General features: G+C 72.1%; 53 protein-coding genes and 2 pseudogenes. 23 read left to right on the plus strand and 32 right to left on the minus strand.

All coding sequences use genetic code 11. The features are described 5' to 3' along the window. On the minus strand, positions 1-785 hold a 785-nt coding region (locus ACFXI4_RS34320; RefSeq protein WP_384998402.1), incomplete at its 3' end, for a maltotransferase domain-containing protein. A 102-nt stretch (positions 786-887) separates the two neighbouring features. Continuing rightward, complete coding sequence (locus tag ACFXI4_RS34325; RefSeq protein ID WP_362728843.1) at positions 888-1,181, minus strand: DUF5133 domain-containing protein; 294 nt, start codon at positions 1,179-1,181, stop codon at positions 888-890. A gap of 303 nt (positions 1,182-1,484) precedes the next feature. Here ACFXI4_RS34325 and ACFXI4_RS34330 point away from each other — a divergent pair, with 303 nt between their 5' ends. Then, positions 1,485-1,988, plus strand: coding sequence for a pep a2 (locus ACFXI4_RS34330; RefSeq protein WP_384998406.1), 504 nt, complete (start codon positions 1,485-1,487; stop codon positions 1,986-1,988). Continuing rightward, positions 1,985-4,129: a glycogen debranching protein GlgX gene (gene glgX, locus ACFXI4_RS34335; protein WP_384998409.1), complete on the plus strand. Its 2,145-nt coding sequence runs from the start codon at positions 1,985-1,987 to the stop codon at positions 4,127-4,129. The genes ACFXI4_RS34330 and glgX overlap by 4 nt, the downstream gene beginning before the upstream one ends. A gap of 21 nt (positions 4,130-4,150) precedes the next feature. Here the strand turns inward: glgX and ACFXI4_RS34340 are convergent, their stop codons facing one another. Beyond that, on the minus strand, positions 4,151-4,963 hold the full coding sequence (locus ACFXI4_RS34340) for a VOC family protein (RefSeq protein ID WP_384998412.1): 813 nt from the start codon (positions 4,961-4,963) through the stop codon (positions 4,151-4,153). A 129-nt stretch (positions 4,964-5,092) separates the two neighbouring features. Here ACFXI4_RS34340 and ACFXI4_RS34345 point away from each other — a divergent pair, with 129 nt between their 5' ends. Then, positions 5,093-5,407 (plus strand): ANTAR domain-containing protein, encoded by a 315-nt coding sequence (locus ACFXI4_RS34345; RefSeq protein WP_384998415.1) that lies wholly within the window; start codon positions 5,093-5,095, stop codon positions 5,405-5,407. Between the two features lie 3 nt (positions 5,408-5,410). On the opposite strand, the gene ACFXI4_RS34350 is transcribed toward ACFXI4_RS34345, so the two are convergent. Then, complete coding sequence (locus ACFXI4_RS34350) at positions 5,411-6,220, minus strand: SigB/SigF/SigG family RNA polymerase sigma factor (RefSeq protein WP_384998418.1); 810 nt, start codon at positions 6,218-6,220, stop codon at positions 5,411-5,413. 263 nt (positions 6,221-6,483) lie between these two features. Between ACFXI4_RS34350 and ACFXI4_RS34355 the strand changes: the two genes are divergently transcribed. The 4 genes from ACFXI4_RS34355 (at position 6,484) to ACFXI4_RS34370 (ending at position 9,309) form a co-directional block, all read left to right on the plus strand. Beyond that, on the plus strand, positions 6,484-6,948 hold the full coding sequence (locus tag ACFXI4_RS34355) for a MarR family transcriptional regulator (RefSeq protein WP_362725127.1): 465 nt from the start codon (positions 6,484-6,486) through the stop codon (positions 6,946-6,948). Next, entirely contained in the window at positions 6,945-7,772 is an 828-nt protein-coding gene (locus ACFXI4_RS34360; RefSeq protein WP_384998422.1) for an ABC transporter ATP-binding protein, read from the plus strand. Before ACFXI4_RS34355 ends, ACFXI4_RS34360 begins: the two co-directional genes overlap by 4 nt. Beyond that, entirely contained in the window at positions 7,732-8,583 is an 852-nt protein-coding gene (locus tag ACFXI4_RS34365; RefSeq protein WP_362725121.1) for an ABC transporter permease, read from the plus strand. The genes ACFXI4_RS34360 and ACFXI4_RS34365 overlap by 41 nt, the downstream gene beginning before the upstream one ends. Before the next feature lie 195 nt (positions 8,584-8,778). Beyond that, on the plus strand, positions 8,779-9,309 hold the full coding sequence (locus ACFXI4_RS34370) for a hypothetical protein (protein WP_384998425.1): 531 nt from the start codon (positions 8,779-8,781) through the stop codon (positions 9,307-9,309). A gap of 55 nt (positions 9,310-9,364) precedes the next feature. On the opposite strand, the gene hemC is transcribed toward ACFXI4_RS34370, so the two are convergent. From hemC to ACFXI4_RS34420, 10 genes and pseudogenes are all read right to left on the minus strand, one after another. Then, the gene (hemC, locus tag ACFXI4_RS34375; protein ID WP_384998428.1) at positions 9,365-10,300 is read right to left on the minus strand and encodes a hydroxymethylbilane synthase; all 936 of its coding nucleotides are present in this window, start codon (positions 10,298-10,300) and stop codon (positions 9,365-9,367) included. Then, positions 10,282-10,890, minus strand: a complete 609-nt coding sequence (locus ACFXI4_RS34380; protein WP_384998431.1) for an enoyl-CoA hydratase-related protein — start codon at positions 10,888-10,890, stop codon at positions 10,282-10,284. The genes hemC and ACFXI4_RS34380 overlap by 19 nt, the downstream gene beginning before the upstream one ends. Positions 10,891-10,975: 85 nt before the next feature. Further along, positions 10,976-11,974, minus strand: coding sequence for a TDT family transporter (locus ACFXI4_RS34385; RefSeq protein ID WP_384998434.1), 999 nt, complete (start codon positions 11,972-11,974; stop codon positions 10,976-10,978). A 260-nt stretch (positions 11,975-12,234) separates the two neighbouring features. Then, entirely contained in the window at positions 12,235-13,011 is a 777-nt protein-coding gene (locus tag ACFXI4_RS34390) for an NPP1 family protein (RefSeq protein ID WP_362732784.1), read from the minus strand. Positions 13,012-13,151: 140 nt separating this feature from the next. Further along, the gene (locus tag ACFXI4_RS34395) at positions 13,152-14,111 is read right to left on the minus strand and encodes an ATP-dependent DNA ligase (RefSeq protein ID WP_384998611.1); all 960 of its coding nucleotides are present in this window, start codon (positions 14,109-14,111) and stop codon (positions 13,152-13,154) included. A 269-nt stretch (positions 14,112-14,380) separates the two neighbouring features. After that, positions 14,381-15,860: pseudogene (locus tag ACFXI4_RS34400) on the minus strand (MFS transporter). Continuing rightward, entirely contained in the window at positions 15,818-16,585 is a 768-nt protein-coding gene (locus ACFXI4_RS34405; protein WP_384998438.1) for a DUF2690 domain-containing protein, read from the minus strand. The pseudogene ACFXI4_RS34400 and the gene ACFXI4_RS34405 overlap by 43 nt, the downstream one beginning before the upstream one ends. Before the next feature lie 193 nt (positions 16,586-16,778). Continuing rightward, positions 16,779-17,189, minus strand: coding sequence for an SH3 domain-containing protein (locus tag ACFXI4_RS34410; protein WP_384998441.1), 411 nt, complete (start codon positions 17,187-17,189; stop codon positions 16,779-16,781). Between the two features lie 128 nt (positions 17,190-17,317). Beyond that, entirely contained in the window at positions 17,318-17,572 is a 255-nt protein-coding gene (locus ACFXI4_RS34415; RefSeq protein WP_384998443.1) for a cupin domain-containing protein, read from the minus strand. A 286-nt stretch (positions 17,573-17,858) separates the two neighbouring features. After that, positions 17,859-18,146 (minus strand): putative quinol monooxygenase, encoded by a 288-nt coding sequence (locus tag ACFXI4_RS34420; RefSeq protein WP_384998446.1) that lies wholly within the window; start codon positions 18,144-18,146, stop codon positions 17,859-17,861. A 180-nt stretch (positions 18,147-18,326) separates the two neighbouring features. Between ACFXI4_RS34420 and ACFXI4_RS34425 the strand changes: the two genes are divergently transcribed. The 8 genes and pseudogenes from ACFXI4_RS34425 (at position 18,327) to ACFXI4_RS34460 (ending at position 25,753) form a co-directional block, all read left to right on the plus strand. Continuing rightward, positions 18,327-19,106, plus strand: a complete 780-nt coding sequence (locus ACFXI4_RS34425) for an aldehyde dehydrogenase family protein (protein ID WP_384998449.1) — start codon at positions 18,327-18,329, stop codon at positions 19,104-19,106. Next, positions 19,046-19,685 (plus strand): annotated as a pseudogene (locus ACFXI4_RS34430) (aldehyde dehydrogenase family protein). Before ACFXI4_RS34425 ends, ACFXI4_RS34430 begins: the two are co-directional and overlap by 61 nt. Before the next feature lie 26 nt (positions 19,686-19,711). Next, positions 19,712-20,911 (plus strand): L-2-hydroxyglutarate oxidase, encoded by a 1,200-nt coding sequence (lhgO, locus tag ACFXI4_RS34435; protein WP_384998452.1) that lies wholly within the window; start codon positions 19,712-19,714, stop codon positions 20,909-20,911. A gap of 136 nt (positions 20,912-21,047) precedes the next feature. Then, entirely contained in the window at positions 21,048-21,851 is an 804-nt protein-coding gene (locus ACFXI4_RS34440; protein WP_384998455.1) for an Ldh family oxidoreductase, read from the plus strand. 10 nt (positions 21,852-21,861) lie between these two features. Continuing rightward, positions 21,862-22,395: a MarR family winged helix-turn-helix transcriptional regulator gene (locus tag ACFXI4_RS34445; protein WP_384998458.1), complete on the plus strand. Its 534-nt coding sequence runs from the start codon at positions 21,862-21,864 to the stop codon at positions 22,393-22,395. A gap of 85 nt (positions 22,396-22,480) precedes the next feature. Further along, entirely contained in the window at positions 22,481-22,870 is a 390-nt protein-coding gene (locus ACFXI4_RS34450; protein WP_384998461.1) for a hypothetical protein, read from the plus strand. Next, entirely contained in the window at positions 22,871-23,338 is a 468-nt protein-coding gene (locus ACFXI4_RS34455; RefSeq protein WP_384998464.1) for a peroxiredoxin, read from the plus strand. Between the two features lie 54 nt (positions 23,339-23,392). Continuing rightward, a complete protein-coding gene (locus tag ACFXI4_RS34460; RefSeq protein WP_384998467.1) occupies positions 23,393-25,753 on the plus strand; it encodes a SpoIIE family protein phosphatase in 2,361 nt (786 codons plus the stop codon). Between the two features lie 59 nt (positions 25,754-25,812). Here ACFXI4_RS34460 and ACFXI4_RS34465 read toward each other — a convergent pair whose 3' ends face one another. Then, positions 25,813-26,418, minus strand: a complete 606-nt coding sequence (locus ACFXI4_RS34465; RefSeq protein WP_384998470.1) for a DNA polymerase ligase N-terminal domain-containing protein — start codon at positions 26,416-26,418, stop codon at positions 25,813-25,815. Positions 26,419-26,471: 53 nt separating this feature from the next. Beyond that, a complete protein-coding gene (locus ACFXI4_RS34470) occupies positions 26,472-27,347 on the minus strand; it encodes an oxidoreductase (protein WP_384998473.1) in 876 nt (291 codons plus the stop codon). Positions 27,348-27,507: 160 nt separating this feature from the next. Between ACFXI4_RS34470 and ACFXI4_RS34475 the strand changes: the two genes are divergently transcribed. Beyond that, on the plus strand, positions 27,508-28,431 hold the full coding sequence (locus ACFXI4_RS34475) for a helix-turn-helix domain-containing protein (RefSeq protein WP_384998476.1): 924 nt from the start codon (positions 27,508-27,510) through the stop codon (positions 28,429-28,431). A 15-nt stretch (positions 28,432-28,446) separates the two neighbouring features. On the opposite strand, the gene ACFXI4_RS34480 is transcribed toward ACFXI4_RS34475, so the two are convergent. Continuing rightward, entirely contained in the window at positions 28,447-29,277 is an 831-nt protein-coding gene (locus ACFXI4_RS34480) for an aldo/keto reductase (RefSeq protein WP_384998479.1), read from the minus strand. Between the two features lie 147 nt (positions 29,278-29,424). On the opposite strand from ACFXI4_RS34480, the gene ACFXI4_RS34485 reads away from it, so the two are divergent. After that, the gene (locus tag ACFXI4_RS34485) at positions 29,425-30,399 is read left to right on the plus strand and encodes a TauD/TfdA dioxygenase family protein (RefSeq protein WP_384998482.1); all 975 of its coding nucleotides are present in this window, start codon (positions 29,425-29,427) and stop codon (positions 30,397-30,399) included. Between the two features lies 1 nt (position 30,400). Here the strand turns inward: ACFXI4_RS34485 and ACFXI4_RS34490 are convergent, their stop codons facing one another. From ACFXI4_RS34490 to ACFXI4_RS34505, 4 genes are all read right to left on the minus strand, one after another. After that, positions 30,401-31,435, minus strand: a complete 1,035-nt coding sequence (locus ACFXI4_RS34490; RefSeq protein WP_384998485.1) for an LLM class flavin-dependent oxidoreductase — start codon at positions 31,433-31,435, stop codon at positions 30,401-30,403. Positions 31,436-31,512: 77 nt separating this feature from the next. After that, positions 31,513-33,015 (minus strand): metallophosphoesterase family protein, encoded by a 1,503-nt coding sequence (locus ACFXI4_RS34495; RefSeq protein ID WP_384998488.1) that lies wholly within the window; start codon positions 33,013-33,015, stop codon positions 31,513-31,515. 19 nt (positions 33,016-33,034) lie between these two features. After that, positions 33,035-33,988, minus strand: coding sequence for an MHYT domain-containing protein (locus ACFXI4_RS34500; RefSeq protein WP_384998491.1), 954 nt, complete (start codon positions 33,986-33,988; stop codon positions 33,035-33,037). Between the two features lie 123 nt (positions 33,989-34,111). Continuing rightward, entirely contained in the window at positions 34,112-34,762 is a 651-nt protein-coding gene (locus ACFXI4_RS34505) for an NADPH-dependent F420 reductase (protein WP_384998494.1), read from the minus strand. 477 nt (positions 34,763-35,239) lie between these two features. Here ACFXI4_RS34505 and ACFXI4_RS34510 point away from each other — a divergent pair, with 477 nt between their 5' ends. Continuing rightward, complete coding sequence (locus tag ACFXI4_RS34510; protein ID WP_384998497.1) at positions 35,240-37,639, plus strand: M4 family metallopeptidase; 2,400 nt, start codon at positions 35,240-35,242, stop codon at positions 37,637-37,639. Between the two features lie 72 nt (positions 37,640-37,711). Here the strand turns inward: ACFXI4_RS34510 and ACFXI4_RS34515 are convergent, their stop codons facing one another. From ACFXI4_RS34515 to ACFXI4_RS34525, 3 genes are all read right to left on the minus strand, one after another. Next, on the minus strand, positions 37,712-38,911 hold the full coding sequence (locus ACFXI4_RS34515) for a glycoside hydrolase family 64 protein (RefSeq protein ID WP_384998499.1): 1,200 nt from the start codon (positions 38,909-38,911) through the stop codon (positions 37,712-37,714). A 159-nt stretch (positions 38,912-39,070) separates the two neighbouring features. Then, positions 39,071-39,826 carry a dienelactone hydrolase family protein gene (locus ACFXI4_RS34520; RefSeq protein WP_384998502.1) on the minus strand — a complete coding sequence of 252 codons (756 nt, stop codon included), beginning with the start codon at positions 39,824-39,826 and terminating at the stop codon, positions 39,071-39,073. 112 nt (positions 39,827-39,938) lie between these two features. Further along, the gene (locus tag ACFXI4_RS34525; protein ID WP_384998505.1) at positions 39,939-40,559 is read right to left on the minus strand and encodes an L-threonylcarbamoyladenylate synthase; all 621 of its coding nucleotides are present in this window, start codon (positions 40,557-40,559) and stop codon (positions 39,939-39,941) included. 598 nt (positions 40,560-41,157) lie between these two features. Between ACFXI4_RS34525 and ACFXI4_RS34530 the strand changes: the two genes are divergently transcribed. Next, on the plus strand, positions 41,158-42,687 hold the full coding sequence (locus ACFXI4_RS34530) for a helix-turn-helix domain-containing protein (RefSeq protein ID WP_384998508.1): 1,530 nt from the start codon (positions 41,158-41,160) through the stop codon (positions 42,685-42,687). Between the two features lie 134 nt (positions 42,688-42,821). Here the strand turns inward: ACFXI4_RS34530 and ACFXI4_RS34535 are convergent, their stop codons facing one another. The 6 genes from ACFXI4_RS34535 to ACFXI4_RS34560 are packed head-to-tail and all read right to left on the minus strand — an operon-like array spanning position 42,822 to position 48,125. Continuing rightward, positions 42,822-44,054: a cytochrome P450 gene (locus ACFXI4_RS34535; protein WP_384998511.1), complete on the minus strand. Its 1,233-nt coding sequence runs from the start codon at positions 44,052-44,054 to the stop codon at positions 42,822-42,824. Further along, positions 44,051-45,277, minus strand: coding sequence for a cytochrome P450 (locus tag ACFXI4_RS34540; RefSeq protein WP_362728028.1), 1,227 nt, complete (start codon positions 45,275-45,277; stop codon positions 44,051-44,053). The genes ACFXI4_RS34535 and ACFXI4_RS34540 overlap by 4 nt, the downstream gene beginning before the upstream one ends. Continuing rightward, complete coding sequence (locus ACFXI4_RS34545; protein ID WP_384998514.1) at positions 45,274-45,897, minus strand: ATP/GTP-binding protein; 624 nt, start codon at positions 45,895-45,897, stop codon at positions 45,274-45,276. The genes ACFXI4_RS34540 and ACFXI4_RS34545 overlap by 4 nt, the downstream gene beginning before the upstream one ends. Then, positions 45,869-46,231: a DUF742 domain-containing protein gene (locus ACFXI4_RS34550; RefSeq protein ID WP_384998517.1), complete on the minus strand. Its 363-nt coding sequence runs from the start codon at positions 46,229-46,231 to the stop codon at positions 45,869-45,871. The genes ACFXI4_RS34545 and ACFXI4_RS34550 overlap by 29 nt, the downstream gene beginning before the upstream one ends. Further along, positions 46,228-46,650, minus strand: a complete 423-nt coding sequence (locus ACFXI4_RS34555; protein WP_362728022.1) for a roadblock/LC7 domain-containing protein — start codon at positions 46,648-46,650, stop codon at positions 46,228-46,230. Before ACFXI4_RS34555 ends, ACFXI4_RS34550 begins: the two co-directional genes overlap by 4 nt. Further along, positions 46,647-48,125 carry an ATP-binding protein gene (locus tag ACFXI4_RS34560; RefSeq protein WP_384998521.1) on the minus strand — a complete coding sequence of 493 codons (1,479 nt, stop codon included), beginning with the start codon at positions 48,123-48,125 and terminating at the stop codon, positions 46,647-46,649. Before ACFXI4_RS34560 ends, ACFXI4_RS34555 begins: the two co-directional genes overlap by 4 nt. A 437-nt stretch (positions 48,126-48,562) precedes the next feature. Between ACFXI4_RS34560 and ACFXI4_RS34565 the strand changes: the two genes are divergently transcribed. Then, a complete protein-coding gene (locus ACFXI4_RS34565; protein WP_384998524.1) occupies positions 48,563-48,970 on the plus strand; it encodes a hypothetical protein in 408 nt (135 codons plus the stop codon). Positions 48,971-49,344: 374 nt separating this feature from the next. Next, positions 49,345-52,257, plus strand: a complete 2,913-nt coding sequence (locus ACFXI4_RS34570; RefSeq protein ID WP_384998614.1) for a Tn3 family transposase — start codon at positions 49,345-49,347, stop codon at positions 52,255-52,257. A gap of 105 nt (positions 52,258-52,362) precedes the next feature. On the opposite strand, the gene ACFXI4_RS34575 is transcribed toward ACFXI4_RS34570, so the two are convergent. Beyond that, positions 52,363-53,223 carry an ABC transporter permease gene (locus ACFXI4_RS34575; protein ID WP_384998527.1) on the minus strand — a complete coding sequence of 287 codons (861 nt, stop codon included), beginning with the start codon at positions 53,221-53,223 and terminating at the stop codon, positions 52,363-52,365. After that, a complete protein-coding gene (locus tag ACFXI4_RS34580; protein ID WP_384998530.1) occupies positions 53,220-54,146 on the minus strand; it encodes an ABC transporter ATP-binding protein in 927 nt (308 codons plus the stop codon). Before ACFXI4_RS34580 ends, ACFXI4_RS34575 begins: the two co-directional genes overlap by 4 nt. A gap of 133 nt (positions 54,147-54,279) precedes the next feature. Between ACFXI4_RS34580 and ACFXI4_RS34585 the strand changes: the two genes are divergently transcribed. Together ACFXI4_RS34585 and ACFXI4_RS34590 are read left to right on the plus strand one after the other, a co-directional pair. Beyond that, on the plus strand, positions 54,280-55,452 hold the full coding sequence (locus tag ACFXI4_RS34585) for a sensor histidine kinase (RefSeq protein WP_384998533.1): 1,173 nt from the start codon (positions 54,280-54,282) through the stop codon (positions 55,450-55,452). Continuing rightward, positions 55,449-56,105: a response regulator gene (locus ACFXI4_RS34590; RefSeq protein ID WP_384998536.1), complete on the plus strand. Its 657-nt coding sequence runs from the start codon at positions 55,449-55,451 to the stop codon at positions 56,103-56,105. The genes ACFXI4_RS34585 and ACFXI4_RS34590 overlap by 4 nt, the downstream gene beginning before the upstream one ends. Positions 56,106-56,217 lie beyond the last annotated feature (112 nt).

A 56,217-nucleotide genomic window follows, 5' to 3' on the forward strand; every position in this document is an offset into this window, starting at 1 on the left:
GTGGGGGCGAGGGTGTTGTTGCGGCCTTTGCGGAAGGTGGTCCCGATGGGGTGGATCGGGGGGAGGTAGACGACGTCGAAGCCCATCCCCGCGATCGCCGGCAGGCGCCTGGCCGCGGTGCGGAACGTGCCGTGCGGCCGCTCGGGCGTGCCCTCCGAACGCGGGAAGAACTCGTACCAGGACCCGTACAGGGCCCGCTCCCGCTCCACCAGCAGCGGCAACGGCTCCGAACAGGTCACCAGCTCCCGCAGCGGATACCGGGCCAGGATCTCGTCCACGTCCGGGGCCAGCGCGCTCGCCAGCCGGGTGTGCAGGGGGAGGCTGTCGTCGCCCAGGGCCCGGGCCGCCGCCGCGACCCGCTCGCGCTCGGGTCCCGCGGGCATCCGGCCGGCCGCGCGCGCGTAGAGCTCGGTGCCCTCCTCCAGGACCAGACCGGTGTCGATGCCGGCCGGGATCTTGACCCGTGCGTGCCGCCGCCAGGTGGTCAGCGGTGCGCTCCAGGCCTCCACGTGATATGTCCAGCGGCCCGTCGCGTCCGGGGTGACCTCGGCGCCCCAGCGGTCGGTACCGGGGACCAGCTCCCGCATCGGGGCCCAGGGGCCGGCCCGGCCCGCGGGATCGCACAGCACCACATTGGCTCCGACGGCGTCCTGACCCTCGCGGAAGACGGTGGCGGTGACCTGGAAGGTCTCGCCGGGGACCGCCTTCGCCGGACGCCCGCCGCCGTCCACGGCCGGTCGTACGTCACGCACCGGGACACGGCCGATTGCCTCTGTCGCCTTCATGGGTCTCACCTCCGCCGTGTGCGGAGCCGGGCCCGGGGCCCGGCTCCGCGGTCCGTGGTGCGCGGGAGGACGAGGTGTCCTCCCGCGGGGTCCGCCCGCGGATCACTGCCGCGCGGAACTCCGGTCCGAGGGCGGGCTCCGCCGGACCTTTCCGCTCAGCTGGGCCCGCCCGCCCTGGTCCCGGAGATAGGTGACGAGGCTGGTGCGCAGATAGCGCTCGGCCGCGTCCACCGCCTCCCGGGCGCATCGCTTGCCCATCAGCACACACAGCGTGTAGCCCGAGTCCTCGAAGGTGGACCGCACCTCGCGGTCCTGCGGCGAGGCGAGCATCACGCGCTCCCACGCCCGGTAGCGCCGCAGCTGCCGGGCCACCTCGGCCTTCGCGGGTAGCAGCATGGCCGTGTCGTTCCTTCCGACGCTCTCGAGTGGGCACGTGTCCCCGGGCGGGGAGCGTCCGGGCACGGAAGGGCACGGAGCCGTTACGGCGAATCGAGGCTTTCACTCATGGTGCACGGTTGACCTCGGAGCGTCTTGTTGGAGCTTCAACAACCTCATGCGTCTCTCAGGTTGCACGAATGGCGTAGCGACCGCACTGTGGGAAGTGACTCAGAAGCGATGAGTGCTCACGCTACGCGTCCGGAACGGATTTCCGGACGGGTGAGGGGAGCGGGAGCCGCGCCGGGTGAGGAGCAAGCGACAATGAAGACCGCAGTGCCCTGCTACTACCACCTCGACGTGGAGGTCAGCCCGGAACGGGTGGGACAGGTCAGCCGCATCCTGGCCGCCCATCTGCGCTACTGGGACCTCGACAACCTCGTGGACCCCGTCTGCCGCGGTGCCGAACTGCTGCTGACCGCCATCGACCATCATGCGACGGACAAGCACACGTCCATCGAGATGTGGTGGAACGGGCAGCACCTCATCACCGCCATCGGCGACGACGACCGTGACCTGCGCCCGGACCAGGACCTGCGGTCCTGCCTGGCGCACCTCGCCGCCACCAGCGACGGCTGGGGGTGCTGTGCCCCGGAGACCGGCAGCAAGATCATCTGGTTTTCGCAGCGAGCCCGGTCCGGTGAGCGCGTCCCGCTGGTCAAGACCGCGCCGTCGCCCAGCCTGCGCCGGACGCTGCGGGTGCCCCGCGCCCTCCCCGTCGCCCAGCTGGCCGCTTCCGCCGAGGGCGTTCTGGAGGGCGCCCGGTGACGGCTCGGAAGTCCCGGAAAGGGGTGTCCGTGTGGAGCGGGCACCCCTACCCGTTGGGTGCCTCCTTCGACGGGCAGGGCACCAACTTCGCCCTGTTCAGCGAGGTCGCCGAGCGGGTGGAGCTGGTCCTGGTGAACGATGACGGCACCCGGCGGGCGGTGCCGATCACCGAGGTCGACGGCTTCGTCTGGCACGCCTACCTGCCGGGCGTCGGGCCGGGACAGCGCTACGGATACCGGGTGACCGGCCCCTGGGACCCGGAGGTCGGGCACCGGTGCAATCCGGCGAAGCTGCTCCTGGACCCGTACGCGCGGGCGGTCGACGGTCAGATCGACAACCACGCGTCGCTGTACGAACGCACCCCGGGCGGACCGTCGCCGGCCGACAGCGCCGGGCACTCCATGCTGGGTGTGGTCACCGACCCCTACTTCGACTGGGGCGACGACCGCCCGCCCCGGCGGTCCTACTCCGACTCGGTGATCTACGAGGCCCATGTCCGCGGCCTCACCCGCACCCATCCGGAGGTACCCGAGCGGCTCCGGGGCACTTACGCCGGTCTCGCGCATCCCGCGGTCATCGAGCACCTCACCTCGCTCGGCGTCACGGCCGTCGAGCTGATGCCGGTCCACCAGTTCGTGCAGGACGGGGTGTTGCAGGACCGGGGCCTGTCCAACTACTGGGGCTACAACACCATCGGCTACTTCGCCCCGCACAACGCCTACGGCGCCTTCGGCAGCCGGGGCCAGCAGGTCAACGAGTTCAAGGAGATGGTCAAGGCGCTGCACGCGGCCGGTCTCGAAGTGATCCTCGACGTGGTCTACAACCACACCGCCGAGGGCAGCGAGATGGGCCCCACGCTGTCCTTCCGGGGCATCGACAACGCCTCCTACTACCGGCTGGTCGACGGCGACTGGGCGCACTACTACGACACCACCGGTACCGGCAACAGCCTGCTGATGCGGCATCCCTACGTCCTCCAGCTCATCATGGACTCGCTGCGGTACTGGGTGACCGAGATGCACGTCGACGGCTTCCGCTTCGACCTCGCGGCCACCCTGGCGAGGCAGTTCCACGAGGTGGACCGCCTCTCGGCGTTCTTCGACCTGATCCAGCAGGACCCGGTGATCAGCCGGGTCAAGCTCATCGCCGAGCCCTGGGACGTGGGGGAGGGCGGGTACCAGGTCGGCAACTTCCCGCCGCTGTGGTCGGAGTGGAACGGCAAGTACCGGGACGCCGTACGGGACTTCTGGCGGGCCGAGCCCGGCTCGCTCGGCGAGTTCGCCTCCCGGCTCACCGGCTCCTCCGACCTTTACCAGCACCGGGGGCGCAGGCCGCGCGCCAGCGTCAACTTCGTCACCGCGCACGACGGTTTCACCCTGCGCGACCTGGTGTCGTACAACGACAAGCACAACCAGGACAACGGCGAGAACAACCGGGACGGCGAGAGCCACAACCGGTCCTGGAACTGCGGCGCCGAGGGCGGCACCAAGGACCCGGCCGTGCTCGAACTCCGGGCCCGCCAGCAGCGCAACTTCCTGGCCACCCTGCTGCTCTCCCAGGGCATCCCGATGCTCAGCCACGGCGACGAACTCGGCCGCACCCAGCGCGGCAACAACAACGCCTACTGCCAGGACAACGAGGTCTCCTGGACCGACTGGGACCTCACCGAGGAGCAGCGGACGCTCAGCGACTTCACCCGGTACGTCATCGGGCTGCGCGCCGCCCACCCGGTGCTGCGCCGGCGCGGCTTCTTCCGCGGCGAGACCGCCGTGCACCGTGGACAGCCGCTGCCCGACCTGGTCTGGCTGCTGCCGGACGCCCGCGAGATGACCGACCGGGACTGGCAGCGCGCCGACGCGCACTCCGTGGGTGTCTTCCTCAACGGCGACGCCATCGCCGAACGCGACCCCTACGGGCGGCGCCTGGTCGACGACTCGTTCCTGCTGCTCCTCAACAGCTTCTGGGAACCGGTCGACTTCCGGCTGCCGGACAACTCCTACGGCGAGCGCTGGACGGCCCTCATCGACACCGCCGAGCCCGACGGCATCCCCGACGAACGCGAGCGGAAGGCGGGGACCAGGCTGCGCGCCGAGGCCCGCAGCCTGGTCCTGCTGTCCCGGCCCTCCCGCGGCAAGGCCTGAGGGGCCGGCGGCTCGGGAAGGTCAGGGGAGCTGCGGGCGGGCGGTCAAGGTGAACTGCGCCCCGTCCGGGTCGCGCAGGATGACCTCGGTGTCCTTCTCCTGGAGGACGCTGCCGCCGTGCTTCTCCGCCGCCCGGGCGCACTCGCCGACGTCGTTGACCGCGAAGTGGATCTGCCAGTGCGGCCGTACCGTGGGATCGGGGGCCGCCTCCACCGCCCCGGAGTCGATCCGGGCCACGGCGTCGCCCCGGCTGCGCAGGACGACCTCGCCCCCCTCGTACTCCACCTCGCAGCAGCTGTGGTCCGAGGCCCAGCCCAGCACCTCGCCGTAGAAGATGGCCGAGTCGAAGGCGTTGCGGGTGTGCAGGCGGATGAAGGTCGGCGCGGCCTGCCGCCAGATCTCCCAGTTGGAGACCAGCTGGCCCTCCCAGATACCGAAGATCGCCCCGTCCCGGTCCGCGAGCAGCGCCGCACGGCCGGGCGGGAAGGACAGCGGCCCCACCGCCGGCGTGCCGCCGCGCTCCCGGGCCCTGGCGACCGCCTCGTCCGCGTTCTGGACGGCGAAGTACGGCGTCCAGGCCACCGCCATCTGCCACATGGAGGCGACCGCGGCGATGCCCGCGACCGGCACCCCGCCCGCCAGCGCGATCCGGAAGTGGTCGCCGAGCCGGACGCTGCGCCATCGCCAGCCCAGCACGGCGCTGTAGAAGTCCTCGGTGGTCCGCAGGTCACGGCTGGTCAGGCTCACCCAGCACGGGGAGCCGAAGACCGAGTCCGTGGAGATGACCTCCCGCTGCTTCTTCGCGGGGCCGGGGGCAGGCGTGTCGTTGTTCATGGCACTCGCGTCCTGGGGTCGGGGCCGGCCGGGGGAACCGGTCTGAGACCAGTCTCCAACCGGAAGCGGCAGGGGTGCCTGCCGAGTACCCCGGTGGCACTCGGCCAGACGAGTGGTGACGATGAGGGGGTGAGCGAGAACGAGGCGGACTCGGTCCTGCATCTCCAGGAGGAGATCGATCAGCTCAAGGAGGCCGTCGCCTCCCATGCCGTGGTGGACCAGGCGATCGGGATGGTGGTCGCGCTCGGCCGGGTCACCCCCGACGAGGGCTGGGAAGTGCTCAAGGAGGTCTCCCAGCACACCAACATCAAGCTTCGCAACGTCGCGGAGCTGATTCTCGTCTGGGGGCGCACCGGGGACATGCCCGCCGGCATCCGTGCCGAGCTGGAGGACGCCCTCGACCGGTACGGGCCGACGCAGATCCCCGGCGCACCGTCCGGGTGAGGCTCAGCCCGTCTCGGCAAGCAGCTCTTCGCGCAGCCGCTCGACGCAGGCGGCGAGCAGGCGGGACACGTGCATCTGCGAGACGCCCAGCTGTTCGGCTATCCGGCTCTGCGTCATACCGCGGAAGAACCGCAGGTAGAGGATGAGCCGGTCGCGCTCGGGCAGTCCTTGGAGGCAGGGGCCGGCCGAGGTGCGGTCGACGACCAGGTCGTAGCCGGGGTCGGGGGCGCCCAGGGTGTCGCCCAGCGCGTAGCCGTCGGCGCCGGACACCTCGGCGTCCAGCGACAGGGCCGAGAAGCAGTCCAGGGCCTCCATCCCGGCGCGCACCTCGCTCTCGGTGAGCTGCGCCCGTTCGGCGATGTCCGCGACGGTGGGCGCCTCGCCCGGGGAGGTCTGGTCCAGCTCCTTGAGGGCGCCCCGGACCCGGTTGCGCAGCTCCTGGACCCGGCGCGGTACATGCAGGGTCCACATGTGGTCGCGGAAGTGGCGCTTGATCTCGCCGGTGATCGTCGGCACCGCGTACGCCTCGAAGGCCCGCCCGCGCGCCGGGTCGTAGTGGTCGACCGCCTTGACCAGCCCCAGCGCGGCGACCTGGCAGAGGTCCTCGACGGCCTCCCCGCGGCCCCGGAACCGTACGGCGATCCGCTGGGCCATGGGCAGCCACATCTCGACCAGCTCGTCCCGCAGGGCCCTGCGCTCGGGGCCTTCGGGCAGCCCGGCGAGCCGGACGAAGTCCGCTGCCGTGTCGGGGGCGTCGTCGTGCGGATGGGGCCTGGGGGTGGCAGCGGTGGTGATGGCGGTGGTGACACGCATGGCGCGCACCTCCTCAAGCGGGTGCTGTGTGGACGGACACCTGGGAGACACGCCACCCGGACCCCGGGAGAGCACGGGGGGCACCGGCGGAAAGCGGCTCCCACACACGTGCCTCCGGTCCGAAGCACTCTTCACCAAATGCCCTGAATGGGGTAAAGGAAAACATTCACTGAAAAAGGTGAGATTGCTCTCACTTCTTGACGTCCGGCCGCTTGACCGTTCCTTGGTGGGATTACCTCTGTAGCAGAGGTAATCTTCCAGGTGTGACATCGCAGACCACGGAGACCTTCCCGGAAGAGCTGGCCGGCGCGCTCGTCGGGATCCAGAGGCTGATCCGCCGCCGACTACGCCGCGGGCTCGCGCTGCCGCGGCTGCGCGGTGCCGAGGTGGAGCTGCTGCGTCTGGTCGAGTCGCGGCCCGGGATCGGTATCTCGGACGCGGCCAGGGAGCTGTTTCTGGCGGGCAACTCGGTGTCGACCCTGGTCAACCAGCTGGTCAAGGACGGCTTCCTGCTCCGGGAGACCGACCCCGCCGACCGGCGGGCCGCCCGGCTGCTGCTGACCGGGGCCGCCGAGAAGCGGCTCGCCGACTGGCAGCGGCGCCGCGCGGACCTCGTCGTCAGCAGTGTCTCCCGGCTCGACGAGGCAGACCGGGCGGCGCTCGAAGCCGCGCTCCCGGCGCTGCGCAGGCTGGCCGTCACCCTGCACGAGGAGGCCGAGGAATCATGACGCCGGACACCACCGCGGTCGCCTGCACGGGGCTCACCTACACCTTCGGCGAGACCAAGGCCGTGGACGGGCTGGACCTGACCGTCGGCCAGGGCGAGGTCTTCGGACTGCTCGGCCCCAACGGCGCCGGCAAGACCACCGCCATCCGCTGCATCACCACCCTGCTTCCCGTTCCCGCCGGGATGGTCCGCGTCTTCGGCCACGACACCGGGCGGGAACGGATGGCCGTGCGCAGACTGCTCGGCTACGTCCCGCAGCAGCTGTCCGCCGACAGCGGGCTCACCGGACGCGAGAACGTCGCCCTGTTCGCGCGGGTCTTCGACGTCTCCCGGCGCGAGCGCGGCGAACGGGTCGCACAGGCCCTGGAGGCCGTCGACCTCACCGACGCCGCCGACCGGCTCGCCGGCACCTACTCCGGCGGCATGGTCCGCCGGCTCGAACTGGCCCAGGCCCTGGTCAGCGCGCCCCGGCTGCTGATCCTCGACGAGCCGACCATCGGCCTCGACCCGATCGCCCGCACCAGCGTGTGGGACCAGATCAACGCCGTACGCGAAGCCACCGGCATGACCGTCCTGGTCACCACCCACTACATGGACGAGGCCGACCAGCACTGCGGCCGGGTCGGCCTGATGCACCGGGGCCGCATCCGCGCCCTCGGCACCCCCGACGAACTCAGGCGCGGCCTCGCCGAACGGCGGGGCACCGACACCCTGCCCACCCTCGAAGACGTCTTCCGCGACGTGGCCGGAAGCGGTCTCGACGACCAGTCAGGAGGTTTCCGCGATGTCCGAAGCACCCGCCGCACCGCGAAGCGCGTCGGCTGAGGGCCCGGCGGCCTCCCTGCTGCTGACGCCGCCCGAGCCGCGCTCCGGGTGGCGGCTGCTGCCGGCCCGGGTCGTCGCCATGTGCGCCGTCGAGCTGCAAAAGCTCCGCCACGACCGCACCGAGCTCTACACCCGGGCGATACAGCCCGCCCTGTGGCTGCTGATCTTCGGGCAGACCTTCACCCGGATCAAGGCGATACCCACCGGCGGCATCCCCTACATCGACTACCTCGCGCCCGGCATCATCGCGCAGTCCGCGATGTTCATCGCGATCTTCTACGGCATCCAGATCATCTGGGAACGCGACGCCGGCATCCTCAACAAGCTCCTCGTCACCCCCACCCCGCGCTCGGCCCTCATCACCGGCAAGGCCTTCGCGGCCGGGGTGAAGTCCCTGATCCAGGCCGTCGTGGTGATCGTCATCGCCGCGATCCTCGGGGTCTCGCTCACCTGGAACCCGCTGAAGCTGCTCGGGGTCGGGCTGGCCGTCGTCCTCGCCTCCGCGTTCTTCTCCTGCCTCTCGATGAGCATCGCGGGGATCGTCCTCAGCCGTGACCGGCTGATGGGCATCGGACAGGCGATCACCATGCCGCTGTTCTTCGGCTCCAACGCCCTCTATCCGGTGGCGATCATGCCGGGCTGGCTCCAGGTGGTCAGCAAGATCAACCCGCTGAGCTACCAGGTCGACGCCCTGCGCGGGCTGCTGCTCGGTACGCCCTCGCACCTCGGCCTCGACTTCGCCGTACTGGCGGTGGCCGCGGCGCTCGGCATCACCGCCGCCTCCTCGCTGCTGGGCCGCCTGGCCCGCTGATCTTGCGGTGGGCGGGATGCCGACGTGATGTGCGGCACGCGCCTGCGTCCCGCCCCGGAGTCCCGGGGCGGGATAACCGCTGCGCAACGCTTTGATCAGCGATCAAAGCGGGCGAACCCCCTGGCCACAGCGCATTCCACGCATTTGACAGTGTGCTGAGCACACAGATAAACAGCGTGGGTCGAGAGGGGCACTGTGTACGAGCCGAACGTGGTCGGGGACTGGCACGAGTACGACGAGCATGCCGGTCTGCGGGTCCGCGTCCACCGCCTGGAGGCGGCCGAACCGCCGCGTGGCCGGGACGACGCCGCCGCCGGGCTGACGTACTTCAGTGTCCGGGTGACCGTGGAGAACCGCGGGCCCCGTCACTTCAGCGTCCAGCTGGAAGACGGCCAGATCGACGTGCGGGTGGGCCCCGACGGGGAGGGCGCGGTCATCGACTGGCGCAGTTCCCAGTTCATCGAGGGCTTCGACGTCTACCCGCTGCGCCGCGCGACCGCCGTGCTCTACGCCGCCGGACCCGAGGCCGCCCTCACCCAGGTCGACATCCAGATCCAGCTGCGGGTCGACGAGGACTGGACCGACCGGCGGCTGTGGGCGGGCGGCATCGGCGTACTCGAGTCGACCGCCCCCACCGCCTGCCAGAGCGCCGCACCCGGCAGCCTGGCCCACCAGGTGAGCGCCTTCCTCAAGGACCAGACGGAGCCCGGCCCGACCACTCCCTGAGTGCTGACGCGCTCCGGAAGGGCCGACGGTACGCCCTCACACCGCCGACCGGGTTCTAGTGCGGAATGCCGTCGATGATCTCGCGGGCGCCCTGACGCAGCAGGGCCACGGCGACCGAGGTGCCGAGCGTGGCCGGGTCGAGACGGCCGGCCCACTCGTGCGCGTTCAGCCGGGTCTTGCCGTCCGGGGTGAACACGCAGGCGCGCAGCGACAGTTCACCGCCGCCGTCCACCCGGGCGTACCCGGCGATCGGGCTGTTGCAGTGCCCCTGGAGGACGTGCAGGAACATCCGCTCCGCGGAGGCCTCCCGGTAGGTGTCCGGGTCACCGAGCCCGCTCACCACGTCGATCAGGTCGGCGTCCCCCTCCCGGCACTGCAGCGCGAGGATGCCCGCACCGATGGGCGGCATCATCGTCTCCGGGTCGAGGACCTCGGTGATCACGTCCGTACGGTCGATCCGCTCCAGGCCCGACACGGCGAGCAGCAGGGCGTCGGCCTCCCCGGCGGCGAGCTTCTCCAGGCGCCGGTTGGCGTTGCCGCGGAACGGCACGCACTGCAGATGCGGATGGGTGGCCGCCAGCTGGGCGATCCGGCGGACCGCGGAGGTGCCGATCCGGGTGCCCGGCGGCAGCTGGTCCAGGGTCAGCCCGCCCGGGTGGACGAGGGCGTCACGGATGTCGTCGCGCTTGAGGAACGCTGCGAACACCGTCCCGGCGGGCAACGGCCGGTCCGCCGGCACGTCCTTCACACAGTGCACGGCGAGATCCGCCGCACCGGCGAGCAGCGCGGCGTCCACCTCCTTGGTGAAGGCCCCCTTGCCCTCCACCAGCGACAGGTCGCCCAGCCACTTGTCGCCGGTCGTCTTCACCGGCACGACCTCGGTGCGCACCTGCGGATGGAGGGTGGCCAACTCGGCCCGGACCCGGGCCACCTGAGCGAGCGCCATCGGAGAGTCACGGGAGACGATACGGATCAACTCTGGCACGGACATGGTGACACGATAGACCTCGGTACCCGCGGCGGATTCCGACATCCTGTCGGCGGCCCCCGGCGCGGCGGGCCGCCGCCACACGGCCGGGGGCGGGTGCCGGGGTCGACGACCTGCCTGTCCTGTCCGTCCGGCTCGCCGCGGCCGGGCCGTCGGCGGCGGCGGGTGAAGGCGACGTCGCGGCGTTCGACGGAGGACTTCACGCCGTCGGCGGCGCCGGCGGAGGTCATCAGCCGGGCGGGGTCGGGCTGGAACCGGGCGGCTGCCGTGGCGTCTGCCTGCCCGCGGGCCCGGACCCGGCCCGCTCGACGGCCGTGGGTGGGCCCGTCGGGAAGGACCTCCTGGACCAGACCGATGCGGTACGCCTCGGCGGCACCGAAGCCCTCGCCGGTCAGGATGCGGCGCATGGCGATGGCCCAGCCCGTCGCACGCGGGAAGCGGAACGTGGCCCCGCCGAAGGGATGGCTGCCGCGGCGGACCGCCGGTCCGGCCGAAGGCGCGGTCCGCCGCCACGCGGATGCAGGCCTCCGGCAGCACTTCGATGCCCGCCGTACGCGCCCGGCCTGGGGGTCCGTCGCGCCGCCAGGGGGCACGGCCGCCGTCCCGCTCGACGGTGACCGTGACGGCCTGTTCCGATGCGGGACTCGAGCGTGCGCACGCCGTGCCGGCGCCGCCGCGTCAGGTTCCGCGGACGGACGGGGCCGGGGCGGGATCGGCCGGCACCCGGGGAAGGAAGTCGCGCCGGACCAGACCGAGGACGGTACGGGCCGCGAGCGCGGCGAGCGCCGACGTGGCGATCGCCAGCACCAGATAGGTCAGGGCCTTCTGCCCGTGGACATGTTCCACGGCCAGCCAGTGGATGCCGTCGGTGAAGGCCGCCGCGTAGGAGAAGGCGAACGCCCAGTGGCCGGGCCCGAAAGGCACCCGCCGGTAGGTGCTCGCCAGGCCGATCTGCACGAGGATCATCAGGACCGCGTATCCGGCGAGAAGCTCGGCGACGAGATCGAGCCGGCCGCCGTTGACGGCGAACCACGCGTTGCCCGCGACCACCGGCGGGGCGACTTCGATGGCCATGGTCGGCAGCAGCGGAGGAGGCAGCGCCGGCTGGGTGAAGAGCCGCAGCAGGAGGATCGACCCCAGGACGAACCAGCAGATCAGCCCGTAACCCAGCATCAGGTGCGACAAGGTGGTCCACCCGAGGACGGCACTGCAGGCGGCCGCGATCAGGCCGCCCGCGACCGTGGGCAGGAAGTAGCCGGGATGCCACTGCGCGAGCTGGGTGTCGGAGCGGATCCACAGACTCGTCAGCCATGCGCCGAGGAGGACGGTGAGCACCAGGCCGACCGCGTAGACGATCTCGCCGGCGGTACGCGCGTGCGGGGCGAGACCGATTCCCAGCAGCATCGGCACGATCACGGCGAGAGCCGTGAACGGGCCGGTGGTCGGGTCCGGGACCTCCGAACGCAGCCGTCCCTGGGCGACCACGTTGCGCAGATAGGTCACCACGGTCACCAGCCAGACCACCGCCGCGAGGATCCACAGCACGTACGACGGCCAGGCCGGTGCGTCGATGGTGTCCGCGGCGGCGCTCCAGGCCTGGGCCAGGCCGGCGATCCCGAAGCCGATCCCGAAGAGGTTGGGCGCCAGCCGATACGGGGAAGGCCTCGTCCTCGTCATGTCGCCCCACTTCCTCCGGTGGGCTTCCCGGCGCGGGCTCCCCTTCGCCGGGCCCGGACCGCAACGGTGTCGTTCCCATCTGACTACCGGCAACTCGTGCGTGCAAGCGCGTGAAGGGCGCCAGGGACGCGCCGGGCGCCAGGCACGCGCCGGGTGCGGGGTCCCGGGCCCGGTCCGGCCAGGGCCCGGCCACGGCGCTGTGCACGCACCGCCGTCGTGCGCGCACAGCGCCTCGGACCTGCCTCGGACTACCGGCGGGGTCAGGCGTTGGGGTCGAAGGTGATTCCGGACGGCTTCGCCGAGCTGAGATGGGAGGCGAAACTCGCGTCCTTCAGGCCGAAGTTGGCGCTGCCGAAGTCGTAGGTGCTCAACTTGTCGCGAAGGCCCGCCGGATAGCCGTTCCAGCCGACCAGCGGCGGGTACTGCCAGGTGCCCTTGTGGTTCTCCGGCGGCTCGTCGTTGGGGTTGGCCAGCCGGAAGCAGTGCGTGCTGACGCCGTCCTTGTGGTAGACGATCTTCGCGTGGGTGCCGTCGAAGCGGACCTCGGACGCCGCGTGCACGGTGAACGAGCCGTGGTTGGAGGTCGACACGTACATGATCTGGCCGCTCTGCACCCACACCACGACGTGCTCCCAGTCGTGCCGGTGCCCGCCGATGCTGCTGCCCGCGATCGCCTGGTCCTTCTCGAAGTACAGGCCGTACATGTAGGCGCACCAGCCGTTGTTGCACTTGTAGCGCGAGTAGCTGTTGGTGTTGTCGAGGTCGGAGGCGTCCCGGCACGAGCCGTTGAGCGCGCCGGTCGGGTTGAGGCCGCCGTTGACCGTGCCGTCGGGGCCGATCGCGGGCGTCGAATAGCAGCCGTCGGTGTCGTAGTCGAAAGCCGGCTGGTAGGTCTTCTCGACCGTCTCGGCGTTGGCGGGCAGCGCCTGCGGCGGGGCGGCGAAGGCGGCGGCGGGGAAGGCGACTACCAGGGCGGCGGCACCGGCGAGACCGGTCAGCCATCTGCGGCGACCGATGCGGAACGTCCGTGACGACACGGGGGCCTCCAACTGCTGTGGGGGAAAGGGACGTTCAGCTTCCCCTTAGGTCAAGGGCTTGCCAAGACGGTCCGGGCGTCCCGTTGGTGAAGCCCCGCCCAACAGTCGGTCGCCGGCGGCCGGTTCGGTGTCGGCGCCGGTCAGTCGAAGCCCGCCGGCAGGTCCGCCGCCGACTCCGCGGGCGCGAGGTCCGGGCGCAGCCGCAGCCAGGACGGCTGGCGCAGCAGTCCGGCGCGGGTGCGGGTGCTGTAGTTGACCTCGCCGACCAGCCGGGGCAGCACCCAGTGGGCGCCCGGGACCGACGGAGCCGGGTCGAAGGGACACACGCCGGTGGCGGCGGCCCGCAACAGCGCGGCCAGTTCGGTCCGTTCGGCCTCGCTCCAGCCGGTGCCCACCCCGCCGACGTACCGCAACCGCCCGTCGGCGGCGCGCTGCCCGGCCAGCACCGCGCCCGGCAGTCCGGCCAGCCGGCCCTTGCCCGGCAGCCAGCCGCCGACGATCACGTCCTCGGCACGCATGTTCCGGATCTTGACCCAGGCACGGGAGCGCACCCCCGGCTCGTACACCGAGTCCAGCCGCTTGCAGACCAGGCCCTCGAGGCCGTGCTCCCGGGTGGCCCGCAGCGCTTCGGCGCCGTGTCCGACGAGGGCTCCGGGCGTCGACCAGCAGGGCCCGTCGAGCCCGAGCGACTCAAGCCGGGTCCGCCGCTGAGCGTAGGGCACCCTCAGCAGGGAGCCGCCCTCCAGATGCAGCACGTCGAACAGCACCAGGTGGACCGGGACCCGGGCCGCCATCCGGGCCGCCCGGGCCGGGGCGTGGGCCAGGCCCATCCGGCTCTGCAGCAGCTGGAAGTCGGCGCGTCCGCTGTCGTCGAGCGCCAGCACCTCGCCGTCCAGGACCGCCGGGACGCGGCCCAGCATCCCGCCCAGCGGGCTCAGTTCGGGATAGGCGGCGGTGATGTCCTCGCCGGACCGGGCGCGCAGCAGCAGGCCGCCGTCGCCGGGCAGGTAGACGACCGCGCGCTGGCCGTCCTGCTTGGTCTCGTACGCCCATCTGGCGTCCTGCGCGGCGGGCGGCAGCCTGCCGGGCGTGGCGAGCATGGGCGGGATCAGCGGCAGGGTGGTGGTCACGGCAGAAGATGTGAACCGGCCGCGGCCGTGGCACGCGTCCCGGGGCGCCGGTTCCCCCGAACAGCCTTCAGGAGGGCTCACCGGGGACGGCACCGGCGACGGCCCCGGTGACCCCCGACATGGGTCGGGTCAGCTCGCGGGCGGGCCGGCCCGCCATAGACGCTGGACGCGGGTACGCCGGAGCGTGCCCGGGGAGCGGGCCGTCCGCCGACGGCACGGCCCGCTCCCTCACGACCCGCTCAGTGCACGGACTCGGCCGCCGGTTCGGCGGGTACCGGAGCGGGCTGCGCGTCCGCGGGCCGGCGGCCTGGCAGGAAGGAGGCGAGGACGAGGGCGAGCAGGGCCGCCCCCGCACCGACCGCCATGACCGTCTTGAACGCGTTCTCGGACGGCAGGGAGGTGCCGCCGAGGCTGATGGCCAGGTGCGCCAGGATCACGCCGGCGACGGCGCTGGCCACCGACGTGCCGATGGACCGCATCAGGGTGTTGAGGCTGTTGGCGGCGGCCGTCCCCGACGCCGGGACGGCACCCATGATCAGCGCGGGCATCGCCCCGCAGGCGAAGCCGACGCCGGCCCCGATGACGCAGGAGACCGGGACCAGATACCAGACCTCGGATATCAGGAGGTTGTTCAGGCCGTGGCCCGCGGCGACGGTCACCGCACCGGTCATCAGCGTGATCTTCGGGCCCTGCGCCTCGGTGATGGCGGCCGGGACGGGGGCGAAGGCCATCATGACCGGTCCCTGCGGGGCCGTCACCAGACCGACGGTCATCATCGACCTGCCGAGGCCGTAGCCGGTCCGGGTCGGCAGCTGGAGCAGCCGCGGCAGCACCAGGGACATCGCGAACACCGAGAAGCCGAACGCGATCGGGGCGAGGTTGGTGAACAGCACCTGACGCCGGACCGTGGTGCGCAGGTCGACCAGCGGCTGGGCGGTGCGCAGTTCGAAAAAGCCCCAGGCGGCCAGGACCACGACCGCGAGTGCGAACAGGCCGAGCGTGGTGCCTCTCGCCCAGCCCGGTCGGCGCCCTTGGACACGGCGAGCAGCAGCGAGGCGAGGCCGGCCGCGAGACCCACGGCACCGACGGCGTCGAAACGGCCGCCCGAGCGCACCGCGGACTCCGGTACGAGCAGCAGGACCAGCGCGAAGGCGACGACACCGAGGGTGGCGGAGGTCCGGAAGAGCCCGTGCCAGTCGAAGTGGCCCGCGATGAAGGCCGCGGCCGGCAGGCCCAGCGCGCCACCGACGCCCAGTGAGGCGCTCATCAGCGCGGTGGAACCCGCCAGGCGCTCCGGCGGGAGTTCGTCGCACATGATGCTGATGCCCAGCGGCACCACGGATGCGGCGAGACCCTGCAGAGCACGGCCGACGATCATCGGGACCAGCGAGTCGCTCAGCGCGGCCACCACCGAACCGGAGACCGGCAGCACCAGGCTGACCAGCAGCATCAGCCGCTTGCCGAACATGTCACCGAGACGGCCGGCCACCGGAGTGGCCACCGCGGCGGCCAGCAGGGTCGCCGTCACCGCCCAGGCCGCGTCGGACGCCGCGAGGCGTTCAGGTACTTCGGCAGCTCCGGGACGATCGGGATCACCAGGGTCTGCATCAGCGAGACGGTGATGCCGGCCAGGGCCAGCACCGCCACCACCGCGTTCGGACCGGAGCGTGCCGGTCTCACTCCTCCAGGTCGCCGGGCCCGGCCTCCAGTCCGGTGCACGCCAGCCTCCCCTCGACGTCCGCACACGCCTCCACCCCCCGGGGTGTCGGAACCGCGAGCATCGGGCTGGTGTAGCCGACGGAGTCGTCGGCGGGATAACTCGCGGAGAGCACGTCCTGCCCGGTCCGGACCGAGACCTCCCGGGCGTGCGGGGTGTGCATCCGCACCTCCGACCAGGCCGTGCCGCAGGCGGCGGAGTAGCGAAGCCGGACGTCGTACGCGGTGCCGGTGACCCTGCTCTTGGTCTGCGCGTCCCGGGCGCACGCCGAGGTGTCCGGCAACTCGCCCTGGCAGGACCGCCCGTGGCAGCGCGGCGCGCCCGACACCGGCTGCGCGCCCTGGGTGGCACGCCGGTCCGACACGCTCACGGCGGCCGCCGTCACCCCGGCCAGTGCGAGCAGTGCCAGCGCGGTCAGCGGCAGCCGCCACCACCGCCTCGTCCGGGGCGCCTGCGGTGAGGGGACCGCGGCCGGCTGCTCCTCGGCGGCCTCGCACAGCGCCAGTACGGTCGCCGGATCGACGCCCGCCAGCCGGGCCAGGGCCTCAACGGCCGGGCGCGGTGGCCGTTTCGCGCCGCTCAGATAGCGGTGCCAGGCGGACTTGCTGTACGGGGTGCGCGCGGCCAGTGCCGCCAGGCTCAGTCCCGTACGCTCCTTCAGCTCACGCAGGTTTGCCGCCGGTGACTCGTCGGGTGGGGTGGTGGTCGCTCCTTCGGAGTGCCGCATGTGACGTGCCTCGACTTCATTACGCTATGGGCGTTTCGCCCCTGTTGTCGGAATGGCTTCCCCTCGGTGCCGGGGCCGCAACCCGCGAACAGGTGTGAAGACGGTGAATCAGGGGGTGCATGCCGAAGGCCTGTTCGGAAACGGCGTTCCCGAACAGGCCTCGGCGGTCAGGCGGTACGGCGGGACGGACCCGTCAGCACCACGGAACGGCGTGGCCGATCCGGACGTAGTGGCCGGAGACGTACCCCTTGCGGTGCGGGAGCCGGTACCAGGTGTGGTTGCCGCGCACCGAACCGCCGTACGTCTTGCAGGCCACCGGGACCAGCCGGTTGCTGTGACGGTGACCGACCACGTGGTAGCGGGTGCTCGGGCCGGACCGGACGTTGAGCCGGACGTGGCGGGTGGTCACCCGGCCCACGGTGCGGTAGTCGTGGTGGCGCTGTACCGCCGGGGCGGGCAGGGTGGTGTAGTTGTAGTACTGGACGATTCCGTGCGGGGCCGGAATCGGCGCGGCGGCGCTGGCGGGGGCCGCCCCCAGCGAGGGCAGGAACGCGAACACCGCGATGGTGGCCAGCAGGCCGCTCTTCAGGATCCGACGGGACATGGAAACCTCCGTGCTGTCGTCCTCGTGACCACGAACGGTGATCACGATTCGGAGGATTGCCATGGCCGACGGCGGTCATGTCGTCCCTGCGTTCCCCGGGACGCCTGGGACGTTCCCGGGGACGGGACTCAGCCCGTCCGGTCGTGGGCGGAGAGGCGCTCGACCGTCTTTCCCGTCCGAGTGAAGGTCCGGGTGACGTATCCCGACGAGTACACCCACAGGATAAGCAGCGGGGTGTCCCCGACGTTGCGGAACAGGTGGGGAACGGGAGACGGGACGCAGGTGGTGTCGAACCGCTCCAGCCGGGTCACCTCGCCGTCCACCCACACCTCCGCCTCACCCTCCAGGACGGTCACGCGCTCGCCGCAGTTGTGCGAGTGCACGGGCGCTCCGGAGCCCACCGGACAGACACTCATGCCCACTGGTGATCAGATTCTCCCCGCCGCCGGCGGCGTGGTGATCGGCGGTGTCGTCGCGACCGCGCCGCGCCCCGGTCGAGCAGGGGCACGTCCTGGTGGAGACGATCGCCCGTTACTGCTGGGGCAACGAGTTCTGAGTGCTCCGCCGTCGTGGCCGGCCGCGCAGTTCCCCGCGCCCCGCACGGGCACGAGGATGCGCGAGCAACCACACTCCACCCGCTCCCATCCCGCAACACCAGCCCGGCAGAGGCTAAAGCACCTCCGCAAAAGTCACCGTGCGCTCCGTCAGCAGCGGCAGCACCACACCTGTGATCACCTCGGCGAAGTGGGCCGAGGCCCGGTGCGCCTCGAACCCCTCCCGGTCGGCGTACCGCTCGTACAGCAGGAACCCGCCCGGCTCGCCCTCCACGGCGTGCACCTCGTACATCAGGTTCGCCGGCTCGGTGCGCGTGGCCTGGCGCGCCTCGAGAAGCGCGGCGCGCACCGTCGCCGCGTCGGCGGCGGAGCAGCGGTAGTGGGCGACAACGGCGTATGTCATGGGTTTCCTCCAGGAGACGTGTCCGGCCCGCCGATTCCAGCATGGATCATGAGCCCGACGGCCCGCGCACGGCGCAACCAATGCCTTCCCCCACGGGGCTGGTGGCCCCCCTCCCACATGGTGTCTCGTCGCATCCGGCCCGCACGGGCGGCGCCGCGGACGACGGAGGAAGTGATCTCCATGCGCACGCTGGAATCCCTCTTGGGCGGGGAGTGGACGAGGACCGGCGAATGGATCGACGTCCGCGATCCCGCCGGCGTCCGCACCCCGCTCGATCGGGTTCCGCTCCTGTCCGCGAAGGACGTCATCCGCGCCTGCGACCACGCCGAGCGCGGCTTCGCGGCCCGGAAGCGCACCAGCCCCTTCGAACGGGCCCGGATCCTGACCGAGGCGACCGGCGAGACCCTCAAGGCCGTCGAGTCCCTGGAGCACTGCGCCGGTGTGGCCCGGCAGGGCTACGGCGTCCTCCTGCACGACGTACGCCCGAACCACCGTACGCACACCCAGCGCAAGCCGATCGGCGTGATCCTGGTGATCAGCCCCTGGAACGACCCGCTGATCACCCCGGCCCGCAAGCTCGCCCCGCTGCTGGCCGCCGGCAACGCGGCCGTGTTCAGGCCGGCCACCGAGACACCGTTGTCCGGCCTGCACTTCGCCCGCGCCCTGCACGACGCGGGCCTGCCCGCCGGGGTGCTCAACGTGGTCACGGGCCGGACCGCCGAGATCGAGGAGGCGCTCCCGGACGACCCGAGGATCGCCGGCGTCACCTTCACCGGGTCCGACGCCGTCGGCAACCGGATACGGCGCCGGCTCGCCGACCGCTCCGTCCGCTTCCAGGGCGAACTCGGCGGCGAGAACGCCTCGGTGGTCCTGCGTGACGCCGCCCGGCCGCCGCCAAGGTGGTCGGCGCCGCTTCCTTCGGCCAGGCCGGCCAGTGCTGCACCGCCATCAGCCGGGTGATCGTCGAGCTGCCGGTGTACGACGAGGTCCTCGCGCTGCCGCTCGCGGAGGTGGCGGCGCTGACGGTCGGTCCGGGCACCGACCCGGCGACCTCGGTGCCCGCTGGCCGGTCCGAAGCAGCGCGACGGTGTCCTCGCGGACCTGGGCAGGGCGGTGGCGGAGGGCGCGACCGTGCTCACCGGAGGGCGGGTGGCCGCCGAGCGGCCTCACGGCTGCTACGTGGAGCCCACCGTCCTCGCGGACATCACCCCGACGACGGCTCTCTGGCGCGAGGAGGTCTTCGCACCGGTCCTCGCCGTGCGCGCGGTCGACGACTTCGAGGCGGCGGTCGCGGCGGTCGACGACTCCGTCTTCGGCCTCGCCGCCGCGGTGTTCACCCGCGGCCTGGCCTCGGCGTAGCGCTTCGCCGAGGATGCCGAGTGCGGGCAGGTCGCCGTCGACACGACGACCACCGGCTGGGACGTGCACCTGCCGTTCGGGGGGTTCCACGATTCCGGCACGGGCTACAGGGAGCAGGGCGAGGAAGTCCTGAGGTTCTCCACCCGCGTCAAGACGGTGGCCGTGCACTTCGGCGCCTGAGCAGGACAAGAGAGAGGAGAGCCCCTGTGGCTGACGAGACGGTCGGTGTGGTCGGTGCCGGAATCGTAGGCCTCGCCACGGCCCGCGAGATCGCCCTGAGCCGCCCGGGCACCCGGGTCGTGGTGTTCGAGAAGGAGCCGGAGGTCTCCCGGCACCAGACCGGCCACAACTCCGGTGTGGTGCACGCGGGCATCTACTACACCCCGGGCAGCCTCAAGGCCGACCTGTGCGTGCGGGGCGTGGCGCTGCTGCGCGAGTACTGTCAGGACCGGCAACTGCCGTACCAGGAGATCGGCAAACTGGTGGTGGCCGTCCGCGAGGACGAACTGGGCCGCATGGAGAACCTCTACCAGCGGGCCAGGAACAACCACGTGCCGGAGCTGCGGAGGATCTCCCGCGAGCAGATCAGGGAACTGGAGCCGCACGCCGGCGGTATCGCGGCCCTGCACTCACCGCGCACCGCGATCACCGACTACCCGGCGGTCGCCAGGGCCTTCGCGCGGGACGTCGTCGCCTCCGGCGGTGAGGTGCGGCTGGGCTTCCCGGTCACCTCGATCGCCACGGTGGCCGGGGGCATCGAGGTCGGGTCCGGCCAGGACCGCGTGCGCGTGGACCGGCTGATCCTCTGCGCCGGCCTGCAGTCCGACTCGGTCGCCAGGCTCGCGCAGGACCGTCCAGAGCCCCGGATCATCCCGTTCCGCGGTGAGTACATGCTGCTGAGGCCGGACCGGACGGATCTGGTGCGCGGCCTCATCTACCCGGTGCCGGACCCCCGTTACCCCTTCCTCGGCGTGCACTTCACCCCGCGCGTCGACGGCTCCGTGGAGGTCGGCCCCAACGCCGTCCTCGCCCTCGCCAGGGAGGGCTACCGGCGCAGCCGGATCTCGCCCCGGGACCTGCTCGGCCTCGCCGCCTACCCGGGGGCCTGGAAGATGGCCGCCCAGCACTGGCGCACCGGCGTCAGGGAGTACCGCGGGTCCTTCTTCGCCTCCGCCTTCATGAAGGACGCCGGGCAGTACGTCCCGGAGGTGGGCGTACGCGACGTGGTGCGCGGCGGAGCGGGCGTACGCGCCCAGGCCCTGGACCGCGACGGCACGCTCGTCGACGACTTCCGCATCCACCGGGCCGGCCGGATCACGGCCGTGCGCAACGCCCCCTCGCCGGCCGCGACGGCCTCCATGGCGATCGCCGAACACATCACCGCGGTCGTCTTCGAAGACGCCTGAACCGGTGGCCGTTTGCCCCGCGGACGAATGGATCCTGGGCCGAGGTATCTCCGAGGTCCTGAACCGGCCGGTCGAGGGCTGAGCGCCGAGCACGCCCGTACCACCGCCGACGTGTTCGTCCGGGCCGCGCAGCGCGGTGTCGACTCGCACGGCACCGCGCGCGTCCCGCCTGCCGGACCTGCTCGCCAGGGGCGTCGCCGACGCCGAGCCGCGGCTCACCGTCGAGTCGACGGTCCCGGCCGCCGCCGTCCTCGACGCCGACCGCGCGCCCGGCCCGGTGGCCCTGACGGCCGCCGCGGACAAGGCGGTACGGCGGCCCCGTGAGGCCGGCATCGCCTCGGTGGGCGTGCGGCGCACGGTCCGCACCGGCGCCATCGGCTACTACGTGTCCCGGATCGCCGGCCAGGGCCCGGTCGGGCTCGGGTCCGTGGCCGGCATGCCCACCATGGGCTGCGCCGGTGTCCAGGGCGCGGCCGTCGCCACCAGCCCCCTCGCCATCGCCGTACCGGCCCGCGAGCATGCCCCGCTGCTGCTGGACATGGCCACCGTCACCATCGCCCTCGGCGGGATCCGCCAGACGCGGGCGAGCGGCCCGCCGCTGCCCGAGGGCGCGGCCGCGACGGCGGACGGCGCCGCGACGACCGACCCGGAACAGGCGGTCATGCCGCTGCCTCCGGGCGGCGCGAAGGGTTCCGGGATGTCCTGGCCTTCGTGGCGGCGGTCGACGACACCCTGGGCACGCTGTAGAGCGTGCCGGTCACGGCGGGTGCAAACGGCGCGTCCTGTCCGGGGAGCGCAGCGCGGCGGTGGCCGGGGAGCGGGCGGAGAAGGGGGTGCCGGTGGCGCCGAAGGTGTGGCTGGAGATGAGGGAACAGGCGGAGCGACTGGGCGGGACGGTGCCGGTGCGGCAATTTACTTGAGTTACGCAACGATGTGGTAAACTGGCCGGTATGTCCACAGAACCCCTGCCGGTCTTCCCCGCCGCCAGCCCGGAGGTCATGGAGATCGAGCGTGCGCTGACTCGCATCACCTATCTGAGCACCCGGGCCCGGCAGCACGAGCGGCTGATGGCGCTCGCCGGCGTCCCGCTGGACCGCGCCGCGGTGGCTCTGCTGCGCCAGATCGCCGACTCCGAGCCCCTGCGCCCGGGGGAGCTCGCCCAGCGGCTCGGCGTCGAGGCGTCCCATGTGACGCGCACGGTCCAGCAGCTCCAGCGGACCGGCCACGTCACCCGGGCCCCCGATCCCGACGACCGCCGCGCCCAGCGGATCGAGCTCACCGACGCCGGACGGGAGGCCGTCGACCGGGTCCGGGACGCCGGGGCGCGCGGGATGCAGCTGGCCCTGGCCACCTGGAAGCCGGAGGAACTGCGCGAGCTGGCCACGCTGTTCCACCGCATGGTCGACGACTTCCTGGCCTACGCGGTCGAGGACGAGCCCGGCCAGGAGCCCGGCGGGACGGTGCCTTCCGGCCGCAGCGTGTGACGGGGCGCCGCGCTCGCGCGACCCGGCGGCGAACGGGCCGGTACCGCCCGGTAATATGCGGCGCCAGGTCTTCCGAGGAGGCGTCGTGGCCCGATCCGAACGTTCACCGCTGCTGCTGGCGGGACTGCTGGCCGGCGCCGCAGTGGCCCATTTCGCGGCCCCGAAGTCCTTCGACGCCACGATCCCGAAGGCGCTGCCCGGCCCGCCCCGGGCCTGGACCTACGGCAGCGGGGCGGTGGAACTGGCACTGGCGGCCGGCATCGCCCTGCCGCGCACCCGCGGGACGGCGGCCCGGGCGGCCGCCGCCTTCTTCGTCGGCGTGTTCCCTGCCAACGTGCAGATGGCCGTCGACTGGCAACGACGGCCGCAGCCGCTCAGGACCGCGGCCCTCGTCCGCCTGCCGCTCCAGATCCCCCTGGTGCTGTGGGCCCGCGGTGTCGCGCACCACGTCGCGCACCACGAGGAGGGCCGATAGATGGCGGGAACCGTCGAGGCAGGAAGCAGGATCGAGGACTTCGCGCTGCCGGACGAGACCGGGACCACGCGCACGCTCACGGAACTCCTCGCCGACGGGCCGGTGGTCCTCTTCTTCTATCCGGCCGCCCTGTCGCCCGGCTGCACCACCGAAGCCTGCCACTTCCGGGACCTCGCGGCCGAGTTCGCCGCCGCCGGCGCCCGGCCCGTCGGGATCAGCGGGGACAGCGTCGAGCGCCAGCAGGAGTTCGCCGGGAAGCACACGCTCGGCATGCCGCTGCTCTCGGACGCCGACGGCACGGTCCGTGAGCGGTTCGGCGTCAAACGCGGCATCGCCCTGGCCCCCACCAAGCGGGCCACCTTCGTCATCGCCCGGGACCGCACCGTCCTGGAGGTGGTCCGCAGCGAGCTGCGCATGAACACGCACGCCGACCGGGCGCTCGCCGCGCTCCGCGCCCAGCGGGGCTGAGACCGCCTCTCCCCGCGCTTGATGCGGTGGGACACAGGTCCCATCCTGGGGCGTATGAAGCGTGTCGTGGCCGCGGCGGTCATCGATGCCCTGGGCAGGGTGACGGGGTGGAGCGAAGGCGCGCGCGCACTGACCGGACACCCGGCGGAGCAGGTCGTGGGGCTGCCCGCCGCCGACCTGCTCGCCGAGGCGGTCCCCGCGGCGGTGCTCGCCGCCCGCGCCGGGACCGTCGCCCTGCGCCACGCCGACGGAGGCCGTACGGAGATCGCCCTGACCGCCTGCCCGGTCCTCGGCCCCGACGGCGGGACCACCGGATACGTCCTGACCGCGGACCCGCCCGCGGGGCCCGGGCCGACCCTCGCCGAACAGGCCTTCCAGCAGGCCTCCATGTCCATGTCGGTCTTCGACGTCCACCAGCGCTGCCTCCGCGTCAACGACGCGGTCTGCCGGGCCATGGGCGTCCCCGAGGAGGCCCTGCGCGGGCGTTTCTTCCTGGACGCGGTCGAGGACGTCCCGCACGGCCAGGGCTTCCTGAGCCATCTGCGACAGGTCGTCGAGACCGGCCGGCCCACCCGCTACGAGAGCTTCACCGGCGCCCCGGCCCTGAGCCGGGAGCACGCCTGGAGCATCGAGATGTGGCCCCTGCGCGACGACGGCGGCGAGCTGACCGCCGTCGCCCTCGCCGCCTTCGACAGCACCGAGCAGTACCTGGCCCGGCTGCGGCTCGCCCTGCTCAACGAGGCGTCCACCTCCATCGGCACCACCCTGGACGTGGTGCGCACCGCCGAGGAGGTCGTCGAACTCATCGTCCCGCGCTACGCCGACTTCGCCAGCGTCGACCTGCTCGACTGGGTGCTCTCCGCCGAGGAACCGCCCGGCATCCCGCAGGGGGACATCGTGCTGCGGCGCGTCGCCCACGGCTCGGCGAACGAGGGCACCCCCGAGGCGGCCGTGCGACTGGGGGAGATGGAGGTGCACCTGGAGTGGTCACCGCCGGCCCGCGCGCTGCGGGAGGGGCGCGCGGTGGTCAGCCAGGCCGGCGAGCCGGAGTTCCGCCGCTGGGTACAGGAGCGCAACGCCCGTTCGCCCGAGGGCCGTGCGCACCGGCAGGGCGTCCACTCCATGATCGCCGTACCGCTGCGGGCCCGGGGCGTGCTGCTCGGCGTCGCCGTGGGAGTGCGCATGCGCCACCCCGACGACTACGCCATGGACGACACGGTGTTCGCCGAGGAACTCGGCAGCCGCGCCGCCGTCTGCATCGACAACGCCCGCCGCTTCGCCCGCGAGCGTTCCACCGCCCTCGCCCTCCAGCACAGCCTGCTGCCCAGCGGCCTGCCCGGGCAGGCCGCCGTCGAGGTGGCGCATCGCTATCTGCCCTGCGGATCGGTGGCCGGCATCGGCGGCGACTGGTTCGACGTGATCCCGCTCTCCGGCAGCCGGGTCGGCCTGGTCGTCGGCGACGTCGTCGGCCACGGCATCCGCTCCTCCGCCACCATGGGCCGGCTGCGTACGGCCGTACGCACCCTCGCGGACGTCGACCTGCCCCCCGACGAACTCCTCACCCACCTCGACGACCTGGTCACCCACCTCGCGGCCGGCGGCAGCGGCGAAGAGGTCGCCGAACTGGGCGCCACCTGCCTGTACGCCGTCTACGACCCCGTCTCGCGCCGTCTCTCCCTCGCTGCGGCGGGCCATCCGGCGCCCGCCGTCCTGCTGCCCGGCGGCGAGGCCGCGCTGGTCGCGATGACAGCGGGACCACCGCTCGGCGTCGGCGGTCTGCCCTTCGAGGCGGCCGAACTCGACCTGCCCGAGGGCGCCGTCCTCGCCCTCTACACGGACGGCCTGGTCGAGGACCGGGACCGGGACGTGGACCGGGTCACCGAGGAGATGTGCCGGGCGCTGAGCGCGCCTGCCGACTCGCTGGACGCCCTCAGCGACAACGTGCTCAAGGCCGTCCTGCCGGAACAGCCCTCCGACGACGTCGCCCTGCTGCTGGTCCGCACCCGCGCCCTGGGCGCCGACCGGGTCGCCACCTGGGACGTCCCGCCCGACCCCGCCGAGGTCGCGCACTTCCGGCAGGAGGCCACCGAACGCCTCACCGCCTGGGGCCTGGACGAGGCCGCATTCGTCACCGAACTCGTCGTCAGCGAACTCGTCACCAACGCTATCCGCTACGGCGAACCGCCCATCCAGCTGCGCCTGATCCGCGACCGCGCGCTCATCTGCGAGGTGTCCGACGGCAGTTCGACCTCCCCGCATCTGCGGCGCGCGCACGCGTACGACGAGGGCGGCCGCGGCCTGCTCCTGGTGGCCCAGCTCACCGAGCGCTGGGGCAGCCGCCAGACCGGCAGCGGCAAGACCATCTGGGCCGAACAGCCGCTGCCCGAAGGGCCGCTGCCGGCCGTCGAGGACTGACCGCGCGGGCCGGACCCGGCACCGGCCCGGGTGGCCGAGCCGTGCGCGCCGAGCTTCGGTCAGCCCCTGCCGGCGTCCGCCGCGACCTGGGCGAGGGTACGGCCCGAGGCCACCGAGCGGGCCCGCCGGGGATCGGGCGTGCCGTGGCCGCCCGAGCGTGCGGCTCCCTTCTTCACCAGCAGCCAGGCGTCCTCCCCGTCGTGGCCCCGGAACCGGGTCAGCGCGTACTCGCCGTGCAGCTTCGCCCCGTGCAGCCGGAACGTGGCGTGCCCGTGCTCCAGCGACCGGGCGAAGCCGACCGGCCGGCCCCCGCGGTCGTGGCTGAGCGGCTCGTACCAGCCGTGGTCCCAGACGATCACGGTGCCGCCCCCGTACCGGCCCTTCGGGATCACGCCCTCGAAGTCCTCGTACTCCAGCGGATGGTCCTCGGTCGGCACGGCCAGCCGCTTGTCCCCGGGATCGGCCGACGGGCCCTTCGGTACCGACCAGGACTTCAGGACCCCGTCGGCCTCCAACCGGAAGTCGAAGTGCATCCGGCGCGCGTCATGGATCTGCACCACGAACCGGGGCCGCCCGCCGTCCGGCCCGGTCCGCCCGGACGGCTCCCGGGTCCGCCCGAAGCCACGCCTGTCACGATAGGTACGCAGCCGCTCGTCGCCACCCATCGAGGCTCCCTTCTCCGGAGACACGCCGCGAGTACCCGGACCCGTCTCTCCGATCAGCCTGCGGCGTGCTGCCCGATCCCGTCCAGTTCGGTGATGGCGTCCTCGGGGAGCACCAGGGCGGCGGCCGCGATGTTCTCCCGCAGGTGCTCCGGCGAGGAGGTGCCCGGGATCAGCGCGATGTTCGGGGACCGCTGGAGCAGCCAGGCCAGCGCGACCTGCTGTGCCGAGGCGCCGAGCCGCTCCGCGACCTTGGCCAGCGTGTCCGACTGGAAGGGGCTGAAGCCGCCCAGCGGGAAGTACGGCACGAAGGCGATGTTCTGGGCCGCGGTCCGTTCGACCAGGGCGTCGTCCTGCCGGTTGGCCAGGTTGTACAGGTTCTGCACGGTGACCACGGGCGCGATCGACTGGGCCTCGGCCAGCTGCCGCGGCGTGACCGAGCTGACCCCCAGATGCCGGATCAGGCCCGCCTCACGCAGCTCGGCCAGCGCGCCGAACTGGTCGGCGACCGGGTCCTCGTTGGGACGCTCGGCCGTGCCCAGCCGCAGATTGACCACGTCCAGCGTGTCCACCCCGAGGTTCCGCAGGTTGTCGTACACCTGCGCCTTCAGGTCCTCGGGATGCCGCATCATGACCCAGTTGCCGTCGGCGTCACGCCGGGCGCCCACCTTGGTCACGATGTGCAGGTCCTGCGGGTAGGGGTGCAGGGCCTCCCTGATGAGTTCGTTGACGACCACCGGACCGTAGAAGTCGGCCGTGTCGATGTGCGTGACGCCCGCCTCGACCGCGGCCCGCAGCACGGCGACGGCCCGGGCACGGTCCCTCGGCGGGCCGAAGACGTGCGGGCCGGCCAGCTGCATGGCGCCGTAGCCGACGCGGGTCAGGGTCAGGCCGTCCACCGGGGTCAGGGTCCCGGCGAGCTGTGCGGTCATGTGTCGTGCCTCTCCGAAGGTGCCGGGGGAGACCGGTCGGGTCCGGTGTCCCTCCTCGGTGTCCACCCTGCGGCGGACGCCAGGGACGTGGCTAAGCCCTGGCGTTCCTGGGAGTGGCAGGACCAGGAACACCGGGCGGCCGGACCGTAGGGTGGGGGGCGTGGACGGTTCGAACGCGCTCGGTGAGTTCCTGCGTGCCCGCCGGGCGCTGGTGCGGCCCGAGGACGTGGGGCTGCCCGGCGGCGGCCTGCGCAGGGTGCCGGGGCTGCGCCGCGAGGAGGTCGCGCTGCTCGCCGGCATCAGCTCCGACTACTACCTGCGGCTGGAGCAGGGCCGCGACCGCAACCCCTCCGCCCAGGTGCTGGAGGCCCTGGCCCGGGTGCTGGGCCTGGACCCGGACGCCACCACCTACCTCGTCGCCCTGACCCAGGACCGCCCCGCCGACGTACGGCACGCCCGGCTCACCCGGGACCCGCACCAGCCCGAGCAGGTGCCCGGGACCATCCTCCAGCTGATCAACGGCTGGACCCGCAACCCCGCCTACGTCCAGAACCGCTACACGGACATCCTGGCGGTGAACGAGCTGTGCACCGCCCTGTCGCCGAACTACACGCCCGGGGTCAACCTGATGCGGGCCGTCTTCCTCGACCCGGCCGAGCGGGAGCTGCGCCGTGACTGGGAGGACCTCACCGAGGAGGGTGTGGCCGCGCTGCGTGCCTACGCGGGCCCGGACAGCGACGACCCGAGGCTGCGGGACCTGGTCGGCGACCTCTCGCTGCGCAGTGAGCGCTTCCGCACCCTGTGGGCCCGGCACGAGGTACGGCCCCGGCGCGGCCGGATGAACCACCTGACCCATCCGCTGGTCGGCGACCTCGACCTGCAGTCCAGCAAACTGTCCATGGACGGCACCGACGGACTCACCCTGGTCGTCTGTCACGCCGAGCCCGGCAGCCGCAGCGCCGAACTGCTGGACATTCTCGGGAGCCTGACCGCCGGCGGCGCGGAGCGGGCGGCTCCCCAGGAGCAGGTGGGGGAGCACGTGGAGGAGCACGGCGAGGAGCACGCGGAGGAGCAGGGGGATTAGCCGCGGCCGCCCGGGCTAGAACTCCTCGTGGCTGTCCGGGTCGCCGCCGAGCCGCCGGTGGGAGCGCTCGGAGACGGCCGCCATCTGGGCGGCGTCCAGTTCGAAACCGAACAGGTCCAGGTTGGCGCGCTGCCGCCCGGCGTCCGCCGACTTCGGAATGGGCAGGGCCCCGAGCTGGACGTGCCAGCGCAGCACCGCCTGGGCGGGCGTCACCCCGAGCGCCCCGGCGACGGCGACGACCGCCGGGTCGTCGAGGAGCCGCACGTCCCGGCCCAGCGGGCTCCAGCTCTCGGTGACGACGCCCTTCTCCGCGTGGAAGGCCCGCAGCTGGTCCTGCGGGAACAGCGGATGCAGTTCCACCTGGTTCACCGAGGGCAGCACCCCGGTCTCCCTCTCCAGCCGGGTGAGGTGCTCCTGGGTGAAGTTGGAGACGCCGATCGAGCGGACGAGCCCCTCCTCGCGCAGCTTGATCATCGCCTTCCAGGAGTCGACGTACTTGCCGACCCGGGGGTTGGGCCAGTGGATCAGATACAGGTCCACGTACTCCAGGCCCAGCCGCTGCCGGGACTCCTCGAAGGAGGCGAGGGTCTCCTCGTAGCCGTGGTGGCGGCCCGGCAGCTTCGTCGTCACCAGCACCTCCTCACGGGGCACCCCGCTGCTCGCGACACCCCGGCCGACCCCGGACTCGTTGCGGTAGTTCACCGCCGTGTCCACGAGCCGGTAGCCCAGCTCCAGCCCGTCACGGACCGCCTGCTCGGCCTGCGCGTCGTCCATCGGCCAGGTGCCCAGGCCGGTGGCGGGGATCGTCGTACCGTCGTTGAGCTCGTACGCCGGAATGCTGATCACGATGTGGCCTTCCCTCGACTGTGTCGTCCCCCAGCCTCGTGGACCGGGCGGACGATGATCAACCCGGGCCGGGTGCTCCCTTCCGCGGTGCGCGCCGGGCTGTCACGATCTTCACTGGACGGGTACCGACGACCACTCGGAGTACGCATGACGACGGAACGGGGCACGGCACGACGGGCACAGGGGGTCGCCGGAGCCGAGGTGAGACCCGTCGCCGGGCACATCGGAGCCGAGATCACCGGCGTCGACCTGGGTGCGGAGCTCGACGACGCCGTGGTCACGCTGATCCGGGAGGCGGTGCTGCGCTGGAAGGTCGTCTTCTTCCGCGAGCAGCGGCTGGACCACGCCGGCCATGTCGCCTTCGCCCGGCGGTTCGGCGAGCCGGTCGTGCCGGGGCGGCGGGGCAGCGCCTCACCGGCCGGCTTCCCCGAGGTGGAGACCACCGCCGACCGGCTGGAACTGGGCGGCCGGTTCGGCATGGAGCACGAGGAGTGGCTCCAGCGCCGCCGGCACACCCTGCTGCGCGGCTGGCACTGCGACCACGGCGCCCGCATCGACCCGCCCGCCGCGACCATCCTGCGCGCCGAGACCGTCCCGCCGTACGGCGGCGACACCACCTGGGCCAACCTGGCCGCCGCCTACGCCGGGCTCTCCGCGCCCGTGCGTGCCTTCGTCGACGGCCTGCGCGCCGAGCACCGCCTCGGCGTCGGCTACCAGCCCCGCCCCGGTGACGACGCGTATCTGCGCCACCTCCTCGACCACCAGGTGGCCTCGGTGCATCCGCTGGTGCGGGTCCATCCGGAGAGCGGCGAGCGGGTGCTGTACGTCAACGGCTACTACGTCGAGCAGATCACCGACGTCTCCCGCCCGGAGAGCGCGGCACTCCTGGAGATGCTGCTCGAACAGGCGGTACGGCCCGAATACACGGTGCGCTTCCGCTGGGAGCCCGGCAGCGTCGCCTTCTGGGACAACCGGGCCACCATCCATCTCGCGCCGAGCGACAACGCCCACCTCGGCCTCCCCAGGGTCATGCACCGGGTGATGCTGCACGGCGAGGTGCCGGTCGGGGTGGACGGCAAGCCGTCGGAGCCGGTGACCGGCACGGAGCCGGGCCGCTGGTGACTCAGAGGACGGTTCCCGGTCGCCAGCCGAGTGCCGGACCCAGGTGGGCCGCCATGTCCGTGAGGATCTGGACGTAGTCCTCGTGCTCGAACGTGAACGGCAGCGCGAAGGCCACCTCGTCGACCTCGCGGAACCCGGCGTGCGCGTGCAGCCGTTCGACGAGCTCCGCCGAGGTGCCCACCAGGTCCGGTGCGAACAGCAGCCGCGCCGGGCCCTGTGGGCTCCTGGTACGGGGGAGGCGCTTGGCCGCGTACGCCTCGTACTTGGCGCGCTGCGCGGGCGTGGCGGAGTCGGTAGGGATGACGACCAGGCCCTGCGAGACCCGGGCGGCCTCGCCGTCCGGGTGATGGGCGCGGAACTCGCGGATGTGCGACAGCTGGATCTCCGCGAAGTCGTTCGCGTCCTCGGGGTCCCCGGCCCGTACGACACTGCTGGTCAGGAAGTTCATGCCGTGCTCGCCCGCCCAGCGCGCCGAGCTCAGGCTGCCGCCGCCGTACCAGAGCCGCCGTCCGAGCCCGGCGGAGTGCGGCTGGACCACGTCGGAGAACACCTCGAAGCCCTCGACCCCGCTGAAGTCGGTGGCCGGCTTGCCCCGCACCAGGTCCAGCAGCCGCCGCACCCGTTCGTAGCCGAAGTCCTCGGCGTCCGCCGTGTCCGGGTAGAGGGCTTCCCTGACCCGCTCGTAGTGCATGGGCGGGCCCACGCTCACCCCGGGGTTGAGGCGCCCTCCGGACAGGATGTCGACGGTCGCCAGGTCCTCGGCGAGCCGCAGCGGGTTCTCCCAGCCCAGCGGGATCACCGCGGTGCCCAGTTCGATACGGCTGGTGCGCTGCGTGGCCGCCGCCAGAACGGCCACCGGGGACGAGATGCCGTACTGGAGGTGCCGGTGGCGCACCCACGCGCTGTCGAAGCCGAGCCGTTCGCCCAGCTCGATGATCTCCAGCGTGGACTCGTGACCCCTGCCCGGATCCGCCCCGTCGAACAGGCCGATGGTCAAGAAGCCCAGTCTGCGCAGCGGGCGGGGGGTGGACGGCACGGGTCCTCCAGCGGTCGTACGTCAGTTCTGCCCCGATTGTGGCACCCGAACGTTGCGGGAGTGTGATCGGCTTCGGATCAGGTCAGGGGGATGACGATCTCGTCCTCGACCGGCGGTTCCAGCTCCTGCGCGCGGTTCCCGGTCGCGGCGAAGCAGCGCAGCCGTACCGTCTCCGGGCTCACGTCGAGGCGCAGGAAGCACTTGAAGAAGGGCGGGGTGTAGGTGGCCGAGCCCGGGGAGAACAGCTGCGTGTAGATCTTCTTCACCGGCAGCCGGAACCGGGAGGTGCGGTCCGGGTTGCCGCCGGCCCCCAGCAGGCTCGCCACCAGCCGGGTGCGGCGGGTGACCCGGGTGTCCGGGCCGGGCGTGCGGCCGGGCTTGATGCCGAGGCGTTCGGCGATCACGGCCGTCGCTTCCCCGGCGGTGAGCGTGAAGAACCGGGGCATGCGCAGCCGGCGGCCGTACAGGCGGCTGTAGAAGGCCAGGGAGTCACCGCGCAGCGGGTAGCAGCGGAAGTCGTCCTCGGTGACGCCCGCCACGGAGACCCGTGGGATGGTGTGGGTGGCGTGCATGAAGGCACCGCCGCCGCCCGCGACCACGTACTGGACGGTGCGGCCGGCCACGTCGACCGGGTAGCGCTGGTAGTTGTGGATGTCGCCGCCGATCGCCGCCACGTAGTGGTGGGCCGGGTCGCGGACGATGTCGTCGACCGTGCCGCCGCCGTCGATCGGGCACGGATGGTGCTCGCCGTCCACGTACAGCGGGGAGCCGGTGACCAGGATCTTCGGGCGCGGCCCCCGGGACACCTCGCGCAGCCAGGCGCCCTGTTCGGCGTCGACCGTGCCGAGCAGGCCGGTGTCGATGCCGACGATCCGCAGCGGGCCGGCGTCGATGGCCCAGTACGGGCCGGGCTGTACGGCCGCCTGGCCCGGCGCCGACCGCAACGTCCTCGCCTGTGCGAGGAGTTGCTCGTCCGCCGGGCTCGGCCGGTGCCACAGCAGGGTGCGCCACCAGGCGCGGGAGAGCGGACGGGGCTTGGGCTCGGGCGGCAGGGCGGGGGCGTCGTCGCAGAAGACCCGCATGAACGCGCCGAGGCCCTCGTACCAGTCGTGGTTGCCGGGTATCGCGTAAATCGGCGCGGGATAGTCCTGGTACGGGCGGAAGAACTTGGTGCCGTAGTCGTCGGTGGCGCCGACCGGATAGATCACGTCGCTCGCGATCACCGCGAAGTCGGTGTCCTGACTCGCCTTCAGGAAGCCGGGCACGACCGCGTACTGGGAGTCGTCGCCCTCACCGGTGTCACCGATCACCATGAACGAGAACCGGTCGGCCTCGGTACGCCGGACCACCTTGTCGTCCGCTGCCCCGCCGGCCGTCCGCTGCGCCACCCAGCGGCCGCGGGTGGTGCCGGTGGGGTCGCCGAACCAGGACGCCAGCACGCCGTTGCGGGCGGCCCACATGGTTCTGGGGTTGAACCAGAACAGCTTCTCGACATGGCTCGGCATCAGCCGGCGGTAGGCGCCGCGTTCGGCCTCGCCCCAGCCGGCGCCTTCTGCGGTATCGCGTGAGGAGTCAGACACGCGGGCACCGTAGCAACGATCAACGAGCGGGCACGGTGGAGGGGTTGGTGTCCGGCGGCGCGGTCACCGGTCGTAGGGGTTCGGGGGGCGCCGTACGGGCCCACGGGACGGGTGGGGCGCCGTACCGGCCGGGGCCGCCGGGTGCCGGGCGGCCCGGAGCCGGCGGCCGTGAACGGGCCTCCCGCGACGGCCGCGGCGCCCCCGCCGTGCGCGCCGCCTGCCGGTTCCCGTCGCCCTCGCCCAGCACCAGCGGCGGATCGGACATCACCACCACCCCGGCCAGCAGCAGGAAGACGGCCGGGCCCAGCAGCACGGGGAGCAGCAGCGAGGTGGGGGACGCGTCCGACCACGAGGTGGCGGACGCCGGATGCACGTCGACACTCACCGCCGCCATGGCGGTGAAGTGCATGCCGGACACCGCCAGGCCCATCGCCAGGCTGGCGCCGAGGCCGGCCGGGAAGCCCCGGACCGACACGGCGGCCCACAGGGCGGCCGTCGCCGCCGCGATCGCGATCAGCACCGAGAGGGCGACCGTGAACCGGTCGTAGTGAATCGTTCCGTCAAGGCGGAGCGCCGCCATGCCCAGGTAGTGCATGGCGGCCACGCCGAGACCGGTGATGACACCCGCGGTCGAGAGTGTGGCGGCCGTCGCGCCCAGGTAGCCGCCCGCGAAGACGCCGATGCCGGCCACCCGGATCGCCACCGCCAGACTGAGCAGGGTCAGGGCCGCGTCGTAGTGGATCGTGGTCTCCTGGACATGGAAGCCGATCATGGCGATGAAGTGCATCGTCCAGATGCCGCAGCCGATCGAGGCCGCCCCCGGCGCGAGCCGGCCAGGCTTCCACGGCTGCCCGCCGTCGTGGAGCGGGCGGACGGTGCAGCGCAGCCCCAGCGCTCCGCCCAGACAGGCCATCAGACAGGCCGCCACCGGAGTGACCGCGCGGTGGTGGAACCCGCTCGTCGTGCCGTGCATAGAGGCAACTCCCCCCAGAGTCGCTACTGTTGCGGGGGAAGGTACTTCGCTCCGGCGGTGCGCGCCCCGGCATTCACCAGGACGTCGGGCCCCCCTCGTGCACCACCGGGCGGGGCCCGGGGTTCAGGGGGCGACGATCTTGATCGCGCTCATCCAGCCGTGCCCCTCGGGGCGGTTCTGCAGGGCCATGTGCAGCAACTGGATGCCCTCCAGTTCGCGGGCGTGCCGGAGCCCGCCGACGACCACCGGGTTGAGCCCGCCGGAGGAGACCAGGTCGGCGACCTGGTCGCGGGCCGCCGCGTCGTCGCCCGCGATGAACACGTCCAGCGGCAGCCCGCCGACCTCGCCCGCGACCAGTGCGCCCGCGAACGTGGTGTTGAAGGCCTTCACCACCCGGGTGCCCGGCGCGGCCGCGGCCGCGATCTGCTGGGCGCCGGAGCTGTCCGGGGGCACGGTGAGCGAGTCGAAGGTGGCGAAGTCCACCGGGTTGGAGATGTCGACGACCGTCTTCCCGGCGAGGTGGTCCCCGTACTCGACCACCACCTGCTTGGCGACGTCGAACGGCACGGCCAGCACCACCATGTCCGCCGAACCGACCGCGTCCGGCACGGCGGGTGCCACGTCGGCGTCCGCCATGCGCGCGCCCAGGGCGTCGGCGAGGGTGGCGGCCTTCGCCGGATCGGTGCCGACCAGCCGGACCGTGTGCCCGCCCGCCAGCGCGCGGGTGGCGATACCGCCCGCCATGTTGCCTGTGCCGACGATGAAGACCCGCATGGATGCGCCCTTTCCGCGAGGGTGGGAGCTGCCGGCGCCCGGACCGGGCCGCAGTTCGGAGTAAACAGGATAAATCGCCCGATCGGCGACGGCTCGGGCTGACCGCCGGACCTGCCACCGTCACCTGGCGCGACACATCGCGCGCGAAGAGTGCCGGCCCGCGTCCGGGGGCCCGGCGGGCGAGCGGCCGGCCTGGTCCGTCGTGGGGGGCGGGAGTTGCGGCCGGGGGCGCGCCTCCGCCGACCCGTCCGGCATAGGGAAAACCCTCGAATACCTCCACTTGAATGACATGCGCGGGTCAAGGCTGGAATCCTCGCTGCGCACGCTTTCTCCACGGCGTGTCCACGGATCACGGACCCGTATCCCGGTCCGCCCGATCCCGGTCCCCGCACAGCTCAGCTCGTCCCGGACAGCACATCCCCGTCTGCCCGGTCTGTCACCGGCCGCGTCCCGGCGGCCGCAGCAGGAGGAGTACGAGTGAGACGTCTTCCCCACAGACGCGCCACGGTCGGAGCCGCACTGGTCTCCACCGTGGCGTTGTTCGCCGTCGGCATCCAGTCGGTCCCGGCGAACGCCAAGCCCGCCGCCCCCCACCCCGGCCCCGTGCGCACCGGTGGCCTGGAGGCCGAACTCAGCCCCGCCCAGCACACCGCGCTGGTCAAGAGCGCCCAGCAGCAGACCGCCGCGACCGCCCGGCAGATTGGCCTCGGCGCCCAGGAGAAGCTGGTCGTCAAGGACGTCGTCAAGGACAACGACGGCACCCTGCACACGCGCTACGAGCGCACCTACGCGGGACTCCCGGTCCTCGGCGGCGACCTGATCGTGCACACCCCGCCGGCCTCCCTGGCGGCGGGCACGGTCAGCACCACCTTCAACAACAAGCGGACCATCAAGGTCGCCTCCACCACCGCGGCCGTCGCCAAGTCCGCCGCCCAGGCCTCGGCGCTCAAGACCGCCAAGTCCCTGGCCGCCGAGAAGCCCGCCGCCGACAGCGCCGGCAAGGTGATCTGGGCCGGCAACGGCACGCCGAAGCTGGCCTGGGAGACCGTGGTCGGCGGCTTCCAGGACGACGGCACCCCGAGCCAGCTGCACGTCATCACGGACGCCACCACCGGAAAGGAGCTGTACCGCTACCAGGCGGTCAAGTCCGGTACCGGCAACACCCAGTACAGCGGCACGGTGACGCTGAACACGACCCTGTCGGGTTCGACGTACCAGCTGTACGACACCACCCGCGGCGGCCACAAGACGTACAGCCTCAACAACGGCACGTCGGGCACCGGCACCCTGATGACCGACGCCGACGACGTCTGGGGCACCGGAGCCGGCTCCAACACCCAGACCGCCGGCGCCGACGCGGCCTACGGCGCCCAGGAGACCTGGGACTTCTACAAGAACACCTTCGGCCGCAGCGGCATCAAGAACGACGGTGTCGCGGCCTACTCCCGGGTCCACTACAGCAGCGGCTACGTCAACGCGTTCTGGGACGACTCCTGCTTCTGCATGACCTACGGCGACGGCTTGGGCAACACCCACGCCCTCACCTCGCTGGACGTGGCCGGGCACGAGATGAGCCACGGCGTCACCTCCAACACCGCGGGCCTCAACTACAGCGGTGAGTCCGGTGGGTTGAACGAGGCGACCTCCGACATCTTCGGCACCGGGGTGGAGTTCTACGCCAACAACTCCTCCGACGTCGGCGACTACCTCATCGGCGAGAAGATCAACATCAACGGCGACGGCACGCCGCTGCGCTACATGGACAAGCCGAGCAAGGACGGCGGCTCCGCGGACAGCTGGTACTCCGGCGTCGGCAACCTCGACGTGCACTACTCCTCCGGCCCCGCGAACCACATGTTCTACCTGCTCTCCGAGGGCAGCGGCACCAAGACCATCAACGGCGTCACCTACACCAGCACGACCTCCGACGGCGTCGCCGTCGCCGGTATCGGCCGGGCCGCGGCCCTGCAGATCTGGTACAAGGCGCTGACGACGTACATGACGTCCAGCACGAACTACGCGGCCGCCCGGACCGCCGCGCTCAACGCCGCGACGGCCCTGTACGGCGCGAGCTCCGCCCAGTACGCGGGCGTGGCCAACGCCTTCGCGGGCATCAACGTCGGCAGCCACGTCACTCCGCCGACCTCGGGGGTGACGGTCACCAACCCGGGCAGCCAGTCCTCGACCGTGGGCACCGCGGTCAGCCTCCAGGTCTCGGCGAGCAGCACCAACAGCGGCTCGCTGACCTACGCGGCGAGCGGACTGCCCACCGGCCTGTCCATCAACAGCTCCACCGGCGCCATCACCGGCACCCCGACGACTGCGGGCACCTACAGCACGACCGTCACGGTGACCGACTCCACCGGCGCCACCGGCACCGCCTCCTTCGCCTGGACCGTCAGTTCCGGCGGCGGCGGCACCTGCACCGCCACGCAGCTCCTCGGCAACGCGGGCTTCGAGTCCGGCAACACCACCTGGACCGCCACCAGCGGGGTCATCACCAACGACACCGGCCAGGCGGCGCACGCGGGCTCGTACAAGGCGTGGCTGGACGGCTACGGATCCACCCACACCGACACGCTGTCCCAGTCGGTGACGATCCCGAGCGGCTGCACCAACACCACGTTCACCTTCTACCTGCACATCGACACCGCCGAGACCACCAGCAGCACCGCCTACGACAAGCTGACGGTCACCGCCGGTTCGACCACCCTGGCCACCTACTCCAACCTCAACAAGGCCACCGGGTACGTGCAGAAGTCCTTCAGCCTCGGGTCCTACGCGGGCAGCACCGTGACGCTGAAGTTCAGCGGCGTCGAGGACTCCTCGCTGCAGACCAGCTTCGTCGTCGACGACACCGCCGTCACGACCGGCTGAGACACCACCGGCCGAGACAGCACCGGTTGAGCGGCCCGTACCCGGCATCCGGGTACGGGCCGCTCGCGCGTGTCAGCTCAGCGGGTCCATCGTGAGGTACGCCTGCTGCGGACTGCCGTCGTTGACCAGTGACTCCTGGTTGCCGACGTCGTCGAAGGCGAAGGCGTACGCCTTGCCGTCGGCCATCTGGGCGTGGACGGCGCGCGCGTACTGGTTGGTCACCGCGTCCTTGTAGAAGTCCGCCGGGTTGGTGTCCGGCTGGTTCGCGCTGGTGAGCAGCGTGGACCGGTTGAAGCCCGCGCACAGGGTGCGTGAGATCGGGCCGCGCACCTGGTCGTTGGGCGCGTCGAGCAGGTTGTGGCAGCCGAAGACGCTTCCCGCGTCGGGCTTCTGGAAGCTGGTCACCACCGCCCCGGCGGAGTTGGTGAAGTTCATGACGTTGCCCGAGACCCGGCCGAAGTACCTGGTGTTCGGCTGGTCGGTGAACGGGGTGACGGTCAGCGCCGTCGTCGCGTACTTCGTCCAGACCCGGTTGACGTAGTCGTTCAGGACGCTCGCCGGCAGCGCCCCGGTCTCCACGCCGTACAGGGGCGAGAGCGCGCGGAGCACGGTGCCGTCGGACCGGGTCTGCACCAGGTTCGCCCAGCCGCCCGACTGTCCGCGCAGCGCGTTGAAGAAGCCGTTGTAGCCGCCCGGCCTGAGGTGCCCCGTGGTGCTCACGGTGCCGTCGGAGCGCTGCACCCCGACCGCGTACGGCGCCGAGAACATGTCCACCTGGGTGCTGTTGATCCACAGGCCCGCGTCGTTGAGCGTGTACTCGGACCAGTTGAAGAGGATGTTGCGGTTGGGGTCGCTCGGATTCTGCACGGCGGGCTGGACCAGGCCACCGGTGGTCAGCCTGAAGTCGAGCTTCTGGCCGTAGGAGAAGTAGATCCGGCCGGAGAACTTCGGGATCCGGATGGTCTTCGACTGTCCGGCCGCCGGCCCCGTGATCGAGGCGTCCGGCGCGGGCGCCGGCGGGTTTCCGCCGGCCGGCCAGGCGTGGAAGGTGCCGTTCGCGTCGGCCCAGCCCTGCCGGCCGGTGGAGAGCTGGGTGCCGAGGTCGTAGACGTACACCTGGTCGCCGCGGCCGGAGTTGTTGGTGATCTTCAGGGGGATGGTGTCCGGCACCGCCGCGCCGGCCGATTGCGGGGTGCCCAGGGTGAGCGCCCCGCAGATCAGCGCCGCGGCGGCCGCCAGGGGCAGCGTCCGGCGTGCGAGTCCTGTGCGCACTCTCCACCTCCGTGTGGGGTCGGGGTCGTACGGGCATTGGTCCGTACCAGTCTGAGAGCGCTCTCAGGGTGCCGGTGGGGCGGGTGCATGTCAATGAGTGGGGACGGAATCCGGGGGCCCGCCGGATGACGGGCCCCCGGATTCCGGGACGCGCTCGGATCAGAAGGTGCGCTTCAGCAGACCGAGCAGCGCGTCCCAGTGCCGCTCGGCGGCCTCGGCGGAGTACGCGGGGGTGTCGGCCTGGGTGTAACCGTGCTCGGCGCCCGGGTAGACCTCGCAGGTGTTGCGCACCCCGGCGGCCGTGAGCGCCGCCTCGAAGGTGCGGATCTGCTCCGCGGTCATCGACTGGTCCTGGTCCGCGAAGCCGAAGTACAGCTCCGCCGTGACCCGGTTCGCCAGCAGGTGGGGGCTGTCCGCGTCCTCGGTGACCAGCCGGCCGCCGTGGAAGCCGCCCGCGGCCGCCACCCGGTCCGGGAACGCGGCGGCGGTCCGCACGGCCAGCCGGGCACCCATGCAGTAGCCGGTGATCGCCACCGGACCGTCGGCCACCAGCGGGCTCTCGGCCATCCAGTCCAGGTAGGCGGCCGAGTCACGGTCGCTGAGCTCGGACGTCAGCGACGACATGACCGGCATGATCCGCTGCCAGATCGTCGGGTCCTGCGCGGGGTCGATGAACTCGGGGAGGTCGACGACCGGGGTGCGGCCACTGCGGTAGAAGACGTTCGGCAGCAGCACCGTGTAGCCCGCGCCGGCGAGCCGGTCCGCCATCGACTTCAGGTGCGGGCGGATGCCGTAGGCGTCCTGGTAGAAGAGCACGCCCGGGTGGGGCAGGCCGTCGGCGGGGTGGGCCAGGTAGGCGTCGGCGACGCCGTCCTCGGTGGTGATGTCCACGTCGGTTCCCTGTACGACGGTCATGGCGCAGTGCCTCTCTGTGGAGTCGGCGTCGGGTCGGGGGAGGCCCGGCGCGGCATGTCACGATCATCGTGGCACGCGAAGGGGAGAGGACCGCGGCCCGGGGACCCCGTCGTCACTCGAAGCGCGAGATGTCTCCCGCGCCCTGGCGGACGATCACCGCCTCGCCGTCGGAGAAGTCGATGACCGTGGTCGGCTCGGTGCCGCAATCCCCGGAGTCGACCACCGCGTCCACCTGGTGGTCCAGGCGGTCCTTGATCTCCCAGCCCTGGGTCAGCGGCTCCTTCTCGTCCGGCAGCAGCAGGGTGCTGGACAGCAGTGGCTCGCCCAGCTCCGCGAGCAGCGCCTGGGTGACCACGTGGTCGGGGATGCGCACCCCGACCGTCTTCTTCTTCGGGTGCAGCAGTTTGCGCGGCACCTCACGGGTCGCCGGGAGGATGAAGGTGTAGCTGCCGGGGGTCGACGCCTTCACGGCCCGGAACACGTCGTTGTCGACCCGCACGAACTGGCCGAGCTGGGCGAAGTCCCGGCACATCAGGGTGAAGTGGTGCCGGTCGTCCAGGTGCCGGATGGAGCGGATCCGGTCGATGCCGTCCCGGCTGCCGAGCTGGCAGCCCAGGGCGTAGCAGGAGTCGGTCGGGTAGGCGATGAGCGACCCCGAACGCACCGCGTCGGCGATCTGGGAGATGCTGCGCGGCTGCGGGTTGTCGGGGTGCACGTCGAAGTACTTGGCCATCCGCCGAGCTTATGCCGTCCGGGCCCGGACGGCTCCGCGGGCTCGACGGAGGGTCCGGGCTCCGGCGTGTCGCCGGCTGTCGTCTCCCGGTGCGCTGGTGCGGCGAACCGGTGCCGCGAGGGGGATATGCGCAGCCCGAGCGGGTGACGCGCGGCCCCGGGACCGGCCGCGACCCCGAAGACCCCCCGCTTCCAGGCGGCGGAACAGCCGCCGGGCACCGATACCGGCGTCGGCCACGCCGCGTGGGGGTGACCGCGCTTTCCCTCATGTCGTGGGCGGTTCGGGAGAGTTCCGCCGGGCACTGTGCGGCGGACTCGGCCAGGCCTGCCTCCGGTCGTGTCCGGGCGTACGGCGGGGTCTGGGAAGGAGCCGGGGCGAGGCCGCGGAAAACTCGTGTGCATGCCTGCCGGAATCCGGGGAACCAGCGTACTCAGCCGCCCGAGAGCCATCCCCCCGGCTCCGGGTGAGGCGTTCTTCGCCGGCGGCCCTTCCCCCGAGGGCCGCCGGCGAAGGTGTACCGGGCGGTCGGGACCTGCCCAGGTTCATCGGGTAGCGTCCGTAGACCGAGGTCGACGCTACGGACGAGGAGCAGGGCGAGATGGCTGGCCGGGCAGACGAAGGCCCGTACCCCCCGACATCCTTGACCGACGTCTGGGCCGCACAGCTCCTCGACCACCTGCGCCCCGGTGCCCGCGACCCGCGCCGGGTGGTCACCTGGCTGGCCCGTGCGGTGCGGGCCACGGTCTGTCTCCAGGACGCCGACGGCACCGTGCTCGCCGGGGAGCCGCTGCCCCTCGACGACGGCCTGGTCGCCGAGGTGGTCGCCGGCCGGATCTCCGCCGCCGCCGTCGAGGACGGCGACCGGCACCTGCGCCTGGTCTCCGTGCACGCCCCCGACCCGCGTGCGGGGGCCGCCTCGCTGCTCGCCGTGGCCCGTGCCACCCCCTTCGACCGGCGGGCCGCCGAGATCGTCACCCACACCGCCGGCGTCCTCGAACTCCTGCTGGGCGAGCGCGAGTCGACGGCCGCCGGGCGGCGGCTCCGGCAGGCCACCGCCGACCTGCGCCTGGCCATCCTGCAACTGCTGATGGTCGAGGACACCGTCTCCGCCCGCCGGGTCGCCGCCGGACTGTGGCCCGGCCTCCTCGACACCGACAGCGCCTGCGTGTACGTCGTCGAGGGCCACCCGGCCGAACGCGACGGGCTCGCCGAGGACTGCCTGGACATCACCCGCGGCCAGGCCCTGGTCGTGCGCTGTCCCGCGGTCGACGGCCATGTCATCGTCGTCAGCCCCGCTCCCAGGGCCGGGCAGTGGCTGCGCTCGCTGGTGGACGGCCGCCCCGGCACGTTCCTCGGCGGCAGTGTCCGGCAGAGCCTCGCCCGCACCGCCACCGCCTACGGCCAGGCCGTCAGCGCCCTCGCCGTCGCCCACTTCCGCTCCGACCAGGCCGCCGTCTACGCCGAACGCACCCACCCGGAACGGCTGATGGACCCGGCCGCTCTGCACGCCTGGTCCGCCGCCGTGCTCCGGCCGCTGGACACCCTGCCCCACCACACCCGCGCGGAGCTCCTCGCCACCACCCGCCTGGGACTGGAGTTCACCGCCGTCAGCGCGGCCAAGGTCCTCGGCGTCAGCCGCAACACCGTCCGCGCCCGCATGGACCGCGTCGAGGCCCTGCTGGACGCCGACTTCTCCGACCTGGCCGTGCGCGCCACCGCCCATCTGGCCCTGAACACGCAGGCGGCCTGGACGGAGGACCTCCGCGCCACGGCACCCGAGGCGCCCGGCGCACGGCTCGGGGATCTGCTGGCCGGTCCCGGGCTGCGCGCGTGGGCGCACGATCTGCTGGACCGGCTGACCCGGGACGGCCGTGATCTGCGCGGTACCCTGCGGGCCTGGATCGCCGCCGGCGGCAACGCCGAACGCGCGGCCCAGGACCTGGGGGTGCACGCACAGACCGTCCGTGAACACGTACGCGGCGCCGAACCCGTTCTGGAACGCCAGCTGCTGGCCGCTGGCGCCGACCTGTACGAGGTCGTCCTGGCCCACCTCGCCCTCGGAGACCTCACCGCCCCCACCCTGCCCCGGGCGAATCCGGGCCAACCGGACTCGCCTGTGCACGGGTGAGCCCTCCGGTCGCCCGAGCGGGCATCGACGCGATACCCAACGGCCGGATCCGCACGTAAGTTCACCTCCCGCGGGGGCACGACCGGAACGGGGGACCGGTCGCAGCCCCCGCGACCCCCGACGGGCCTCCGGACTCAACGTCCCAGTCGCACCGGGATCTCCTGCCAGCCGAAGGCGATGAACGACGGGACCTGCCGCAGCTCCTGTGCGCCGATGGCCAGCCGCAGTCCAGGGAAGCGGTCGAACAGGGCGGGCAGCGCGGCGAGCGCCTCCGCACGGGCCAGCGGCGCGCCGATGCAGCGGTGCACCCCGAGTCCGAACGAGAGATGGTCGTCGGCCCCGCGGGCCGCGTCGAACACGTCCGCGTCCGCCCCGTAGTGCTCCGGATCCAGGCCCGCCGCCGCGTACGTCGTGATGATCGCGTCCCCGGCCGGAACGGTGACGTCGGCCACCTTCAGGTCGGTCACCGCGAACCTCAGCGGCAGCGCGGCGATCGACGGATGCACCCGCAGCGTCTCGTCGATCACCGCGTCCCAGCCGACCGTCCCGGCGCGTACCGCCGCCAGCTGTACCGGACTGGTCAGCAGCGCCACCACCGCGTTGCCGATCAGGTTGACGGTGGTCTCGAAACCGGCGCCGATCACCAGCAGCAGGGTGTACAGCAGTTCCTCGTCGCCGAGCCGGTCGCCGTCCTCGTCGCGGACCCGGATCAGCTCCGTGGTCATGTCGTCGCCGGGACGGGTGGCCTTGTACGCGATCAGCCCGCCGAGGACCGTGCCGATCCGCTCCTGCACGAACGCCGCGTGCTCCGGGGTCGGATCGGAGGTGTCCATGATGGCCGCGATCAGCTCACCGGTGCCGTCCCGCAACTCGTCGGGCACACCGAAGAGTTCGCAGATCATGCGCATCGGAAGCGGATGCGCCAGCCCGGCCCGCAGATCCACCGCCGAGCCGTCGGCCCCGGCCGCCGCCACCGCGTCGAGCAGCTCTCCGGCGATGGCCGTGACGCGCGGCAGCATCGCCTCGGTGCGCCGGTGCGTGAAGCTCGGCGCCACCAGCTTGCGCAGCCGGGTGTGGTCGGGACCGTAGGCGGAGAGCATGTTGACCACGCCGATCCAGCCGAGCACCCAGCCCCAGGACGGGTGTTCGCCGATCTGCGGCCACAACCGCCAGTGCCTGCGCGGATCCTTGCTGACCCGGGGGTCGAGGATCAGTTCCCTGAGGACGTCGTAGCCGGTGGGGGCCCAGGCCGGTATGCCGCCGGGCAGTTCGACAGGTACGAGGGGACCGAGGGCGCGCAACCGCGCGCTCTCCGCCGGGATGTCGGAACCGAACGGGTCGAGAGCGATGCGGTCGGTGACGGTCACGACGACTCTCCAGGCTGGTCGTGGGCGCGGGGGCTGAACCGGACGGGCAGGGATGTCAGCGAGCGGTGGAACGGGCCGGGCCGCCAGCTGAGCCTCTCGCGGGGCAGGACCGGGTCGAGGTCGGGCAGCCACAGGGTGAGCCGCTCGATCGCCTCGGTCGCGATGAGCAGCGCGTGGTGGCGCACCGGGCAGGCGTGCGGGCCCGCACCCCACGACAGGTGTGAGGCGTCCCCGGCCCGCCGCCCGTCGGTGACCTCCCGTTCGGCGAACAGCCCCACGGCACCGAAGGAGACGACCACCGGGACCGCCGGCCTGACCCACGCCCCGTGGAAGGCGACGGGCCGCCGGGCGTAGTAGATGCCGTAGTTGGCCAGCGGGGTCTCGTGGTGCAGTACCTCGATCACCGCGTCCATGACCGGACGGGCACCGCTGGTCAGCGTCGAGTAGTAGAGGGAGTTGCCGAGGATCCGGGACAGCGCGTTGGACACCAGGTTCGTGGTCGGCTCGTACCCCGCGCCGAGGGTGAGGAAGACCTGCCAGGTGACCTCCTCCGGGGACAGCCCGGCCGGATGGTCCAGGAGCATGCTCGGCAGGTCCTCGCCGCGCTCGGCGACCTTGGCGGCGACCAGCCGCAGCACGTAGTCGGCGAACTCGGCCTCGCCCTCGGCGGCCTGCGCGCCGCCCTCCATCATCTTCAGCAGGCCCTCGCTGAGCCGGTCGCCCTGGCTGTCCGGCAGCCCGAACAGGTTGTTGAACACCAGCGCCATCAGCGGACGGGTGAAGTCGGCGACCAGATCCGCCTCGCCGCGCGGCCCGAAACGGTCCACCAGCAGCCGTACCGCCCGGTGCACCAACGCGCGCAGATCGTGCGGCTCGATCAGGTCGAACACGTCGATGAGACTGGCGCGGTAGCGGATGTGGGCGTCGGCGTCCGAGAACAGCGCGTTGGGCCGCCAGCGCATCATGCCGAGCAGCGGGGAGTCCTCGGGGACGGTGGCCTCCCAGTCCCGCGGGTCGTGCGAGAAGGCCTCCACGTCCCGCAGCACGTCGAGGGCGGCGCGCCGTTCGGTGATCACGTACGCGGGCGTGCCCGGGGCGAGTTCCGCCCAGCCGACCGGGCCCTGGGCGCGCAGCGCCGCGTAGTAGCCGTGCGGGTTCCGGGCGAAGCCGTCCTCCCACAGGCGCACCGGTCCGGAGACGGTGAAGGAGTGCTGCACGGTCATCGGGCCTCCGCCGGCCGGTCGTCGATCAGATGCTGTACGAGGGCGAGCAGCGCGTCGACCGAGGAGTGCGGGTCCCGCGCGTCGCACCGCACCATCGGGGTGCCCGGCTCCAGGTCCAGGGCGGCGCGCACTTGTTCGCCCGTGTAGTGGCTCGGCGCGTCGGGGAACGCGTTGAAGGCGACCGCGTACGGCAGGCCCGTCTCCTCCACCAGACCCAGCACGTCGAAGGAGGCGTCGATCCGCCTGCTGTCGACCAGCACCAGGGCGCCCAGCGCGCCGTAGGAGACGTCGTCCCACAGCGTCCGGAACCGCTGCTGTCCCGGCGTCCCGAACAGATAGAGCACGATGCCTCCGGCCAGGCTGATCCGCCCGAAGTCGATCGCGACGGTCGTCGTCTCCTTGTCCCGCACCCCGTCGAGCTCGTCGACATGGACGGAGGCCTCGGTGAGGCGCTCCTCGGTGTGCAGCGGACGGATCTCCGACACCGAGTCGATCAGGGTCGTCTTGCCCACCCCGAACGGGCCGGTGACCAGGATCTTCACCAGGTCGCGGGCGGTGTCGGGGAGATGGGGGCCGCCCGTGCGGGGCAGTTCACCGGTGCTTGAGGGCGCGGAGGCCATCGGCCACTCTCTTCAGCAGGTCGGGATCGAACCGTTCGGCGGCCGGGATCGGCGCGCGGGCCTGGACCAGGTCCCGGTCGACCAGGTCGGCGGCCAGCACCCGGACGGCGGACACCGGCAGCCGCAGCAGCGCCGCCGACTCCACCAGCGTCAGCGCGCCACCGGCCAGCAGCTCCAGCAGGGCCTGTTCGGCCGCGGGCAGACCGGCGGGCGGGGGTGCCCCGTCGCGGGTGAGCACCGTCAGCCGTTCCAGATGCGGACGGCTGGGCCGGGCCACCCCGCCGGTCGACAGATACGCGGGGACCAGGGGACGGCCGCCACGGCGGCCGGTCATGCCGGCGCGCCGCCGTCGGAGCCTCTGGGCGCCGCCGCCATCGCCTTCTCGCCCAGCCGTGCCACCTGCGAGTGCACCCGGTGCGCCAGCAGGTCCAGCCGTACCTCCGGGTCGCCGTAGGCCGCCACACAGGTGCCGTGGTCGGTCGGCACGATCAGCACGTATCCGTGGTCCGACTCGATGACCACCTGCCGGACCTCCGCCCGGTCCCGGTCGGCGAACTCGGCGGCCGCGGCCCGGCAGGCGCCCTGCACGGTACTGGTGATCGCGGCCACCCGCTCGGCGGTCGCCTGGGACAGGGCGTCGGTGTACCCCGTCGCGAGGCCGTCCCGGGTGAGCAGGACGGCGGCCAGGACATGCGGTATCTGCAGGACCGGATCCAGCACCCATGCCGTCTCGCCCGCATCGCGGCTGCTCATCTGGCCGCTCCTCCTTCGTCGTCGGTCCGTTGGGGATCGGGCGGGTCGGCCCGCTTGGGGGTCCGCGCCGCCGCGGTGCCGTACTGCAGGGCGGCGAGCGCGGCGGCCGCCTCCTCGGGCCGCCGCGCGGCCGGCTGCTGCCGGGGTGTGCCGGGGGTGTCGGGGTCCTCGGGACGGGTACGACGCCGCCGCTGCGGGAGGCCGCCCGGGTCACCCGGTTCCTGGTGGCCGGGGGCGCGCTCGTGCTCGGTGCCGGTGCCGGCCGTGGCGGGCACCGGAGCGGCGGGGGCGGGAACAGCCGGGGCAGGCACCGCGGGGGCCTGGGGCTCGGCCGCCGGCGTCTCGTGTCCGGCCGGTTCGTGCGCCGGCTCGCGGCCCGGCTCCGGGCGTAGCGCCGCGCGCTCGCGCGTCGAGCGGGGCGCACTGGCGGACGGCGGCCGCAGGTCCGGGTCGATCCGGCCGAGCAGGTGGGTGTCGATTCGCAGCACCGCGCGCACCCCGCCGTACGGCGAGGGGGAGGAGACGTCGACGCTCAGGTCGAACTGGCGGGTGAGCCGGCCGACCGCGGCCAGACCCATGCGGGGCGGATCGCCGAGGTCGGTCAGCAGGATCGGGTCGCTGCCCGCCACCAGCCGCTGGGCCCTGGCCCGTTCGTCCTGCGTCATGCCGAGGCCCGCGTCGTCGACGGTCACGCACACCCCGTGGTGGACGTGCTCCAGATTGACCACGACGTCGGTGTCCGGCGCCGAGTGCCGCAACGCGTTGTCGAGGAGTTCGGCGACGATGACGGCGACCGGCTCGACCGCGTGGGACACCAGGGCGGTGCCCGGCTCCAGATGGTTGTGGACCGTGACCCGGTGGTAGCCGGCGAGCCGGGCCTGGCCGCCGGTCACGGCGTCCACCACGTGGGACTCCTCGCGGGCCAGCCCCACCCAGGCCCCGCAGACCACCGCGGCCACCTGCGCCCGCCGCAGGGACTGCTCGTTCTCGTGGTCCAGGGCGAACAGCGTCTGCGCCAACTCCGGTTCGTCGTAGCGCTGCTGGAGTCCGCGCAGGGCGTCCTGCAGGCGGTACAGGGCGGCCTGGATCTCCCGGGTGGCGCCGCGCAGACCGGCCTGCGCGGCCGCGTCGATCCGGGCGCGCTGTGCGGTCAACTCCTCGCGCAGCGCGGTGAGTACGTACTCCAGCGCGATCCCCGTGGGGGTCCCGGGCGTCTGCTGCCCCGCGGGACCGGGCACCTTGAGGTGCGGATGCGTGAGCTGCGCGGCCGCCGCGGGCATCCGGCGGGTGGCCAGGTGCTCGACCTCGGAGACGAACGTGCCCTCGGCGCCCCTCAGCCGGGTGCGCAACTCCGTCACCTCGGCGCGCAGTGCCGCCCTCTGGCGCCGGGCCCGCAGCAGGCCGCCGCCGAGGGCTAGCGCGGAGAGCGTTCCGGCGGCGAGACCACCGGCCACCAGTTCCGGCAATTCGATCATGGAATCGGTTTCCAGGGGGTAGGGCAGCAGTGGGCACGGGGAGTCCAGGGCCCTCCCGTGTGGCGCTCGCAGCACAGTACACACCGTCATCGACCGGCCCCGCACGGTGAATCGCCACATCGCTTCGAATCTGCTCGACGAGTCTTCGCTTCTGTGTCAACTGTCGGAAATGCCGTGCACGGGAGGCGAGTTGGGGATCCGTCCGGTCTGTGCCGTCAGCGGGTGGCGGCGGCCGCGCCGGCAGGTCGAAGGCGTGGTCGGCGAGATGATCCGGGTGATCGCCCGGCCGAACAGGGTGCTGGGCTCGACGGCCCCGGTGGCTGATGCCGGTGTTCAGCAGTACCACCGCGGTCGTGCGCGCCGACGGCAGACGGGCGGTCAGGCTCTCGTAGCCGGGCAGCGAGCCGTTGTGCCCGATCAAGCCCTGGACGTCGAAGATGCCGAGCCCGTACCCGGCGCCCGCGATCCCCGACGGCCGGGTCGTCAGCCGCTGCTTCTGGACCGCCGGGCCGACCATGTCCGTGCCGTCGGGGAAGGTCCCGGTGGCCACGGCGCGGGCCCAGGTGCCGAGGTCGTCCAGGTCGGAGGTGATCACGCCGGCCGCCCGGGCCCGCCGGAGCGAGGACGTGCTCCCGGAGCAGGAGAACTTCTCCCCGGGCTGGAACATCAGCGGGTGCCTGAAGGAGTGGGCGAGCAACTGCCCTGGGGTGCGGCCGGCGCGGTGTCCAGACGCCGACGGTCACGCCGGGTACGTCCGCCTCGCGCACGACCTTCCGCACGGCCGCGTCGAGTGGGGCGGCGACGGCCGGGGTCAGGTCGCGGACGTCCGGATGGCCGGACGGTGACGGAGTGGGCGAGGGGTGGCGGGTGCGGCCGGTGCGGACGCGGCCGCCCTCTGGACGGACGGCAGCCGACAGCGTCGCCGGCGCGACGGCGGTCACGGCCCTGTCCTCCCGAAGCTACGGCGAAGTGACAAGTAGCTCTCTGTAGCGGATCTGGGGTGTGCTTGTCAGGGCTTTTGATCTTCTGTGCTCATCGGGGGCCGTGCTCGGCGAGGTTGGTCCGGTCATGACGACCGGAGGGAGCGCGGGGTGCGGCAGGAGTGGGAGCCGGAGGACCTGATCGAGGTCTGGACGCTGCTGGAGGAGGACCAGGAGCGGCTGCGGACAAGTCGGGGGCGAACCGGTTGGGGTTCGCGCTGTTGCTGAAGTTCTTCGAGGTGGAGGCCCGGTTCCCGGAGGATGCTGGGGAGATCCCGGTGCCAGCGGTGTCGTATGTCGCTCAGCAGGTGAAGGTGGCGGCGGAGGAGTGGGCCGCGTACGACTGGTCGGGGCGGGCGATCAAGCGGCACCGGATGGAGATCCGGGGCGCGTTCGGCTTCCGTGAGTGCTCCGAGGGGGACCAGACCCAGCTCGCCGAGTGGCTGGCGGTCGAGCTGTGCGGGGTGGAGCTGAACCGGGATCGGCTCGCGGAGGCGGTGGTGGCGCGTTGCCGCAAGGACCGGCTGGAGCCGCCGGCCCCGGGACAGATCGCCCGGCTGGTGGGCAGGGCGGTCAGCACCTTTGAGGAGCGGTTCTGCGCGGCCACCGTGGGCCGGCTGTCGGCGGCGACCCGGTCCCGGCTGGACGACCTGATCGCCGAGGCCGGAGCGGACGAGGAGAGCGCGGGCGGCGGGGGCACGTTCTTCACCGAGCTGAAGGCGGACCCGGGCGCGTTGGGGCTGGACAGCCTGCTGGCGGAGGTGAACAAGCTCCAGCGGGTGCGCGGGCTTCAGTTGCCGCCGGAGTTGTTCGGGGACATCTCGGGGAAGCTGGTGGCGGCCTGGCGGGCGCGGGCCGCGAAGGAGTACCCCTCGGACCTTCGGGCGGCGACCGGACCGGTGCGGTACACACTGTTGTCGACGCTGTGCCATGTGCGGGAGACGGAGATCACCGACTCGCTGGTGGAGCTGTTCATCCAGCTCGTGCAGAAGATCAACACGCGAGCGGAGAAGAAGGTCGAGGGCGAGTTCAACAAGGAGCTCAAGCGGGTCCGCGGCAAGGAGGGCATCCTGCTGCGGCTGGCGGAGGCAGCGGTCGCGGAGCCGGGCGGCACGGTCCGCAAGGTGATCTATCCGGTGGCCGGGGAGTCCACGCTGAAGGCCCTCGCCGCGGAGGCCGCGGCGAACGAGGCGCGCTACCGGGCCCGGGTGCGTACGGTGCTGCGCTCGTCGTACTCGAACCACTGGCGCCGGATGCTCTCGCCGCTGCTGAACGCGCTGGAGCTGAAGTGCAACAACACCGCCTACCGGCCGGTGATGGACGCGATCGACCTGCTCAAGCGGTACCTGGACCAGCCCATCGCGAAGGAGGGGGCGTTCTTCGACGAGGCGGAGAAGATCCCGCTGGCCGGGGTGGTGCGCGAGGAGTGGCGCAAGGCGGTCGTGGATGAGCGCGGCCGGGTCGAGCGCATCCCGTACGAGCTGTGCGTGCTCGTGGCGCTGCGGGACGCGCTGCGGCGGCGGGAGATCTGGGTGCCGGGCGCGAACCGGTGGCAGAACCCGGAGGACGATCTGCCGCCGGACTTCGAGGACAACCGCGATGTGCACTACGACGCGATCCGCCAGCCGCAGGACCCAGAGAAGTTCATCGAGGCCCTGGAGAAGAGGCTGCGCGAGGCCCTGCCCCGCTTCGACACGGCGCTGGAGCTGGGCACTACGGGCGGGGTGGACATCGTCCGCCGGCACGGTGAGCCGTGGATCAAGGTCTCGCTGCTGGGCAAGCAGGAGGAGCCGGAGAACCTCGTCGCGCTGAAGGCGGAGGTTGAACGCCGCTGGGGCACCATCGACCTGATCGACATCCTCAAGGAGGCCGAGTTCGCCACCGGCTTCACCGGCGAGTTCACCTCGGTCGCCACCAGGGAGGCGGTCCCGAAGGCGGTGCTGCGGCGCCGGCTGCTGCTGGTGCTGTTCGCGCTGGGTACGAACATGGGCATCAAGCGGGTCGCGGTCACCGGCAAGCACGGCGAGAGCGAGGCCGTCCTTCGCCGGGTACGGCACCTGTTCGTCAACCGGACGAACCTGCGCGCGGCGCTGGTGCGGCTGGTCAACGCTACCTTCGCCGCTCGCGATGCGGCGTGGTGGGGCGAGGGCACCGCCTGCGCGAGCGACTCCAAGAAGTTCGGCTCCTGGAGCTCGAACTTCATGACCGAGTGGCACCAGCGGTACCGCGGCCCCGGCGTGATGATCTACTGGCACGTCGAGAAGAAGTCGCTGTGCGTCTACAGCCAGCTCAAGTCCTGCTCGGCCTCGGAGGTCGCCGCGATGATCGAGGGCGTGCTGCGGCACTGCACGGACCTGGAGATCGACCGGCAGTACACCGACACGCACGGCGCCTCCATCGTCGGGTTCGCCTTCGCCCACATGCTCGGATTCAACCTGCTGCCCAGGCTGAAGAACGTCGGCTCGGCGCGGCTGTACCGGCCGGCGGCCGGCGAGGACGAGAAGTGGCCGAACCTGGCGCCGGTGCTGTCGACCAAGACGATCGACTGGGACCTGATCCGCCAGCAGTACGACCGGATCGTGAAGTACACCACCGCCCTGCGCCTGGGTACCGCCGAGGCTGAGCAGGTCCTACGGCGCTTCACTCGCGGCGGGCCCAAGCACCCCACCTACCGCGCGATTGAGGAACTTGGGCGGGCGGTGCGTACGGCGTTCATCTGCGACTACCTCGCCGACGCCGACCTGCGGCGCGAGATCAACGACGGGCTCCAGGTCGTGGAGAACTGGAACTCCGCCAACCACGACCTGTTCTACGGCAAGGACGGCGACCTGACCGGCTCTGACAAGGAGTCCCAGGAGGTCTCGATGCTGGCGCTGCACCTGCTCCAGTCCGCGCTGGTGCACGTCAACACCCTCCTGCTTCAGGACATCCTGAGCGAGGAGAAGTGGCAGAAGCGGCTCACCGACGCCGACCGGCGGGCCCTGTCCCCGCTGTTCTGGACCCACGTGAACCCCTACGGCCGGTTCGAGCTGGATATGAACTCGCACCTCGCCCTCGCCGCCGCGGCGTCCGTGGTGCCCGGCCCCCGCACGGCGTCCGACTCGCAGACCCCTCAACCGGCACTGCGTGGTACGACCTGGCCGGAAGCCTGAGCGTGGGGCGGGGCCGTCACACTCCCGCCTGGCACCCGGCGAGTACGGACCAAGGGCCTGCTGCAACGGCCCGGTGTACATCTTTGGCAGCCAGTCCCTGCGGGCTCACGGATCGTGCCGGCGGACGGCGACCACAGCGACGACTGCTGCGGCGAGGGGCCAAGCCGCGTACACGATCCACGACCCGCTGATGGTCGCCGGGTAAGGGGCCGATTCGAAGGGGTCGCCCATCTGCACCAGTCGTTCCCACGCACTGCGGGGCAGCGCGTGAAGGATGGCGGACGACCAGCGGTGGCGGTCGTTGAGGAGGAACGGCAGAAGCAGAAGAATGCCGGTGAACGTCACGAGGGTGGTTGCGGTGTGCCGGATGAGGGCGCCGAGGCCCATCCCGACGAGCGCGCACACCGGAGCGAGCAGAGCGGACGCCGCGACGGCGCGGAGCGCGCCTGGGTAGCCGAGGGACAGGCCGATGCCCCGACCGGACAGGATGGCCTGTGTCACGCCGAACGAGGTTCCCGCGACGATGGTGCCGTAGACGAGCATGACTGCCGTCACGACGGCCATCTTGGCCGCTACGACCGATCGGCGGGCCGGTACTGCCGCGAAAGTCGTGCGGATCTGTCCGGTGCTGTACTCGCCGACGACCGTGAGGGCGCCGATGCTGCCGGTGGCGAGTATCAGGACCATGCAGGCGCCGATGGTGAAGGCGTCCCGCATGGCCCAGATCGGAACGAAGAGGGCCCGGATCCCTTCGTTGTAGGTCGGCCAGTTGTTGTAGTCCGCGACGGCCGCGCTGATGTTGATTGCGATGATGACCAGCGCGCTGACCCCGAACGCCCAGGAAATAGACCGCAGCGACCAGAGTTTGATCCACTCGGCGGCAAGGAGGTCCCGGAAGCGGGCGCTGGGCTCGGCGGCGCGCACGGCCGTCGAGACCCCCGTCTGCTGTGTGGTGGTCGAGGTCATCGGGATTCTCCTGCGAGGTATTCGACGCTGTCGGCGGTGAGTTCCATGAACGCCTCCTCCAGTGAGGAGGTGCGGGTGGCCAGCTCAAGGAGCACGATGCGGTGGTGGGAGGCGAGTTCCCCGATGCGGGCCGCGCTCAGGCCGGTCACGGTGAGCCACTCCTCTGCGTCAGCGACCGAGTCGTCCGGCTGTACCGAAGCGCCCTCGGCTTCGAGCACAGCTGCCAGCGCGGTGCTGTCGGGTGTCCGCACGGTCACGCTCTGGCGGGTGCCGCGGGCCGCGAACTCCGCCACGCTCTCGTCGGCGATCAACTCGCCCCGGCCGATGACGATCAGGTGCTCGGCAGTGTTCTGCATCTCGCTCATCAGGTGGCTGGAGACGAACACGGTGCGCCCCTCGGCGGCCAGCCGCCTGAACAGGCCGCGTACCCACCGCACGCCCTCCGGGTCCAGGCCGTTGACCGGCTCGTCGAACAGCAGCACCGGAGGGTCGCCGAGCAGAGCCGTGGCGATGCCGAGCCGCTGCTTCATGCCCAGAGAGAACCCGCCGATGCGGCGCCGGGCCGCAGGAGCCAGTCCTACCTCCTCAAGGACCTCGTCCACCCGGCGCCGCGGGATACCGTTGCTGCGGGCCAGGGCGGACACATAGGCCACTGCGCTGCGACCGCCATGGACGTCATGGGCGTCGAGCAGGGCACCGACGTGACGCAGGCCGCGCGAGTGGTCCCGGAACAGGTGACCGTCGATAGTGGCGGCGCCGCTGGTGGGTTCGGTCAAGCCGAGGAGCATGCGCAGCGTGGTGCTTTTGCCGGCACCGTTGGGACCGAGGAACCCGGTGACGTGCCCGGGGCGCACGGTGAAAGACAGGCCGTTGACGGCAGTGGCCTTGCCGTATCGCTTGGTCAGTTCGTTGACTTCGATCACCCGGCCAACGGTGCCGGGGAGAGCGTCCGTCCGGCATCGGCCCGTCGGCTGCAATCGCGGGATGCCTGGTATCCCGTGGGCGTACGCCCACGGGCCAATGTTCCGCCGCTGGTCAGGCGATTACGATCGCCCCATGTCCGCCAAGCCGCGTCCCCTGCTGTCCTGGCACCTGCGGCCGGCCGCGCGGGCGGCTCTGGCCTGGTGCGGGGCGATCGCCTACCCCTTCGCACTGTTCTTCGCAGCACGCGGCACGCCATTCGACTCACCCGGCTTGCCCTCCGTCTCGGCGGCCGCAGTCACGGTCCTGCCTCTCGGACTGCTGCGCCGCCGCCCAGTGCCGACCCTGGCACTGATGCTCCTGGGTACGTACGTCACTGCGACGACAACCCCGTTCTGGCAGGTCGTGTATTTGCTGGTTCTGGCAAACGACCTCGCCATCGGATACATCGTGGCCACCTGGCCTCGCCGCATCGCGGTCACCGCTGCCGTCACGACGCTCGGCGTACAGGTCGCCTTTGCCGCACGCCTCGGGACCGGGACGGACGGCTTCGCCCGCACGGTCGTGGTCCTCGTCCTGGCGCTCGCCGCCGCCTGGATGACCGGCCATTCGGTTCGCGAACGCCGAGAGCACGCCGCGGCACTGCGTTCACAGACCGCCACCCAGGCCGCCGCTGCCGAACGGCTCCGGATCGCCCGTGAGCTGCACGACATGATCGCGCACAGCATCGGCGTCATCGCCATCCAGGCAGGCGTAGGCCGCCGGGTCATCGACACACAGCCGGACGAAGCCCGCAACGCGCTGGCCACCATCGAAGACACCAGCAGGGAAACCCTCGCCGGGCTGCGGCGCACCCTGGGCGCACTGCGCCGCACCGAACCGGGCCCCGGGGCGGAGGCCGCACCGCGCGAGCCTGCCCCGGGGCTGGCCGACCTCGACCGGCTGACCGCCTCGGCGAAGGACGCGGGCATCCATGTCGACATGCGATGGCTCGGAGAACGACGGCCCCTGCCCCCCGATATCGACCTGGCCGCCTTCCGGATCGTCCAGGAGGCCCTCACCAACGTCGTACGCCACGCGAACACCCCCGACTGCCGCGTCACCATCGGCTACCAAGACGGCGAACTGACCATCGAGGTCGCCGACGACGGCCGCGGCGGCCCCACCTCCGGCACCGGATACGGCATCACCGGAATGCGGGAACGCGTCACCCTGCTACGCGGCCAGTTCACCGCCGGGCCACGACCCGAGGGCGGCTTTCGCGTGGCAGCCCGGCTCCCCCTCTCCGAAGGAGTGCACATCTCATGACGGTCCGCGTCGTGCTCGCCGACGACCAGCCACTGGTCCGCAACGGCCTCCGCGTCCTGATGGCCGACGCCCCCGACATCGACGTCGTGGGAGAGGCCGGAACCGGCGCCGAAGCGGTCCAGCTGGTCGGGGACACCGAGCCCGACGTGGCAGTAATGGACATCCGCATGCCAGGCATGGACGGCATCGAGGCGACCGAGCTGATCACGGCAGCCGCTGGAGCGACGCGCGTCCTTATCCTCACCACGTTCGACGATGACGAGTACATCTACGGCGCTCTCCGAGCGGGTGCGAGCGGATTCCTCGTCAAGGACATGGCACTGGACGACATCCTCGGGGCGATCCGCGTGGTCGCCGCCGGAGACGCCCTGATCGCCCCGAGCGTCACGCGCCGCCTGATCGCAGAGTTCGCCGCCCGCCCCGAACCAGCCCCGCATCCACGCCCAGTCGGGAACATCACCCAGCGGGAACGCGAGGTACTGACCCTCGTCGGACGCGGCATGTCCAACAGCGAGATCGCCGCCCACCTCTACATCAGCGTGGCCACCACAAAAGCACACGTAGCGCGGCTACTCACCAAACTCGAAGCCCGCGACCGAGTCCAACTTGTCATCACCGCCTACGAGATCGGCCTGGTAACGCCACCTCGGTGAACACCAACACCTCAGTTGCCGAAGCTCGCCGGCCGAAGCGACGTGGCCCGAACTCTCATAAACGACCCTTTGCGCGAGCAAGATCAATCACGGGCCGCCAGACCCCCTCCGG

The organism is Streptomyces sp. NPDC059224 (assembly GCF_042754285.1).
Taxonomy (GTDB): Bacteria; Actinomycetota; Actinomycetes; order Streptomycetales; family Streptomycetaceae; genus Streptomyces.

What these genes read in the sequence shown, in the direction of transcription:
- ACFXI4_RS34325 (WP_362728843.1), bottom strand. Translation starts at nt 1,181, where the DNA reads ATGCTGCTACCCGCGAAGGCCGAGGTGGCCCGGCAGCTGCGGCGCTAC.
- ACFXI4_RS34330 (WP_384998406.1), top strand. Translation starts at nt 1,485, where the DNA reads ATGAAGACCGCAGTGCCCTGCTACTACCACCTCGACGTGGAGGTCAGC.
- ACFXI4_RS34340 (WP_384998412.1), bottom strand. Translation starts at nt 4,963, where the DNA reads ATGAACAACGACACGCCTGCCCCCGGCCCCGCGAAGAAGCAGCGGGAG.
- ACFXI4_RS34350 (WP_384998418.1), bottom strand. Translation starts at nt 6,220, where the DNA reads ATGCGTGTCACCACCGCCATCACCACCGCTGCCACCCCCAGGCCCCAT.
- ACFXI4_RS34360 (WP_384998422.1), top strand. Translation starts at nt 6,945, where the DNA reads ATGACGCCGGACACCACCGCGGTCGCCTGCACGGGGCTCACCTACACC.
- ACFXI4_RS34365 (WP_362725121.1), top strand. Translation starts at nt 7,732, where the DNA reads ATGTCCGAAGCACCCGCCGCACCGCGAAGCGCGTCGGCTGAGGGCCCG.
- hemC (WP_384998428.1), bottom strand. Translation starts at nt 10,300, where the DNA reads ATGTCCGTGCCAGAGTTGATCCGTATCGTCTCCCGTGACTCTCCGATG.
- ACFXI4_RS34385 (WP_384998434.1), bottom strand. Translation starts at nt 11,974, where the DNA reads ATGACGAGGACGAGGCCTTCCCCGTATCGGCTGGCGCCCAACCTCTTC.
- ACFXI4_RS34395 (WP_384998611.1), bottom strand. Translation starts at nt 14,111, where the DNA reads ATGCTCGCCACGCCCGGCAGGCTGCCGCCCGCCGCGCAGGACGCCAGA.
- ACFXI4_RS34405 (WP_384998438.1), bottom strand. Translation starts at nt 16,585, where the DNA reads ATGCGGCACTCCGAAGGAGCGACCACCACCCCACCCGACGAGTCACCG.
- ACFXI4_RS34410 (WP_384998441.1), bottom strand. Translation starts at nt 17,189, where the DNA reads ATGTCCCGTCGGATCCTGAAGAGCGGCCTGCTGGCCACCATCGCGGTG.
- ACFXI4_RS34420 (WP_384998446.1), bottom strand. Translation starts at nt 18,146, where the DNA reads ATGACATACGCCGTTGTCGCCCACTACCGCTGCTCCGCCGCCGACGCG.
- ACFXI4_RS34425 (WP_384998449.1), top strand. Translation starts at nt 18,327, where the DNA reads ATGCGCACGCTGGAATCCCTCTTGGGCGGGGAGTGGACGAGGACCGGC.
- ACFXI4_RS34445 (WP_384998458.1), top strand. Translation starts at nt 21,862, where the DNA reads ATGTCCACAGAACCCCTGCCGGTCTTCCCCGCCGCCAGCCCGGAGGTC.
- ACFXI4_RS34455 (WP_384998464.1), top strand. Translation starts at nt 22,871, where the DNA reads ATGGCGGGAACCGTCGAGGCAGGAAGCAGGATCGAGGACTTCGCGCTG.
- ACFXI4_RS34460 (WP_384998467.1), top strand. Translation starts at nt 23,393, where the DNA reads ATGAAGCGTGTCGTGGCCGCGGCGGTCATCGATGCCCTGGGCAGGGTG.
- ACFXI4_RS34465 (WP_384998470.1), bottom strand. Translation starts at nt 26,418, where the DNA reads ATGGGTGGCGACGAGCGGCTGCGTACCTATCGTGACAGGCGTGGCTTC.
- ACFXI4_RS34470 (WP_384998473.1), bottom strand. Translation starts at nt 27,347, where the DNA reads ATGACCGCACAGCTCGCCGGGACCCTGACCCCGGTGGACGGCCTGACC.
- ACFXI4_RS34485 (WP_384998482.1), top strand. Translation starts at nt 29,425, where the DNA reads ATGACGACGGAACGGGGCACGGCACGACGGGCACAGGGGGTCGCCGGA.
- ACFXI4_RS34500 (WP_384998491.1), bottom strand. Translation starts at nt 33,988, where the DNA reads ATGCACGGCACGACGAGCGGGTTCCACCACCGCGCGGTCACTCCGGTG.
- ACFXI4_RS34505 (WP_384998494.1), bottom strand. Translation starts at nt 34,762, where the DNA reads ATGCGGGTCTTCATCGTCGGCACAGGCAACATGGCGGGCGGTATCGCC.
- ACFXI4_RS34520 (WP_384998502.1), bottom strand. Translation starts at nt 39,826, where the DNA reads ATGACCGTCGTACAGGGAACCGACGTGGACATCACCACCGAGGACGGC.
- ACFXI4_RS34525 (WP_384998505.1), bottom strand. Translation starts at nt 40,559, where the DNA reads ATGGCCAAGTACTTCGACGTGCACCCCGACAACCCGCAGCCGCGCAGC.
- ACFXI4_RS34530 (WP_384998508.1), top strand. Translation starts at nt 41,158, where the DNA reads ATGGCTGGCCGGGCAGACGAAGGCCCGTACCCCCCGACATCCTTGACC.
- ACFXI4_RS34540 (WP_362728028.1), bottom strand. Translation starts at nt 45,277, where the DNA reads ATGACCGTGCAGCACTCCTTCACCGTCTCCGGACCGGTGCGCCTGTGG.
- ACFXI4_RS34545 (WP_384998514.1), bottom strand. Translation starts at nt 45,897, where the DNA reads ATGGCCTCCGCGCCCTCAAGCACCGGTGAACTGCCCCGCACGGGCGGC.
- ACFXI4_RS34550 (WP_384998517.1), bottom strand. Translation starts at nt 46,231, where the DNA reads ATGACCGGCCGCCGTGGCGGCCGTCCCCTGGTCCCCGCGTATCTGTCG.
- ACFXI4_RS34555 (WP_362728022.1), bottom strand. Translation starts at nt 46,650, where the DNA reads ATGAGCAGCCGCGATGCGGGCGAGACGGCATGGGTGCTGGATCCGGTC.
- ACFXI4_RS34560 (WP_384998521.1), bottom strand. Translation starts at nt 48,125, where the DNA reads ATGATCGAATTGCCGGAACTGGTGGCCGGTGGTCTCGCCGCCGGAACG.
- ACFXI4_RS34565 (WP_384998524.1), top strand. Translation starts at nt 48,563, where the DNA reads ATGCCGAGCCCGTACCCGGCGCCCGCGATCCCCGACGGCCGGGTCGTC.
- ACFXI4_RS34575 (WP_384998527.1), bottom strand. Translation starts at nt 53,223, where the DNA reads ATGACCTCGACCACCACACAGCAGACGGGGGTCTCGACGGCCGTGCGC.
- ACFXI4_RS34585 (WP_384998533.1), top strand. Translation starts at nt 54,280, where the DNA reads ATGTCCGCCAAGCCGCGTCCCCTGCTGTCCTGGCACCTGCGGCCGGCC.
- ACFXI4_RS34590 (WP_384998536.1), top strand. Translation starts at nt 55,449, where the DNA reads ATGACGGTCCGCGTCGTGCTCGCCGACGACCAGCCACTGGTCCGCAAC.